The sequence below is a fragment of the Rathayibacter festucae DSM 15932 genome (assembly GCF_004011135.1).
GTDB lineage: Bacteria > Actinomycetota > Actinomycetes > Actinomycetales > Microbacteriaceae > Rathayibacter > Rathayibacter festucae.
In genome coordinates this window covers 444680-501517 of sequence record NZ_CP028137.1, presented here as the reverse complement: position 1 = coordinate 501517, position 56838 = coordinate 444680, and the positions used below count along the sequence as shown (strand labels likewise).

Sequence of the window (56838 nt, the reverse complement as noted above, 5' to 3'; positions counted from 1 at the left end):
TCGTCGGCGCCGCCTTCGCGGCCGCCGGCATCGACGAGTGGGAGGACCGGATCCGGATCGACCCGCGCTTCGCCCGCCCCGTCGACGCCCCCGAGATGCGCGGCGATGCGTCGAAGGCCCGGGCCGAGCTCGGCTGGTCGCCGACGGTCGCCTTCGAGGAGATCGTCGCCCGCATGGTCGAGAACGACCTCGAGCAGGCCCGCGCCGCGAGCTGAACCGCGGCCCGGCCCCGCTCGGGGCCGGGCCGGCTCACTCCGCGTCGGCGAACGGCCGGCCTGCGGCGGACGCGGCGTCGGAGGCGGCGCCCTCGGTCGTCCCGGCGCCCTCGACGAGGTAGTCCCAGACGCGCTCCGCGTACTGGTCCCACGTCCCGCCGTCGATCGCCAGGGCCTCGGCGGTCAGCCGCTCGTGCAGCGCCGTGTCGGTCAGGAGCCGCTCGAGCGCGGCGGCGATGTCCTGGTCGTCGTGCGGATCGACGAAGAGGGCGCCGCCCTCGGACGCGACCTCGCGCATGCTGCCGAAGCCCGAGGTGATCACCGGCGTCCCCACCGAGAGCGACTCGACGATGGGCAGGCCGTAGCCCTCGTTGATCGAGGGGAAGACCGTGCAGTGCGCCAGGCGATAGGCGCTCCAGAGCAGGGCGTCGGTGATCGAGGACAGCGAGCGCACCGGGCGCCCGAAGCCCTCGAGGACCTCCAGCCGGTAGAGGAACTCGGCGCTGTTCCAGGCGTTGCCGCCGATGAAGACGAGGCTGAACTCGAGACCGCGCCGCCAGAGCAGCTCGGCCGCGTGCAGCACGGCGAGGTGGTTCTTCCGCGGCTCGTGGCTGCCGACGCACACCACGAGCGGGAGACCCTCGGTCACGAGCGAGCGGGCGGCGGTGGCCAGCTCCTGCTCGGTGACGTCCTCGGGCTGCGACGGCAGGAGGATCGGCCGGATGTCCGGCCCCGCCACTCCGATGCTGCCGAGCATGTGGCGCCAGCCCGAGTACTCGGTCGCGGCCGCGGACGAGATCGTCGCGATCCGGTCCATGTGCGAGACCGCGACGAGGGTGCGCGAGAAGGCCGCGCTGATGCCGGTGCTCGCCGTCTCGGCGGTGGTGACCGGGACGCAGTCGAAGCCGATGGTGCCGGTGCGGTTGCCGCTGAACTCGGCCAGCGCCGCGATGCGGGAGGTCCGCTCGTCCTCGACCGCGAGCTCGGGGAGGATGTAGGTGCACTCCCACGGGACGATGACGCGGGAGCGGTCCTCCTGGGCGTCGCGGACGTCGCCGGCGACGGCGTTCCGGCTCTGCTCCGGGGTGAGCAGGACGAGCGACTCGTGCGTGCTGTCCCACCCGGCGAGGAGGACCTCGTGGTCGCGGGACCACCGGGCGATGCTCTGCCGGACGACGCGCTGGATCCCGGTCGCGAGACCGGTCCGCGCGGTGTGGTGGACGTCGATCACGACGGCCCCGACGACCACCTCGACGTCGGGGTGGTGGAACCGGGCGAAGACGCGGTCCGAGGCGATCGTGGACGCGGCGTGGCGCAGCAGCTCCGCCGTGCCGCCGAGCCGCGCTCGGCGACGGCCGTCGACGACGTCCTCGCGACGCGGCAGCGTCCCGCGGAGCACGGACAGCACGAGCCAGACCTCCCGGTCGCTCGGGGCCGGGAGGAGGACGCTCAGCTGCCCGGTGAGCGCGTCGACGCTCGAGAGCGGCTCGACCGCGGGGGCGAGGGTGCGGACGAGGGTCGAGAGACGCTCGATGAGGTACTGCTTACTGCGCACGGCGCGCCTCCTCAGGCTCGGTGGGCTCGGGATCGAGGCGCTCGGGTCCGGCGGACTCCGGCTCGAGCGACTCCGAGTCGGTCGGCTCCGAGTCGAGCGGCTCCGAGTCGGTCGGCTCCGAGTCGAGCGGCTCCGAGTCGAGGAAGGCCGAGGGGGCGATGAGGGCCTCCCACAGCTCCGCGGCGTAGTCGTCCCAGGTGCGCACCGGGCGCTCCACGGCCTCGCGGCGCAGCCGCTCGAGGAGCTCGGCGTCCGTGAGCAGCGCCCGCATCGCGTCGATCAGCTCGTCGTCGGACGCGGGGTCGATGAGCACGCAGCCGCCGTGCTCGGCGATCTGCGCCGTGCTGCCGAACTTCGAGGTGAGGACGGGCAGGCCGATCGAGAGCGCCTCGGCCACCGGCAGTCCGTAGCCCTCGTGCAGGGACGGGAACGCGAGGAACCGCGCCTCCCGGTAGCTGGCGACGAGCACGTCGTCGCCGACGCCGCGCAGGACCTCGACCGGCCGGCCGGCCGCCACGAGCTCGCGCACGCGCGGATCGAAGACCTGGTGCGACCACGGGTTCGCCCCGCCGATGAAGCGCAGGCGGAACCGCAGCCCGGCGCGCCAGAGCACCTCGGCGGCGTGCAGCACGGCGAGGTGGTTCTTGCGCGGCTCCTGGCTACCCACGCAGAGCACGAGCGGCATCGACGACGTCGTGCCGCCGACCGTGCGGATCCCGTCGGGCAGCTCGACCGGCAGCGGCACGGCCTGCACCGACGGACCGACCAGGCCCTGGGCGGGGAGCGCGCGGACGAAGCCGCCGTACTCGAGTGCGGCCGCCGAGCTCACCGTCGCCACCCGCGCGGCGTGCTTCACGACCGAGAGGAAGTTGACGTAGCGCACCGTCTCCTCCGGCGGGACCGTGTCGGCGCTGATGACGGGGATGGCGTCGTGCCCGAGGATCACGACCTCGTTCCCGGAGTGCTCCGCGAGCGCGGACAGCGGCCCGCACTGGTTGTACTCGGGGACGGAGGGGATCACGACGACGCAGCGGTACGGCACCACGAACTCGGTGCGCTCGGGGTCGCCGTGGCGCCAGGCGCGACGGTCCGACGCGGCCCAGTCGACGACGCGCTCCCGCTCGATCGCGCTGAGCCGGCGGAAGGACAGCGAGCCGTGCACCCAGGCGACCGGGATGATCTCGTGCGTCGCGTCCCAGCGCGAGACGGTCTGGCGCACGACGCGCTGCACGCCCGTGTTGTGGCCGTGCCGGGCCGGGAAGTCGACGTCCACGAGCACGGCGCCGGTGACGACCTCGACCCTCGCTCCGAGGTCGGCGAAGCCGGTCGCGGTCCGCGAGCCGGCCTCCATGAAGATGCGCAGCGCCGCCTCCTCGGGGGCCAGCGCGATCGCGCGCCGGAACCACTGGAAGAGCTCGCTGGTGGGGTAGGCGGCGGTGAAGGAGACCAGCGCCACCCAGGTCAGCTCGTCGTCGCCGCGGAGCCGGATCTCGCGGGCCACCTCGTCGAGGTACGGGCCCGGGCCGCGGGCGAGCAGGGAGCGGCGGGTGTCCTCGTCGAAGAGGAGCGCTCCGATCTGCTCGAGGCGCTGCAGCATCGCCTCGGATCGCTCCGCGCGTGCGGCGGCGGTGCCCTCGCTCATCGCGCCCGGCCGGACAGCCGGCGCTTGGCGAAGCGCGCCGAGTGGCCGATCGCGCCCGGCAGGCCGAGCTGCCGGACCCGGATCTGGAAGGTGCGGACCAGGCGCAGGGGCTTGGTGACCCGCCAGGAGAGGGTGTGCTCGAAGCCGCTGGCGGTCACCCCGCCGACCTGGATCCGCTCGACCCACAGGTCGAAGGGGTCGTTCAGCAGGGCGTCGACCTGGGTGCGCAGACGGCGCACCTCGTCGGCGTCGTCGCCCGGGAGGTCGTCGCTCGAGGGGTCCTCGTCCGGCCGGAGGGCCTGGAGGCTCGGGTCGGCGGAGATCGGCGCCTCCTCGGCGGAGCCCCCGAGTTCGGGGACCGGATCGCCGGCACTCTGGGCCACAGGCTCCAGCGGGACGTCGGATGGCTGCGTGGGCATGGCGAACACCTCGTTCGTGTCGTTCAGTCGGCGAGCGGGGACAAGACTACCCGCGCGGCGGCTGGGGTCGGCGCGCTCTCCGGCCGTGGCGCTCGGGTCGGCACGTATAATGATGCGGTCCGTCGCACGGCGGAGGCCGAGACCTTGGAGTTCCATGCCCATCAGTCCAGTCGATCGCGCACGCTCCATCGCCGACGAGCCCTTCCAACTCGCCGGCACGACCTCGGCGGTCGGCGGCGGATCCGGCGGCTTCGTCGCCTCGCTCCTGGAGATCCTCCGGCACCGCGAGCTCCTGCGGCTCCTGGTTGGCCGCGAGCTCAAGTCCCGCTACAAGGACAGCAGCCTCGGCTTCGTCTGGAGCCTCGTCCGGCCGCTGATCATGCTGCTGATCTACTACGTGGCCATCGGCCAGATCCTCGGTGCCTCGCGCGGCGTGCCGAACTTCGCCATCTTCGTCTTCTCCGGGCTCACGCTCTGGGGACTCTTCAGCGAGATCGTCACCGCCGGCACGACGTCGATCCTCGGCAACGGCGGTCTGATCAAGAAGGTCTACCTGCCGCGGGAGATCTTCCCCGTCGCCGCGATCGGCTCGGCCCTGTTCAACTTCGCCGTGCAGTTCGTCGTGCTGATGGTGGGCGCGGTGCTCACCGGCTCGCTGGTCTTCGGCCGGGATCTGCTCTACATCCTCCCGGCGCTCGCGATCACCCTGGTCTACGGACTGGCGTTCGCGCTCGCACTGTCGGCGCTGAACGTCTACCTCCGCGACGTGCAGTTCCTCGTCGAGGTCGGCCTGCAGATCTTCTTCTGGCTGTCGCCGATCGTCTACGCGTGGAACTTCGTGGTGACCGCCACGACGGGCGCCGGCCGGGGCTGGCTCGAGCAGCTGTACCTGTTCAACCCCATGTCCAACGCGATCCTCGCCTTCCAGCGCGCGATCTGGGGCGACGGGTCCCGGGTCAGCATCATCGAGGGCAACGAGATCGCCCCCCAGGTCTGGCCGCCCGACATGGCGCTCCGCCTGCTCATCGTCTTCGCCGTCGGGGTGGTGTTCGTCTGGATCGGGCACCGCATCTTCCGGCGCCTCGAGGGCAACTTCGCCCAGGAGATCTGATCGTGACCCTCACCAGCAAGCCGGAGTCGGCCTCGGGCCCCACGGCCACCCCCACCGTCGTCCGCGTCCGCGGCGCGTCCAAGCGCTTCGTGATCCGCAAGGACAAGTCGTTCAAGGAGCGGATCGTCAACTTCGGCCGCGGGCGCAAGCACCGCGACGAGTTCTGGGCGCTGCGCGACGTGGACCTCGAGATCCCGCTCGGCTCCACCGTCGGCCTCATCGGCGCCAACGGCTCCGGCAAGAGCACCCTCCTCAAGCTGATCGGCGGCATCGTCCAGCCGACCACCGGGACGGTCGAGCGCCGCGGGCGCCTCGCCGCCCTGCTCGAGCTCGGCGCCGGGTTCCATCCCGACCTCACCGGCCGGGAGAACGTCTACCTCAACGGCGCCATCCTCGGGCTGTCCCGGGCGGAGCTCGACGGCAAGTTCGACGCGATCGTCGAGTTCTCGGAGATCGCCGAGTTCATCGACACCCAGGTGAAGTTCTACTCGTCGGGCATGTACGTCCGGCTCGCGTTCGCGATCGCGATCCACACGGATCCCGACCTCCTGCTGGTCGACGAGGTCCTCGCCGTCGGCGACGAGCCGTTCCAGCGCAAGTGCATGGACCGCATCCGCGCCTTCCAGCGCGCCGGGAAGACCATCGTCCTGGTCACCCACTCCCTCGAGCAGGTCGGCGAGCTCTGCGACCGCACGATCGTGCTCGAGAAGGGCAACGTCGTGTTCGACGGCGAGACGTCGGAGGGCCTGCAGGTGCTCCGCGAGAGCTTCGAGGACCGGCGCCAGGCCCGTCAGGAGCGCGAGGCGGCCGCCGCCGGCGCCGAGGACGAGCCCGCCCCGACCCTCATCGACATCCTCGACTGCCGGCTGCGCGGCGGATCGATCGAGCACGGCGGCATCGTCGTCCGCAGCGGCGAGTCGCTCGAGTTCGACGTCACCGTGCGCACCAGCCGGCCGGTCGACGACTGGAACATCGGCATGGGCATCGACACCCCGCTCGGCCAGCGCGTCTTCGGCACCAACACCGAGCGCATCGGCACCCCGCTGTCGAGCGTCGACGGCGAGATGACCGTCACCTTCACCCTGCCCGATCTGCACCTCGGCGGCGGCAACTACGCCGTGCACGCCTCGGCGGGCACCTTCTCGCAGGGCGAGACCACGCGGACCCCGGTCGCGGCGACCTTCACGGTCGAGCGCTCCTCCGTGCACGACGGCGTCGTCGACATCGACTCCGAAGTCCGCCTCAGCCGGCCGTGAGCGCAGCGCGCGGCCGGCTGCTGGTCGACGCGACCGCGCTCACCGCGCCGCGACTGACGGGCGTGGGCCGGGTCCTGCTCGGGATCCTCCGCGCCCTCGACACGGACGAGGTCGCGGAGCGAGCGGAGGTGCTGCTCGTCGTGCCGGCGAGCGAGGCGGACGCACTCGAGCGCTTCGGCTTCCGCACCCTCCGCGTGCGCCCGGTGCCGCTCCCCCGCCGCCTGTGGAGCGCGCTGACGCGGCTCCCCTTCCCGGGGATCGACCTCCTCCTCGGCCGCGGCGCCTACTTCTTCCCCAACTTCCGCAACTGGCCCCTCGCCCGCTCGCGGTCGCTGACCTTCGTGCACGACGTCTGCTTCGCGGTCCTGCCCGAGCTGGTCCCCCGCGAGCGCCGCGAGCTGCTCGCGCGGGAGGTGCCGCGGTGGCTCCGGCGCTCCGATCTCGTGCTCACCGGGACTCCGTCCTCCGCGCGCGAGATCACCTCCGCGCTGGGCGTCGACGCGGACCGCGTCCGCGTGCTGCCGACCACGGTCGACGTCGCGCTCTTCCACGCACGTACCGCGGCCGAGGTCGCCCGGGCCCGCGAGGCGCAGTCGCTCGGGCGCTACCTCCTCTTCGTCGGCTCGATCGAGAAGCGCAAGAACCTCGCGACCCTCGTCGACGCCTATGCCGAGGCCCAGAGGCCCGGCGGGCACACCCTGCTCCTCGTGGGCGGCGACGGCTGGGACAACGGCGACGTGCACGAGGCCGTCGCGCGAGCGGTCGCCGCCGGAGCGGACGTGCGCTTCGCGAGCGGCTACGTCCCGGACGAGGATCTGCCCGCCCTGCTGACCGGCGCCGACGCCGTCGCGATGCCGTCCTGGCACGAGGGCTTCGGTCTTCCGGCACTCGAGGCGGTCGCCTGCGGCAGTCCCGTCCTCGCCGCCGACATCCCGGGACTGCGCGATGCGCTCGCGGGCCGGGAGGAGGACGCCGTCTTCGTCGCGCCGGCCGACCGAGCCGGCTGGGTCGCCGCGATCGAGGCGGCGGTGCGCAGCCCGCGACGCGTCCCGCCGCGGGAGATGCCGGGCTGGGACCGCGCCGCGCGGATGCTCCTCGACCTGGCTCTCGCCGAGCCGAGGGCCTGAGCGTCCGCCGCCGCGCCGGTCAGCGCAGGCGGGGGATCCGGCCGGTGTCCGCGGCTGCGGCCTGGTCGTCCTCGAAGAGGGCGGCGGCGGCCTGCTCCGCCTCGCGGTTCGCGACCACGCCCCCGCTCCGGTGGTGTCCGAAGACCCAGAAGCGGTAGAGCACGAACCGGAACGCGGTGGCGAGCAGGAGGCCGATGACGTTCGCCGAGATGTTGTCGGCGACGAGGTTGTCGAAGCCGAGCACGTAGTGCGAGATGTAGAGCGGCAGCAGGTTCACCAGCATGCCGGCGACCGCGACGACGCTGAACTCGGCGAGCTCGAGGAGGTAGTTGGCGCGGCGGTGCTCGCGGAACGTCCAGTAGCGGTTGCCGAACCAGGTGACGACGGTCGCGGCGGCGACCGCGACGACCTTCGCGCCGATCGGGCCGGAGAGGAGGTGCTCGCCGCCGATCCCGCCGACCCGCAGCAGGTTGAAGACCGTGACGTCGACGACGAGGCCGAGGATCCCGACGACGCCGAACTTCAGCACGTACGAGATCAGACCGCTGTAGAGCGCCTTCGCCAGCGCGACGGGTCCTCTGCCGGCCACCGGCTCACACCCCCGCGGTCTGCGGCGGGCGGGTGCGGGAGCCCTCGCGGACCCGGATCTTGAGCAGGATCCAGAGGGCCTCGAAGCCGTCCTTGACGGTGATCTTCTTGCCCTCCTCGCGGGTGCGGGCCTTGTAGCTGATCCCGACCTCGTAGGGGCGGTAGCCGCGGGCGAGCAGCTTCGCGGTGACCTCCGCCTCCATGCCGAAGCCCTTCTCCTTGATCTGGAGCGAGCGGTAGAGGCTCAGCGGCATCAGCTTGAAGCAGGTCTCGACGTCGGAGACGTAGGCGTTGAAGAGCACGTTCGTGATCAGGTTCACGCCCTTGTTGCCGATGACGTACCAGTAGGAGAAGGAGGTGTGGCTGCCGAAGGTGCGGCTGCCGTAGACCAGCTGCGCCTCGCCGTCGAGGACGGGCTGCAGCAGCGTCGGGATCTCGCTGGGCCGGTACTCCTCGTCGGCGTCGCAGATGATGACGTAGTCGCCGGTCGCCTCCTGAACGGCCCGGCTGATCGCCGCGCCCTTGCCCTGGTTCACCGCCTGGTGGAAGACGCGGATGCGCGGGTCCTCCAGCGCGTCGAGGATCTGCTTCGTGCGGTCTCGGCTGCCGTCGTTCACGATGACGAACTCGATCTCGACGCCGTCCTGGAACTCGATCGCGAGCACGCGGTCGACGGCCTTCTGGAGGGTCGCCTGCTCGTTGTAGACGGGCATGAGGATGGAAAGCTTCACGTCGGGATTCTCTCTCGTGCGGCGCCGGGCGGGCTGCGGCGCGCGGTGGGGTCGGGCGCGGGTGCGCGGCGGGGCGGGGGCGCGCAGGGTACGCGACGCGCGGCGGGGCGGGGCGGCTACTGCGCGGGGACGACGGTGGACTGGAACCAGGCGATGGTCCGCGCCAGTCCGACCTCGAGGGGAACGGTCGGCTGCCAGCCGAGGATCTCGCGAGCCTTCGTGATGTCGGGCTTGCGGCGCTCCGGGTCGTCGATCGGGCGCGGCTCGTAGTGGATCTCCGAGTCGCTGCCGATGATCGCGACGATGCGGCGGGCGATCTCGCCCAGCTCCAGCTCGTCGACGCTGCCCAGGTTGATCGGACCCGAGTCCGTGGAATCGGCCATCCGGAGGATCCCGTCGACGAGATCGTCGACGTAGAGCAGCGAGCGGGTCTGGGTGCCGTCGCCGTGCATCGGGATCGAGGTGCCGGCCAGCGCCGCCTTCACGAACGCCGGGACGGCGCGGCCGTCGTCGATGTCCATGTTCGGGCCGTAGGTGTTGAAGATGCGCACGACGCCGGTGTCGACGTCGAAGTAGCGGCGGTACGCGAACGTGATCGCCTCCGCGTAGCGCTTCGCCTCGTCGTAGACGCTGCGCGGCCCGTTCGGGTTGACGTTGCCCCAGTACTCCTCGTGCTGCGGGTGCACGTGCGGGTCGCCGTAGACCTCCGAGGTGGAGGACACGACGAAGCGGGCGCCGTCGCGCTTGGCGACCTCGAGCAGCGCCTCGGTCACGGTCGAGCCCGCGTGCAGCGTCTCGATCGGGTGGGCGAGGTACCGCGGGGGCGACGCCGGGGAGGCGAAGTGCAGGACCACGTCGAAGCGCCCGGGGACGGCGAGGGCGTTCGCGGCGTCGTCCTGGACGAAGGTGAAGCGCTCGTGTCCGCGGAGGGACTCGAGGTTGGCGGTCGAGCCGGTGATCAGGTCGTCGAGCACGACGACCTCGTCGCCCCGGCGGAGGATCTCGACCGCGAGGTTCGAGCCGAGGAAGCCCGCCCCGCCGGCCAGGAGGAAGCGACGCGTTGCGGGCACGGCTGCCTTTCTTCAGAAGAGGAGTGGAAGTCCCCCGTCAGGCGGACAGTCTGAGAGGTTAGCACGGGCTGGATCCGGTTATCGGGGGGCTCCACAGAGGCAGAGGCGGTCGCGCAGCTGGTGTACTAGATTCTGTCCGGCTGCGATTCGGCGGCTCAGGCCTCCGAGGAGCAGACCATGACGACCGAGGACCTGCTCCCTCCCCGCACCGGCTCCCGGTCGAAGTGGTGGACCTCCGCACGGGTGATGTCGACGGTATTCTGGTGCCTCGCTGCCGCTGGTCTCGTCCTTCGCATCGCCTTCATCCTCAGCCCTGCTCATGTGCTCGATTCCGATCATGCTGTCGTATATCTGATGTCGAAGCACTTCTCCGAAGGAGAGTTCTCCGCCTTCTTCTGGGGTCAGTCGTACGGCGGTACCCTCCTCCAGGCGACGGCTGGCATGATGATGCTTGTCTTCGGCGCGCACATCGAGGTGCTCGCAACGGTGTCGTCGCTCTGGTTCCTGGCGGCGGCGGTCCTGCTCCGCGTGATCGCGCAGCGACTCGCCGGTCCGGTCGCGGGTTTGACAGCGGGGCTGTTGTTCTGGTTCCCCGGGGTGGTCCTCCTGCAGGTCTCGACCAGGGACCCGGGCTTCTACGGACCGAGCATCGTGGTCGCGCTCGGCGTGATCGCGATCGCCACCGGGTCGCTCCACCGCCCGCTCCTCTCGTGGTTCGGCGCGGGCGCGCTCAGCGGCCTCGCACTGTGGTCTTCGCCGATGAGCGTCGCCCTCGCCGCTCCGGCCGTCCTCGCGATGGTGATACGGGACGTCCGGAGGCCGCTGCACTGGTTGCTCGGCATCGGGACGGCCGTCATCGCCGGGTCACCGTGGCTCTTCGAGGCGGCGCGCAGCTCGAGTGCGACTGCACCGCTCGGCGCCGGCACGAGCGACTGGGAACCGACGATCGACAGTGTCACGGCCCTCTTCCACGACATGCTCCCCGTCGCCTTCGAGGTGGCCCCCGGCGAACCAACGGACTCCGTCGTCGGTTGGGTGGGCGTCTGCCTGATCGCCGGACTCGTCGTCCTCGGCGCCGCGTTCCGACGGCTCGCTCCAGTGCTGGTCGGCAGCGGCACGGTCCTGGTCTGCGCCGTCCTGGTTCTCGGGGCCGGAGTAGACCTTCGCTACGACTCGGTGCGCTACAGCGTCTTCCTGATGCCCGCCTTCGCGCTGGCAGCCGCCTGGTCCCTGTCCCGGGTGCGCCCTCTGGCCCTGGCCGTCGTGCTCGTTGCTTCGGCGCTGACCTTCTCGGGAGTCTGGGACCGGTCGGACGGCTTCCGGCAAAACACCGCCGACCGCTTCGACAGTGGTTACCGAGCCGTCGTCGACCTGCTCGGGAGCCGCGGGGTGGAGCACGCCTGGGGTGACTACTGGCTCAGCTACGCCATGACAGCGTCGACGAACGAGGACGTCACCGTCGCCGCACTCGTCGTCCGCCGCTACCCGGAGTACGACGCTCTCGCGCAAGGCGAGGGACCTCCTGTGATCATCGTCACCACCGGCGACTACAACGATCAGGAGCTGCGCACGTCGACGCTGCTGCCCTCGCACGAGCGGGTCGTGCTCGGCCGCTACACCGTGTACTTCTACGAGCAGCCCTTCAGCGTGACGTCGCAGGTCTGGGGTTTGTTCTGACTCGGGCGCTGTCGCGGGAGCTGCGGGGCTCCTCCGCCGTCACCGACCTCGGCGCGGTCGTCCGCTGACCATGGTCAGCGGACGACCGGGAAGACCAGCCAGCGCCCCGAGGAGGACTGCGCCGTCGGCGTGAGCGCCCCGCTCACCGCGACGACGTCGTCCTCCCAGGCGCCCTCGCGACCGACGTACGCGGCGGTGTCGACGGAGACGGCGCACGCCCCGCTCGCCCGCACGGCCTCGGCGAACTCGGCGGGCGTCCCGAGGTCGTCGAAGACCTCGTAGCCCTCGGTGCCGCCGACCGAGCCGTAGCTCCAGGCGAGGTCCTCGCCCTCGGTCCGCAGATACGGGAGGGCGGGGTCGTAGTCGCCCATGCTCCCGATCGCCCCGCTGTCGGGGAAGCTCTTGATCGGCAGCTGCACCACTCCGCAGCCGTCCGGCAGTGCGGCGTCGGTCTCGGCGACGAGCGCGGAGACCTCGGCGTCGTCGGTCGGCGCGATCGGCACCATCCGCGCGACGCCCGCGAGCTGATCGAGAGCGGCGACGCCGACGATCACGACGGCCGCCGCGATGCGCAGTCCGCGCCGGGTGATCCGGCCGAGGGCGATCGCGACCGCACCGAGCCCGAGCAGGATGATCACGATCGACAGCCGCGACCACGCGCGGATCGTGGGATCGAGGAACAGCGCGACCGCCATGCCGAAGCCCGCGATGACGAAGAAGGCGAGCGTCCAGAGCGCCGCGATCGCGAGGACTCGCAGCCGCTCGTCCGAGAGGAGCCGGCCGACGGCGGTGAGGCGGAGCGCCCGTCCGCCGACGGCACCGGTCAGCGGCAGCGCCAGCAGCAGGAGGCACAGGCCGGCGATCGCGAGCACGGGCATGCCGGGCGGCTCGGTCGTGACGGCGACGGCGGTCCCCGTCGAGTAGAGGTTCGTCAGGGCGCCGATCTTGGGCAGCTCGGTGCCCTGCCAGGGCAGGAAGAGCGAGAGCAGCTTGCCGGCGAAGATCTCCGACTCCCCCACTCCGCGGCTCTGGAAGTACGCCGTCGTGCGCTCGCCCCAGTCGCTGCCGAGGACGGCGATCTCGATCCCGACGAAGATCCCGAGGACGGCCAGCGGCAGCCCCCGGCCGAGGACCTCGCGCAGCGGCACCCGGCTGGCGAGACCGGCGAGTGCGCACAGCGCCCACACCCCGCCGAGCACGAGCACGCTGAAGACGTAGTAGTAGCCGCTGCTCGACGCGATGAGGGCGGGGAGGACGAGGACCGGCACGGCGCCGCGCAGCAGCCGCGCACGAGGCGTCGCCCCGCGCGCCCGCCAGGCGCGGAACGGGTCGGTCCGATCGCCGGCGGCGACGAGGACCAGGATTCCGAGGAGGGGGATCGCCCAGTACGCGGCGAGGAACGGGTGCCCGTAGCCGACCCGCAGGAAGTGGTAGGGGGCGAGGCTGAAGACGGCGGCCAGGAGCGCCGACGCCCAGACCGGGGAGCGCAGGCACCGGAAGAAGGCGTAGCCGGTCAGGGCGGTGGAGGCGAAGGTCAGCAGGGTGAAGACGTTGAGCAGCACGAAGCCGTCGCGGACGACGAGGCTCAGCACTCCGGCCGTCACCGCGGCGGCGACGTCGAACTGCGCGGTGAAGAAGGCGTTGAAGCCGTCCGGGAATCCCAGGGCCCCGTTCTCGGTGAAGGGGAACGCCTGCGTCGCGCTGCGGAAGAGCAGGTAGTGCAGCGTCTGGTCACCGCCGCCCACCTGCCAGCGCTGCGTCATCGCCGCCGGCGTCACGCCCAGCGCGACGACCGCGGCGAGCACGCTCGCGCCGGCGGCGGCGAGCGCCGCGCCGAGCTCGACGAGGAGGCGCCGGCGCGTCGCGCCGCTGCCGCCCCGAGCCGCGGAAGCGGGACGCGCCCGCTGCTCAGAGGCCACGCTCGGCCTCCGCCGTCTCGATGCCGCGCCGGACGATCGTGTTCAGGGTCGACTCGCCCGCGGTCCCGGCGTAGTCGTAGACGTCGAAGGTCGGGCAGGCGGTGACCGAGGCGGGCTCGCCGAGCGTGCCGAGCGCGAGGGCCGCCCAGTCCGGGTCCCGATCGGCGAGCACGTAGCTGAACGTCTTCGACCGGTACTCCGCCGCGTTGTTCATCCAGAGCTGCGGCGTGAAGTCGAAGTTGACCTGCTGGACGTCGACGGACGGATCGGCGTAGAGCGCCAGCGGCCGGGTGGTCCAGAACGAGCCGACCCCGGCGAGGTCGCGACCGTCGAGCCACTGCTCGAGGCACGCGCGCTCCGGGGTGGAGCCGGCCTGCGCGGCCGCGCTGCGGATCGGACCGGCCGCGAGGACGGCGCCCACCGCGGCGACGAGCACGACGAGGGCGGCCGCTGCGGTGAGCACGGGCCGGGGCAGCCGCAGCCGGCGCAGCAGGCCCGCCCCCGGCAGACCGGGCGGGACCCAGTCCTGGAGGGCGGGCAGCACCATCAGGGCGGGGAAGACCGCCAGCGGCAGCAGGTAGCGGCTGACCAGGCTGCCGGTGACGATCTGGCCGAGCACCAGGGACGCCGAGGCGACCAGGACGAACACGGCGAGGACGACGCTCGAGTCGGCCACGGCCCAGGGCGTCTCCGGCCGGACCTGGGTCGCCACCGCGACGACGAGCGTGAGCACGGCCGCGAGCAGGAGCAGGGCGACGACGAGGATCTCGACCTTCCCGAGCCGGGTGGAGCCGACGTCGCGCACCTGCAGGAGGAAGCCGTCGACCGCGGAGCCCGCCCGCTCGAGGTGGAGGTAGGTGGCCGCGTCGACGGCGACGAAGCGCGCGAAGGCCCCTCGGGCGGCGTAGCCGATGCCCGCGCCGGCGACGAGCACGGCGGAGATCAGCAGCGCTGGGCGCCAGGCCATCCGCCGGAGCACCAGGACGGCCAGCAGGGAGACGACGGCCGGCGCCGTGAACTGCAGGGCGAACAGCGGATTGGCGAGGGTGGTCGCCGCCGAGACGACCGCGGCCCCGATCAGAGCGAGTGCGGTGCGCCGCGCGGTCGGCGGGCGGGCGGGGTCGAAGCCGCCGCTCGCCTCCGCCATCAGGGCGAGCGTCAGGACCGCGGAGAGAGCGACTCCCGAGTAGTAGGTCGTCAGGAGGATGCCGCTCGCGAACGCTCCCGCGTTGATCAGGCCGCGGCCCTCGGTCGCAGCGAGCAGGAGCACCACGGCGGTCGCCGCGACCGCGGCGCCGATCCGCCAGGCGCGGGGTCGCCCGGCCAGGACGCGCCCCGCCAGCCAGCGCACCGCGAGGTGCAGGACCGCCACGTTGACGAAGGCGTTCGCGATGAGCGCGCCGACCGCCGACCCGCCGGCCAGCGCGAGGCTCACCAGGTAGAGCGGGAGCTCCGGGAACAGGAGGAGCTGGCTCGTCATCACCCACTCGAACGGCTCGCCCTCGGCGACCGACCGCACCAGGAGTGGGAGGGCGAGCGAGTCGCCGTCCGACAGCAGGTACTGCCACCACGGCGTCGCCGACAGCCGGCCGAGCACGAGCGCCGTCCCGGCGAGGACGAGCAGCAGGCCGGCGGCCTCGAGGAGGACGGCCCGGCGGCGGGAGGGAGCGGAGACGACCGCCGTCATCGAGACCCGTCCCGCCCGAGGCGGATCCGGAGCACGAGGAGGAGGCTCCGCAGCAGGGTGTTGCCGGGGATCTTCGAGGTCCCCTCCGTGCGGTCGAGGAAGACGATGGGGATCTCGCGCACCCGCCGGGCGGCGGTGAGCGCTCGGTGCTTCAGTGCGATCTGGAACCCGTAGCCGGTGGCGTCGACGGTCTCGAAGTGGATCCGCTCGAGCAGCTCGCGGCTGAACAGGTTGAAGCCGCCGGTCCAGTCGGTCAGGCGGGAGCCGAGGATCGCCCGGGCGTAGATGTTGCCGCCCCGGCTGAGGATCTTCCGGTCGAGCGTCCAGTCCGGGGTGCCGCCGCCGGGGATGTAGCGCGACGCGACGACGAGGTCGGCGCCCGCGCGCACCTCGCGGAGGAAGTCGGCGAGGTACTTCGGGTCGTGCGAGAGGTCGGCGTCCATCTGCAGGATGCAGTCCGGGGCGTCGTCGGCCTCGAGGATCCGCTCGAACGCCCAGAGGTAGGCCGCGCCGAGACCCTCCTTCGTCGTGCGGTCCAGCACCTGCACCGAGAACGACGGGGTCTCGAGCTCGGGGGCCAGGGCACGCGCCTTCTCGGCCGTCCCGTCCGGCGACGAATCGTCCACGACGACCGAGCGGACGACGACGTCGGTCTCGCGGGCCACAGCGGCGGCGACCCGGCGCAGCAGCTCGGCGATGTTGTCCGCTTCGTTGTACGTGGGGGTGACGATGGTGAGCGAGAGCATGCGGTTCCGATTCGGGCGGGGACGTGGACGGTCCGCCGGGGCGGAGGCGGTGGAACAGTATCAGCGTGCACCATGTCGTCCTGTGTGAGAGGAAGCAGGACGTCGCGTCGCCGTTCTCAGGTTCAGTTCCCCCGATGGAGGGTTCCAGTACAGATCGGCCGCGTACTCTCGCCCTCATCGCTCCCGCCCGGGTCGCGAGGACCCCGAGGAGCACCGTGTCGCGTCAGCCGAGTCCGTCTGCGGGGAGAGCGGCGCGCCTGCTGGAATCGCAGAAGGTGCGCTTCCTCGTCGCCGGCTCGCTCAACACGGCGCTCGACTTCCTCATCCTCAACGCGCTCGCGCTGCTGGTCGGCCTGCCGACCCTGGTCGCGAACGTCGCCTCGGTGACCATCGGGATCTCGATCTCCTACTTCCTCAACCACTTCTTCGTCTTCCGGCACCCGGACCGGCCGACCGTGCGCACCTTCGCGCAGTTCTTCCTGGTCACCGGCTTCAGCTCGCTCGTGCTCCAGTCGCTGATCATCTACGGCTTCGAGGTCTTCTTCGACACCCGGTTCGGCACCTCGCTCCTCTTCCTGCCCAGCGCGGGCGAGAAGGCCTTCCTCGCGATCAACGTCGCGAAGGCGGTCGCGGTGATGGTCGGCCTGGTCTGGAACTTCTGCCTCTACAAGTTCGTCGTGTTCCGTGCGCCGTCCGCGGCGATCGCCCCCGAGCTGGGCGAGGTCGTGGACGAGGTGGAGTCCGCCGCGCGCTGAGCGCCGGAGCCCCGCTCGGGGCCCGTGCTAGCCTCGTCGAGTTCTTCCGACGGTGCCCCCGCCCGTCGACGCCGCTCCCCCGGAGGCTCTCATCGCCCGCTCGACGTTGCCCATCGCGGTCGTCGTCGTCACCCACTTCTCGGGTGAGGTCCTCCGCGCCTGCCTCGAGTCGATCCCGGAGGCGACCGAGCACGACGTGCGCGTCGTCGTCGTCGACAACGCGACCACTGACGACTCCGTCCGCCGCGTCGTGGAGCGCCGCCCCGAGGTGCTCTTCCACGAGACCGGTGAGAACCTCGGCTACGGCAGGGCGATCAACTACGCCGTCGACCGCCTCGGCCCCGAGATCGAGTGGATCCTGGTGACGAACCCGGACACGGTCTTCCTGCCCGGCTCGATCGACGCGCTCTACGCGGCGGCGACCGCCGATCCCGGGATCGGCTCGATCGGCCCGCGCATCCTGGACTCGGACGGCACGGTCTACCCCTCGGCCCGCGCACTGCCCTCGCTCGGCACGGGCGTCGGCCACGCGCTGCTCGCGCACGTCTGGCCGGGCAACCCCTGGTCCCGCCGGTACCGCCGCTCCCGCGCGGTCGAGACGATGCAGCACGGCAGCATGACGGCCGGCTGGCTGTCGGGCGCCTGCGTGATGGTGCGGCGCACCGCGTTCGAGCAGATCGGCGGCTTCGACGAGCGCTACTTCATGTACTTCGAGGACGTGCAGCTCGGCGACTCGCTCGGGCAGCGCGGCTGGTCGAACGTCTACCTCGCCGACGCGGTCGTGTCGCACTTGGGCGGGCACTCGACGCGACTGGCCTCGGCGCGGATGCTCGCGGTGCACCACCGCAGCGCGTACCTCTACCTCGCGCAGAAGTACGACGCCTGGTACCAGGCCCCCGTCCGCCTGGCGGTCCGCCTCGGCCTCGGTGTCCGCGTCGCGCTGATGCGCCTCCGGCCCAGCCGCTGACGCCGGGGTGCCCCCTCTGCTGACGGCGGTGGATCTCGATACGCCCGCTCCGCGGGCTACTCGATCAGCATGAAACGCACGCTGGTCGAGTAGCCGCGCAGCGGCGTATCGAGACCCCGCCGCCGTCAATGCATGCTGGTCGAGTAGCCGCGCAGCGGCGTATCGAGACCCCGCCGTCAGCACCTGCTGGTCGAGTAGCCGCGACGCGGCGCATCGAGACCCCGCCGTCAGCACCTGCTGGTCGAGCAGCCGCGGAGCGGCGCATCGAGACCCGCCGCGTCAGCGACCGAGCTCGAGCAGCCGCTGCAGGTAGGCGCCGTAGCCGCTCTTCACCAGCGGCGCGGCGAGCTCGGCCAGCGCCGCGTCGTCGATCCAGCCGTGGCGCCAGGCGATCTCCTCGATGCAGCCGATCTTGAAGCCCTGGCGCTGCTCGATCACGCGGACGAACTCCGTCGCCTCGATCATCGAGTCGAAGGTCCCGGTGTCGAGCCAGGCCGTGCCGCGGTCCAGCACCTGCACGTTCAGGGTGCCGGCCTCGAGGTAGCGCTCGTTGACCGTCGAGATCTCGAGCTCGCCGCGGGCGGAGGGCTCGATCGTCTTCGCGATGCCGACGACGGAGTTGTCGTAGAAGTACAGTCCCGGCACGGCGTAGTTGCTCTTGGGCTTCGCCGGCTTCTCCTCGATGGAGAGCGCGTGGAACGCGTCGTCGAACTCGACGACGCCGTACGCCCGCGGATCCGCCACCTGGTAGGCGAAGATCACTGCGCCCTCGATCTCGGTGTTGGCCGCGAGCGCCGTGCCGAGCGCCGTGCCGTGGAAGATGTTGTCGCCGAGCACCAGCGCGACGGAGTCGTCGCCGATGAACTCCTCGCCGATCAGGAAGGCCTGCGCGAGCCCGTCGGGCGACTCCTGCACCGCGTAGGAGAGGGTCATGCCCAGGCTCGAGCCGTCGCCGAGCAGGGCGCGGAACTGGTCGTTGTACTCGGGGGTCGTGATGATCAGGACCTCGTCGATCCCGGCCATCATCAGCGTCGACAGCGGGTAGTAGACCATCGGCTTGTCGTAGATCGGCATCAGCTGCTTCGAGATGCCCTTGGTGATCGGCCAGAGCCGCGAGCCGGAGCCGCCGGCGAGGATGATGCCCTTCACGAGTGCGCTCCGTCCAGCTGGGCGTAGAGCGCCTTCGCCTCGGCCCAGGTGGGCAGGATGCCCGCTGCTTCGGCCTCGGCCAGGGTCGGCGCGTCGGTGTCCTTCGGCGAGAGCAGCGGCTCGCCCGCCTCCGCCGGGAAGCGCAGGCCGATCCGCTCGTCGAGCGGGTCGATGCCCTTCTCGCGGATCGGGTCGTAGGTCGAGGAGACGAGGTAGGAGACGACCGCCCCCTCCGTCAGCGCGACGAACGCGTGGGCGAGGCCCTCGGCGAGATAGACCGAGCGGCGGTCGACGTCGTCGAGCAGCACCGAGTCCCACTGCCCGAAGGTCGGCGAGCCGACGCGCACGTCGATGATGTAGTCGAGCACCGCCCCGGAGAAGCAGGAGACGTACTTGGCCTGCGACGGCGGGATCTGCGCGAAGTGGATGCCGCGGACGGTGCCGCGCTTGGAGACCGAGGTGTTGCCCTGCTGCAGCGACAGCGGGTGCCCGACCTTCTCGGCGAGGCGGTCGAAGCGGTAGAACTCGTAGAACACCCCCCGGTCGTCGGGGAACTGCCGCGGTGTGACCTCGTAGGCGTCGGGGATCTCGAGCTCTCTGATCTGCACGGTCACGAGTGTACTGAGCGCTCGGCGGCCCGCCGACGCCGCGGTGGACCGTCGCCGCCGGTGCGCCGGGGTCCGCGCGTCGGAGGCCTCCGGCATGATGAGACGGTGACCTTCCTCCTCACGGGCGCCTCCGGCATGCTCGGCACCGACCTCCGCTCCTCCCTCGGCGATCGCGCCGTCACGGCGCTCGGCCGCGCCGACCTCGACGTGACCGACCTCGACGCCGTCCGCGCCGCCGTCGCCGGCCACGACGCGGTGCTCAACTGCGCGGCCTACACCCGGGTCGACGACGCGGAGAGCGACGAGGAGGAGGCCCGCCGCGTCAACGCCCTCGGCGCGCAGAACCTCGCGATCGCCACCGCCGAGATCGGCGCCGCGATCGTCCAGGTCTCGACGGACTACGTCTTCGACGGCTCGGCCACCAGCCCCTACGCCGAGTCGCACCCCCGCGGCCCGATCTCCGCGTACGGCCGCACCAAGGCCGAGGGAGAGGAGCTCGTGCTCGCCGCGAACCCCGAACGGGGCTACGTCGTCCGGACGGCCTGGCTCTACGGCGCGCACGGCGGCAACTTCGCCAAGACGATGGTCCGGCTCGCCGGCGCGCACCCCACCCTCACCGTCGTCGACGACCAGCGCGGCCAGCCCACCTGGACGGGCGATCTCGCCGACCGGCTGATCGCGCTCGTCGACGCCGCGGCTCCGGCCGGGATCTACCACGGCACGAACGCCGGCGAGACGACCTGGTTCGGCTTCGCCCGCGCCGTGTTCGAGAAGGCCGGGCTCGACCCCGAGCGGATCCGCCCGACGGACAGCGGCAGCTTCGTCCGCCCGGCCCCGCGGCCCGCCTACTCGGTCCTCGGTCACGACGCTTGGGCCGCCGCCGGTCTCGCGCCGATGCGCTCCTGGCAGGACGCGCTGGCCGCCGCTCCGCTCGAGGCGGTGACACCGTGACAACCACGCTCCGGGTGGTCGTCGACCAGATGCTCGCCCGCGTCCCCGGCGGCATCGGCCGCTACACCGAGGAGCTCACCCGCGAGCTGATCCGCACCGCCCCGCGCGACTGCGAGGTCGAGGCCGTCTTCTCCGCGCATCCGCCGGAGAAGGAGGAGGATCTGCGGCTGCGACTGCCCGGGCTCGCTCGCCCGCACCGCCTGCACCTGGGCCGCCGCGAGCTCTCCCGCGCCTGGCAGTACGGCATCGGCATCCCCTCGGGCGGCGGCATGATGCACGCCCCGAGCCTGTTCGCTCCGCTGCGCAGTCACGAGGGCCGCGAGGGCGAGCAGATCGCCGTCACGATCCACGACACGGTGCCGTGGACGCACCCCGAGACGCTCACCCCGCACGGCGCCAAGTGGCACCGCGCGATGGCGAAGCGCGCGCAGAAGTTCGCCGACGCGGTCGTCGTCCCGACGCACGCAGTAGCGCAGCAGCTCTCCCAGGTCCTCGACTTCGGCGACCGGATCCGCGTCATCGGCGGTGCGGTCGGCTCGGGGCTCGTCCTGCCCGACGACGCCGACGAGCGCGCGGCGGCCCTCGGGCTGCCGGCCGAGTACGTCCTCAGCGTCGGCACGCTCGAGCCGCGCAAGGGCCTGGTCTCGCTGATCGCGGCGTTCGGCGAGGCGTCGGCCCCGGAGCTCCCGCTCCTGATCGTCGGGCCGACCGGCTGGGGCGAGCTCGACATCGCCTCCGTCGCGGACGAGCAGGGCCTCGGCGAGGACCGGGTGCGCGCGCTCGGCGTCCTCAGCGACACCGATCTCGCGCTCGTACTCAGCCGCGCTACCCTCTTCGTCTACCCGAGCATCGCCGAGGGCTTCGGCCTGCCGGTGCTCGAGGCGATGCACTTCGGCGTGCCGGTCGTGCACTCGGACGACCCGGCGCTGCTCGAGGTCGCGGCCGACGCCGGCGTCGCCGTCGAGCGCGGCGATGCGAAGCACTACCCGGAGCGGCTCGCCCTCGCGATGAGCAGCGTGCTCTCCGACACCGGACTGCGCGAGCGCCTCTCGGTCGCCGGCCGCGACCGCTCCCGCGCCTTCAGCTGGCGCGACTCCGCCGAGCGCGTCTGGGCCCTGCACGCGGACCTCTGAGACCCGCGGTCTGCAGACCCGTCGCCTGAGCGGTGGATCTCGATACGCCCGCTCCGCGCGCTGCTCGATCAGCATGAAGGAGACCCGCGCCCGCCGGGACGGCGGTCCCCGGGACCCCGGCGCTACTGCGCCGTGTCGTCCGGGAAGAGGCCCTGGTGCACGAGGGAGCGGACCACGTCGTAGTCCGGATCGCGGTCGACCTCGACGACGGGCGGGATCAGCTCGACGACGCCGATCGGCTGGGCCTTCGTCTTGAGCCCGAGCTGGACGAAGTAGCCGAGCATCCCCTGCGGGACGTCGGTCTTGATCACCTGGGAGCCGGCGGCGGCGACGTCCTGGAACTTCGAGAGCACGTTGGCCGGCTCGAACTGCTCGAGCAGCGCGGTCTGCACCTGGCGCTGCCGCGCCATCCGGTCGTAGTCGCTCGTCGTGTAGCGCGAGCGGGCGTAGGCGAGCGCCTGCTCGCCGTTGAAGTGCCAGGGCCCGGGGTCGATCCACTGGTTGACGCCCTGCATCACGCCGTCGGAGTCGGGGAGCCCGCCGAGCGGCAGGGGCTCGGTGCCCTGGTAGTCGATGTCGATGCCGCCGAGCGAGTCGATCAGCTGGGCGAAGCCCTCCATGTCGATCAGCGCGTAGTACTGGATCGGGATGCCGAGCATGCCCTCGACCGCGTCGCGGGTCGCCTCGATGCCGGGCTCGCTGCCCTCCGCGACCGCGTCCGGGTAGAGCTCGGGGTGCTTCAGCTCGACCTCGGTGTAGATCGAGTTGAGCTTGCAGACGTCGACCGCGCAGTTCTTCTCCGTGTAGCCGTCCGGGTACAGCTCGTGCATCGGGCTGTCCTCGGGGAACGGGATGTTGATGAACTCGCGGGAGACGCCGATCGTGGTCGCGGCGCCGGTAGACGCGTCGATGCTGACGACCGAGATGCTGTCCGGGCGCAGGCCGTCGCGGTCCTCGCCGGCGTCGCCGCCCAGCAGCATGATGTTGTAGCGGCCGTCGATCGGCGCCTCCATCGCCCCGCCGCCGAAGATCGAGGACAGCGTGCCGCGGGTGATCCCGATCAGGTAGGTGCCGTAGGCGGTCGAGCCGACCGAGACGGCCATCAGCGCGATCGTCGCGAAGGCGAGCACGGCCCGCATCCTCGGCCGCGCGCGCACCAGCCGGATCAGCCGGAGAGTGTCCAGGGTGAGCACGAGCCAGACCACGCCGTAGACGACCAGGGCCGCCTGCAGAGCGAGCATCGACAGGTCGAAGGTCGCGAGCGTGTAGAGGCCGGTCGGGAAGACGAAGTAGAGGAGGACGGCGACGAGCAGCGCCGTCCAGAGCGCCAGGGTGAAGCCGAGGCCGAGCCGGCCGAGGCGGCGGTTGCCGGCGAGCACCTGCGCGGAGCCGGGGACGAGCAGGTTGCCGATCAGCAGCCACCAGGCGCGCCGGGTCATGAAGGAGCTCGAGCGGACGTCCGGGTGCCGCAGCGGCAGCGTCATCGCCGTCACAGGCCGGCCACCAGAGCGTCGTTCTTGGCGGCGACCTGCGCCTCCAGGTCCGCCGCGAAGGCGTCGAGGCGCTCGGACAGCGCGTCGTCGCCGATCGCGAGCATCTTCACCGCGAGCAGCCCCGCGTTGCGGGCACCGCCGATCGACACGGTGGCGACGGGGACGCCGGCCGGCATCTGCACGATCGAGAGCAGGGAGTCGAGGCCGTCGAGGCGCGCGAGCGGCACGGGGACGCCGACGACGGGGAGGGAGGTGACCGCGGCCAGCATCCCGGGCAGGTGGGCGGCTCCGCCGGCACCCGCGATCACGACGCGCAGGCCGCGCGAACGCGCTCCGCGGCCGTAGTCGATCATCGCCTGCGGGGTGCGGTGGGCCGAGACCACACGGACCTCGTGCGCCACGCCGAACTCCGAGAGAGTCGTCGAGGCGGCCTGCATGACCGACCAGTCGGAGTCCGAACCCATCACTACGCCGACGAGCGGGGAGGGACCGTTGACGAGCGCGTCGGCGCTCACGGGGCGGTACCGGCGGGGGTGGCGGAGGGCGTGGGGCGGGTCACGGCCACCATGGTACGTCTCAGTCGGTGAGAACGGCCGCCGCGGCACGCGCCTCGTAGACGACGAGCTCGAGCTCGTCACCGGTGGCGTTCACGTGCCCGACCTTGCGTCCCGGACGCGGCTCCTTGCCGTAGTTGTGCACCTTCACCGCGGGGTGCGCGGCGAGCACGAGCGGGTAGCGGTCGGTCAGCGACTCCCCCACCGGACCGCCGAGGACGTTCACCATCACGGTCCACGGATCGCGGCAGCCGGTCGCGCCGAGCGGCAGGTCGAGCACCGCGCGCAGGTGCTGCTCGAACTGCGAGGTGGTCGAGCCGTCCATCGTCCAGTGCCCGCTGTTGTGCGGGCGCATCGCCAGCTCGTTGACGAGCAGGCGGTCGTCCGTCGTCTCGAAGAGCTCGACCGCCAGGACGCCGGTCACGCCGAGGCTCTCGGCGATCGTCTCGGCGATGTCGGCGGCGGCGTCCGCGAGGCGGCCGGCCGAGGCGGGCGCGGGAGCGAGGACCTCGGCGCAGACGCCGTCGCGCTGGATCGACTCCACCACCGGCCAGAGGACGCTCTCCCCCGAGGGGCGCCGGGCGACGAGCTGGGCGAGCTCGCGCCGGAAGCCGACCAGCTCCTCGACGAGCAGCGCGCCGCCGCGGCCGTCCTCGGCGAGCGCCGCGAACCAGTCGTCGGCCTCATGCGCGCCGTGGACGACGCGGACGCCCTTGCCGTCGTAGCCGCCGCGCGCGGTCTTCACCACACCGCGTCCGCCGTGCTCGTCGAGGAACGCGGCCAGCTCGTCGGCGGAGGAGACCGCCGCCCAGTCGGGCACGGGGACGCCGAGCTCGGTGAGGCGCTGCCGCATCATCAGCTTGTCCTGGGCGTAGAGGAGGGCGTCCGGGCCGGGGTGCACGGCCACGCCCTCGGCGACGAGCCGGCGCAGGATCGCCTGCGGCACGTGCTCGTGGTCGAAGGTGACGACGTCGACGGTGCGGGCGAATCCGAGCACCGTCTCCTCGTCGCGGTAGTCGCCGACGCGGGTCGCGGCGAGGCCAGCCGGGGCGCCCTCGGTCTCGGCGAGGACGGCGATCTCGAGGCCGAGCTCGACCGCCGCGGGGATCATCATCCGGGCGAGCTGGCCGCCTCCGATCACACCGACGCGCATGACGATCCTCCTGGTTCCGCCCGCGGGCGCGGGGCGGCTCCATGGTAGCGAGGGGCGCGGACACGGCGAGGGCCCCGTCGCGCGGTCGGCGGTCAGAGCGGGTCGGGCGCGGGCCAGTCGGGCAGCGGCAGCGGGATCGCCGCGATCGCGTCCCGCAGCAGCTCGGCGACGAGCTCCGGGTCCTCCACGTCGCGCAGCACGAACGCCTCGGCGCCGTCGCGGGTGATCCGCACGTCACCGCAGCGGGCGACGCGCTGGCTCAGGCTCCGCGAGACGCCGACCGCCATCCGCGGGTCGAAGTCGAGGTCGGCGCGGCGCACCGACAGGACGCCGCGACGGGCGTGCAGCCCGCGCTGCGTGATCCGGTAGCGGATGCTGGCCCAGCCGGCGATGCCGGGCACGCAGAGCAGCAGCACGAGCACGGCCGTGCCGAGTGCGATGATCCAGCGCTGCAGCTCCAGCTCGAACTGCGCGGCGAAGTAGAAGCCCGCCCAGGTGAGCAGGAGGAAGCCGGCGACCGGCGCGACGGCGCGGCGGGCGCGCGGCGTGAGCCGGGCGAGCTCCCGGTCCCCCTCCGCGAGCCGGTCCCGGCCGCCGGCGCTCACTGGCGCAGGTGGGTGACGTCGCCCGCGGAGAACGAGCGCCGGGCGCCGTCCTGCTCGAGCACGAGCGAGCCGTCGTCGTCGAGCGCGACCGCGGTGCCCTCCTCGACGGAGCCGTCCGGCAGCTCCACCCGGACGGAGCGGCCGAGGGTGCCGAGGTGCGCGCGCACGACGGCGGCCGTCCCGGCGGAGTCGGCGTCGCCGAGCGCGAGGAGCGGCGCGAGCAGCGCCGAGAACTCGGTGAGGAAGGCGGCGAGCACGGCGTCGGCGCCGGTCGTCGCCGCGCCGGCCAGGGCGAGGGAGGTCGCCGTCGGCACCGGCAGCTCCTCCTCGCTCAGCAGCAGGTTGATCCCGGTGCCGACGATCACGCGGCCGTCGGCGAGGCGCTCGGCGAGGATGCCCGCCGTCTTCCGCCCGTCGATCAGCACGTCGTTGGGCCACTTGACCTCGACCGCGGCGCCGACCAGCGGGGCGAGCGCCCGCGCGAGGGCCGCGCCGGCCAGCAGCGGCAGCCAGCCGACCGCCGCGGCGGGGAGGGCCGCCGCGTCCACCAGCGTCGAGGCCGCCAGCGTCCGTCCGGCGGGCGCCTGCCAGACCCGGCCCAGGCGACCGCGGCCCGCGCGCTGGTCGTCGGTCGCCACGACGGAGAGGTGCGGCCAGGCCGCGGGCTCGGCGCTCGCGCGCTCGCGCAGCTCGTCATTGGTCGAGCCCGCGCTCTCGAGCCAGAGGACCTGCGGCGACACGGAGAGGGAGAGCGGGAGCTGCATGCGGCCACGCTACCGGCGGGCCCCGCGAGAAGCCCCGGAGCCGGTCACGGGCGCCACGGCTTGTGCGGACCCTCCCACCGGACCCGCCGCTCCCTGTGCGGGTGCGACAACGGAGGGGTCCATCCGCGCCGATAAGGTGGGCGAGTGACCGCGAACATCGAACGTCCCGCGCCCGATCTCTTCACGACCGCGGGGAAGATCGCGGACCTGAAGGCCCGCTACCACGAGGCGGTCACCGCCAGCGGTGAGGCCGCGATCGAGAAGCAGCACGCCAAGGGCAAGATGACCGCCCGCGAGCGGATCGACACCCTCCTCGACCCCGGCTCGTTCGTCGAGCTCGACGAGTTCGTCCGCCACCGCACCCACGCGTTCGGCATGGAGAAGAAGCGTCCCTACGGCGACGCCGTCGTGACCGGCACCGGCACCATCCACGGCCGCCAGGTGGCGGTCTACTCGCAGGACTTCACGATCTTCGGCGGCTCGCTCGGCGAGGTGGCCGGCGAGAAGATCATCAAGGTGATGGACCTGGCGCTGAAGACCGGCGTCCCGATCATCGGCATCCTCGACTCCGGCGGAGCGCGGATCCAGGAGGGCGTCGTCGCCCTGGGCAAGTACGGCGAGATCTTCCGCCGCAACACCGCGGCCAGCGGCGTGATCCCGCAGATCTCGATCATCTGCGGCCCGGCGGCCGGCGGCGCGGTGTACTCCCCCGCCCTCACCGACTTCGTGATCATGGTCGACAAGACCAGCCAGATGTTCGTCACCGGTCCCGACGTGATCAAGACCGTCACCGGCGAGGACGTCGGCATGGAGGAGCTCGGCGGCGCGCTCACCCACAACAAGATCTCCGGCGTCTCGCACTACCTCGCGAGCGACGAGAACGACGCGCTCGACTACGCGCGCACCCTGCTCTCCTTCCTCCCCGACAACAACCTCTCGCCCGCGCCGGTGTTCGACAACGAGGTCGACCTCGAGACGACGGACTCCGACCGCTTCCTCGACACCGTCATCCCCGACAGTCCCAACCAGCCGTACGACATGCGCGCCGTGATCGAGCACATCGTCGACGAGGGCGACTTCCTCGAGGTGCAGCCGCTCTTCGCGCCGAACATCGTGATCGGCTTCGGCCGGGTCGAGGGCCGCTCCGTCGGCATCATCGCCAACCAGCCCAGCGCGATGGCGGGCACCCTGAACATCGAGGCCGGCGAGAAGGCCTCGCGCTTCGTCCGCTTCTGCGACGCGTTCTCGCTGCCGATCCTCACGCTCGTCGACGTCCCCGGCTACCTGCCCGGCACCGACCAGGAGTGGACCGGCGTCATCCGCCGCGGCGCGAAGCTGCTCTACGCCTACGCGGAGGCGACCGTGCCGCTGGTCACCGTCATCCTGCGCAAGGCCTACGGCGGCGCGTACATCGTGATGGGCTCCAAGCAGCTCGGCGCCGACATCAACCTCGCCTGGCCGACGGCCGAGATCGCGGTGATGGGCGGCCAGGGCGCCGTCAACATCCTCTACCGCAACGAGATCCGCAAGGCCGAGGAGGCCGGCGAGGACGTCGCCGCCGTCCGCACCCGGCTGGCGAACGAGTACACCTACAACGTCGCGAGCCCGTTCCTGGCCGCCGAGCGCGGCGAGCTGGACGGGGTCATCGAGCCGTCGGCGACCCGGGTGTCGGTGATCAAGGCGCTGCGGGCGCTGCGGACCAAGCGCGCGAACCTGCCGGCCAAGAAGCACGGCAACATCCCGCTCTGAGCCGCGGTCAGCCGGACGTCGTCGCCTTCTCGGGCGCCGGCGCCGGTGCCGTCGGCTTCTCCGGCGCCGTCTCGTCGGCGGGCTTCTGCGTGCCGGGCTTCTGCGTGCCCGGCTTCTCCGCGCCCGGCTTCTCCGCGGGCGGTGCCTTCTCCTCCGGGCGCGCTCCCAGCGCCCGAGCGAAGGCGAGCGCCTCGCGCGGGGAGACGTCCGGCAGGTAGGCGCGCCCGATCGCCGCGCCGATCCGCGGCAGCTGCAGCGCATCGGGGTAGGCCATCCACAGCCCCTCGTAGCGCGGGTGGAACTTGGCCTTGAAGCGGAACAGCGAGGTGAAGCCGTAGGCCGGCTCCAGGGTCCGCGCCAGGAACTCGAGCAGTCCGGAGAGCGCCGTCGGCTCCGGCGGCTGCTCCCCCTCCGGCACGGGCGCCGTCGCGAGCGGAGCGCCGGACAGCGAGACGAACTCCGCGCCCTGCTCCTGCGCGCGGAGGGCGGCGGACGCGATCAGGAACTCCATGATCCCGGGCATCGCCTCGTCCGAGCGGCGCATGAAGTCGAGCGTCCAGCCGACGATCCGGCCGTCGCGGTGCACGGGCAGCCAGCTGGTGATCCCCTGCAGCCACCCGTCCGGGCCGACGGCGAGCAGCAGCGCGACGTCCGGATCGCGCGCCTCGTCGATCCCGCCGAGCGTGAAGCCCATCTCCGGCAGCGCCTTCTCGGACACCCACTTCTCGGACAGGTCGACGATCTGGCTGGCCATCCCCAGCGACAGCTCCGGCCAGCTCGTCCAGACCGGCTCGATGCCGAGCTTGATCGCGCGGGTCAGCGGGTAGCGCACCTTCTGCCAGCGCTTGCCGGTCAGCTCGAAGCCGCCGAGCTCGATGATCGTCTCCTCGCCCACCGAGATCCGCGACCAGCCCAGGTCGTCGAAGACCGGCAGCAGCTCGTCGTGGACGCTGTAGAACACCGGCGTCCAGCTCCGCTCGTCGCAGAACGCGACGAAGCCGGCGACCACCTCCGCGCGCCGCTCGGGTGCGCAGGCCGGGTCGGAGAGCGTGATCGCGACCCCGCCCACGACGCGGTAGGCGACGCCGCCCTCGCCGTCGGGGGCGATCCAGTGCTCGTTGCCCTGCCAGGTGCCCTGGTGGCCGAGGCTGCCGGCGCCGTGGCGGACGAGCAGGCGGCGGTAGACCGCCTCGTCGCCGCGCACGCCCTGCACGTCGGTCGCCCGCAGGAGCGCGATCACCGCGACCACGACGAGGAGCCAGAAGACCGGCCCGACCCACTCGAAACCGATCCGGGCGAGCGGCTCGCGCGGCACCGCCAGCAGGCCGTGCCCGCCGAGGAAGCTCGACGGCACGAAGCGCAGCAGCCCGTCGAGGAGGAGCCGACCGATCCCGAGCACCGGCTCGAAGCTGGTCCGGGTGGAGGCGGAGAGCGCGAGGTAGCCGCCGAGCGAGACGACGAAGCCGATGCCGACGACCAGCGACCAGCGGCGCGCCGACTCCCGCGGGGCCCGGATGCGGAAGTGCCGGCTGCCGACCGCCAGGAGGACGATCACCGCGACCGGGACGATCACGGTGGTGGCCACCCAGAGCAGGTACTCGGCGTAGTACTGGAAGTCGGGGTGACGCGCCGCGCGCTGCAGCAGCACGATGTCGAGGATCGCGATGGCCGCGTTGACGCCGATCGCGAGCAGCAGGCCGAGGCGGCGCCCGGAGCGCATCCCGTACGCCGCGACGAGCAGCAGGATCATCGGGACGAAGGTGAGCAGGATCGGCCCGGGCGAGATCAGGTTCAGCCGCACGTGGTGCGCGCAGTGCCGGACTGTGGCGCCGCAGGGGTCCTCGAGATCGGCGGCGCCGGTGAACGCGCTCTGCAGCAGCCGGCCGAGGAACGAGAACGGCCCGTAGCCCGAGTCGGAGAGCACGGCGACGAGCGGACCGAGGGCGGTGACCGCGACCACCGCGGCGAGCAGGGCGCGCGACTCCCGGTGCGAGCTCGGTGCGGGGCGCTGCGGGCGCAGTCCGCTCGGCCCGTGCGCCATCACGGCGCCGATCACCAGGCCGGCGACGCCGGCGAGGAGGCGGTACACGTCGGCGGAGTCGCCGGCGTAGAGCACGAACATCAGGACCACCGCGAAGACGGTGACGCGCAGGCGCCGGCGCCAGAGGCCGCCCATGAACGCCGTCGCGGCCAGCAGCGCCCCGACGCCGCCGATCAGCGGGTCGAAGGTGTGGTCGCCGACCGTGTCCCCGGCCCACCACTCGCCGACCGAGGCGCCGACGCTCTGCAGAGCCGCTCCGACCGCCGTGCCGAGCGCCCCGGTGAGCAGGAAGGCGAGGACCAGCCGGCGCGCCCCGAGGCGGCGCTCGGCCGCGATCAGCAGCGGCAGGAGCAGGAGGACGACGAGCAGGATCGCGGGCGGACCCGACACGATCAGGAGGCCCGTCACCGCGGCCCAGGGGCGGCCGCCGAGGATCGTGCCGGCGCCGGCCGCCCACCAGGCGCCGGTCTCGTCGCTCGCGGGGGCGAGGAGGGTGCCGGCCGCCGCACTGGCGAGCAGGACCACCGCCGTCGTCGCGAAGGCAGCGGGCGAGGACCGGAGGACCGCGGCGACGCGACGGGCGGAGGCGCGGCCGCGCTTCAGGGACCACGACGGCATGCGGTGACACTCCTGTTCGGACGGAAGGGGCGTCGCTCCGGCGGCGTCCGGCGTCAGCATAGTCACCGGCCCGCACGCGGGACCGTGAACGGCATGCGGTACCGTCGCGGGATGAGCGCAGCCGACTCCGCCCCCACCGTCGTCATCACCACTCCCGGCCTCGATGCGCGCGAGATCGCCGCCGTGACGGCGGTCGTGACCGCGCTCGCCGCGCAGTCGCACCCGGTCGCCGAGGTGCCGGTCGTCCCCAGCGGCGGCTGGAGCGACCGCGCGGCGGCCGTCCGGGCACCGCTGCAGCCGGCGCCCGGGGCCTGGCGCTCGTTCTCCGGCTGAGCGCTGCGACAGGCCGCGAGCGGCTCGAACCGGCGGGAACGACGCGGATCGCGGAATTTGTACCCCGATTAGTCCCCTAAAGTGCCGACTACCCGCCCCTCGCAGTCCTCGGCATAGTTATGCGTGTTAGGTGCTCACTCCACGGAGGGGGCATCGCCAATCACTCGCCGACCAGGGTAAGCAGGCGGGTGTTTTGGGGGCGAGTGAGGGTGACATTCGGGTTGTCACCCTCACTCGGGGTTTGACGGCGGGCTGGGCCCCCTCTTCGGAGGAGTGGACAGCCCGCCGCACTCTTTTAACCGCTCGTCCAGCGCATCGCCGCGGCGCACCGGAGATCCGCTGCGCGCCGCGCGGCACGGACGGCCGCGCTCAGTCCTCGAGGACGCCCTGCTCGTCGCGCCGGATCTCCACCCAGGCGTCCACCTCGTCGCCCGCGTCGTCCGAGCCGAGAGCGCCGGCACTGCCGTCGCCCGCGGTCCGCAGGCCGACGACCGTCACCGCCGACGGCGAGTCCGCCGACGCCGTGCGCACCACGACGCGGTCGACGCCCTCGCCGATGCCGCCGAGCGCGAGGGCGAGCTCGCGCAGCACCCGCCGGCTCTCCTCCTCCGTGGTGCGATCCAGTCCGCCGTCGTCCAGCACCGACACCGTGACGCCCCGTCGCCGCGCGTCGAGCACGAGGCGTCGGACGTCGTCGTCCAGCAGCCGCCTCCCCCGGATCTCGTCGCGGACGGACGCCTCCAGCAGGGCGCACTCGCGGCGCTCCTCGTCGGTGAGGCCCACCGGGCTGGTGGCGATCCGCAGCAGCATCTCGGAGGCGATGGCGCGGGTCTGCTCCAGCCGGACCTCCCGCTCGGAGAGGTGCGCCTCCTCCGCCGCCCGCCACGACGCGGCGGCGCGCTCGGCGGCCTCGAGCACGCGCGCCTCGGAGCCGGCGCGGCCGAGCTCGATGATCAGGAGCTGCGCGATGCCCACCCAGGCGATGCCGCCGACGACGCCGAGTGTCGCGAGGGCGACGGGACCCGCCCAGACCGTCGTGTGCACGATCAGGAACGCCATCCCGGTCCAGGCGGCCAGCGGACGCCGGCACGCGCAGACGATCGTCATCAGCGTGCCGACGGCCGCGATGTACCAGGTGGAGTAGCCGTTGGAGGCATCGGGGTCCAGCGACGGCGAGACGAGCAGCGGCAGCGCCACTGCCACTCCCGCCATCGCCCACGCGGTCACCGCGTTCATCCGGGTGGACGAGCTCGGCAGCAGGGCGATCACGGTGGCGACGACGTAGAGGCCGACGGCGAGCAGGTCGGCGGGCGTCGCGGGCGCGAGGCGGTAGGAGAAGAAGGCGAGGACGACGTGGTAGAGCGAGAAGCCTCCGCCCAGCGCGGAGAGCAGCGGGCGCGGGTAGGCGATCACGATCGGCCCCTCGCGGCGGGCCAGACGACGACGACCCGGGTGCCCTCGCCCGGGACGGTGTCGATCCGCGCCGAGCCCTGCACCTGGTGCACCCGGTCGAGGATCGAGAGCCGGATGCCGAGCCGCTCGCGCGGGACGTCGGCGAGGAGGAAGCCGCGGCCGTCGTCCTCGACGACGACCTCGACGGAGCACGCGGAGAGCTGCCCGCGCACCGAGCGGCGCACGGCGTCGCTCGGACCGGCGTGCTGGACGCTGTTGGTCAGGGCCTGCCAGACCGCGCCGAGGACGGCCTCCGCGACCGGCCGCGGCATCGTCGTCGCCCGCGGGTCGACGTCGCCGTCCACGACGACTCCGAACTCCGCGACGAAGGTCGAGGCCGCGTGCGACAGCTGCCGCTCGAGCAGCTCCAGCGGCACCTCCCCCGCATCGAGGTCGGACTCCTCGTCCGGGAGCAGCACCGAGAGCGTCTTCCGCGCCATCGAGGAGACGAGGGCGCGCTCGGCGCCCGACTCCGCCGTCGCCGCGGCGAGCAGTGTCGCGAGCACGTTGTCGTGCACGAGGGCGTCCACCTCGACCCGCTCGACCTCGCCGGCGTGCTGGCGCATCGCGGCCTCGTACTGCTCCATCGCCGTCCGCTGCGCGCGGTCCACCCGGTCCGCCGACTGCCGGAGCACGGTGATCAGCACCAGCATCACGAAGCCGACGATGCCGACGTAGACGGCGTCGAGGGCGGCACGGGTCGGCGACGCGCCACCGCCCGAGGGGAGGACGCGCAGGACGCCGAACAGCAGCGTGGTGACGGAGGCGTAGACGATCGCCAGCCGCAGCGGCGCGACGATCGTGCAGAAGGCCGTGCCGATGGTCAGCAGGTACCAGATCCACGGCGTCTCCTGGGGGACGGCGTCGGGCCTGATCGTCAGCGGCCAGGTGAGCAGCGCGAGCAGGAGCGACGCGGCGACGACGGCACCGCTGACCTGCGTCCCTCGGCGCGCGACCGCGGTGACGACCGAGGCGCCGAGCGCGCCGAAGACGACGACCAGCACGGGCCAGGCGACCTCCGGCCGCAGGACCGGGAGCTGGCCGAGGATCGGCGGGACGGTCTGCAGCGCGAAGCCGAAGCCGAAGAACGAGACGACCGTGCTGATGATCCGGTCGATGCGCTCACGATTCGCCGGAGCGCGCGCGGGGACGACCTCAGCGCCCGGCATCGCCGTCGTCCGGATCGATGCCCGGCAGGATGCCGTCCTCGACGGCGCGGCGCAGCAGGTCGACCTTCGTGGGGGCCGGCCGCCCGATCTCGACGTACTTGTCGCGGATCCGGTCGAGGTACTCCTTGGCCGTCGAGACCGAGATCTGCAGGCGGTCGGCGACGAGCTTGAGCGGCAGGCCGGAGGCGTAGAGGTGCAGCACGTCGCGCTCGCGGCGCCCGAGCACCGCGCGGGCGAAGTCGTCGTCCGCGTCGATCGCCGACGCCCACTCGAGATTGTTCAGGACCTCGCCGCGCGCGACGGTGCGGATCGCGGCGACCACGGTCGACATCGGGGAGGACTTCGGGATCACTCCGGCGGCGCCCGCCGCGAGCGCCTCGCGCACGGCGACCACGCGGTCGGCGATGCTGTGCACCAGGACGGCCGAGCCGCGCACCTGGCCCCACTTGACGTTCGCCGTGATGCTCGAGCCGTCGTTCAGGGAGAGGTCGAGGACGAGCACCTCGATCTCCGAGCCGTCGAGGACCTCCTCGAGCGCGCGCACCGTCTCGGCCGCGGCCATCACCTGCATCCCCGCGGCCTCGATGGCGGCGGCGACGCCCAGCCGGACGGACTCGTGGTCGTCCACGATGGCGACCCGCACCTTCGGCGCGGCGGCGGACTCAGCGGTCATCGGCGGTCTCCATCGGGCTCATGCTAGCGACGCGGCGCTCAGCCGTCTCGGCGCACGAGGCGGGCGACGGCCTCCACGTGCGAGGTGTGCGGGAAGAGGTCGAAGCCGTCGAGCCGCTCGAGCTCGTAGCCGCCGGCGGAGAGCGCGCCGACGTCGCGGGCGAGGGCCACGGGATCGCAGGCGACGTAGACCAGCTGCGCGGGCGCGAGTTCGATCAGGGCGTCGGTCACCGCGCGGCCGGCTCCGGCCCGGGGCGGATCGAGGACGACCGTCGCGGCCCGCCAGCGCCCGCGCTCCCGGGCGTCGGCCTGGGCCAGTGCGTCGCGGAGGTAGCGGTCGACCCGGGCGGTCGTCGCGCGGGCACCGACCTGATCGGCGAGGTTCTCCAGGGCGTGCTCCGTGGCCCGCGCGTCGCTCTCGACGCTCGTCACGCGGACGCCGGCGCCGAGGTGGTCGGCCAGCGCGGCGGCGAGCAGCCCGACTCCGCCGTAGAGGTCGTGGTTGGCGGCACGGACGTCGGCGACGCCGGCGTCGACGGCGGCCTGCACCGCGTCGAAGAGGGTCGCCGCGGCTCCGCGATGCACCTGCCAGAAGCCGGAGCGGTCGACGCGGAAGGTGCGGTCGGCGACGAACTCGGAGACGACCGTGCGGTCCCTCTTCGCGCGCTTGTCGGACGGGTCGTGCACGAGCACGGCCGCGCCGTCCGATCCTGCGGCGTCGACGAGGTCGACGACGGATCCCGGGGCCAGGCGCTGGTCGAGCGGGGCCGCGGCCGAGGAGGCGGCGGTCGCGAGCGGCAGGCCCTCGACGTCGACGACGTGGTGACTGCGCGCGGCGTAGGGACCGACGCGGCCGGAGTCGTCGACGTGCAGGCGGTTGCGGGTGCGCCAGCCGAGGCCGCCGGTCTCGTCGTCGCCCGCGACCGGGGCGACGACGACGTCGACCTCGCGCCGGGCGAAGCGGGAGAAGGAGTCGACCAGCACGGCGCGCTTGAGCTCGCGCTGGTACTCGAGCGCGGCGTGGCCGAACTCGGCGCCGCCGACGCGCTCCTCGGGACGGCGGTCGATGCCGGCCTGCGCCCACACGTGCTCGACGCGGTGCGGCGACGCCTCGAGCACCTCGAGCGCCTCTCCGCGCCAGAAGCTGTCGTGGCGGACCTCGCTGACCCGCACGCGGACCCGCTCGCCGGGCAGCACGTCGGGGACGAAGACGACGCGGCCCTCGTGCCGGGCGACGAAGACGCCGCCGTGGGCGACGTTGCTAATGTCGAGCTCGATCTCGGTCCCGAGTGCCTCGCCGGTCCCCGCGGCTCGGTCGGACGCGCGGGGCGGGGTCTGTGCCATCCGTCGAGCATCCCACAGCGTGGGCCCGATCGCAGGGAGCCCTCGTGCGCCTCCACCTCGCCTCCACCTCCCCCGCCCGCCTGGCACTGCTGCGCGCCGCCGGGATCGAGCCCGTGGTCGTCCCCTCGGAGGTCGACGAGCCGGCCGCCGTCGCCCGCGCCGAGCGGGAGCGCGGGGCCGCGCTGGACGCCGACGCGACCGTGGCGCTGCTCGCCCGCGCCAAGGCGACGGCCGTCCTCGGGCCGGAGATCGACGGACTCGTCCTCGGCGGCGACTCCGCCTTCGTGCTCGACGGCGTCGTGCACGGCAAGCCGCACGAGCCCGAGCGCGCCCGCGAGCGCTGGCGGGCGCAGCGGGGGCGCACCGGACGCCTGCACTCCGGCCACTGGCTGATCGACCACCGCGGCGGTCGGATCGTCGCCGAGACCGGCGCGGTCACCTCCGCCGCCGTCACCTTCGCCGCGGACATCGAGGACGACGAGATCGACGCCTACGTCGCGACCGGGGAGCCGCTCGAGGTGGCCGGCGCGTTCACGATCGACGGCCGCGGCGCCGGCTTCATCACCGCGATCGAGGGCGACCCGTCGACGGTGATCGGGATGTCCGTGCCGACGCTGCGCTCGCTCGTGCGCGAGCTCGGGGTGTCCTGGCCGTCGCTCTGGAACCGCTGACGCCCGGGAACCGCTGACACCGCCCGCTCCCGGCCGATCTTGTGTGGAACCGACGAAGCGCTCGCCCTTCTTTGTGGTGAGCCGCGCCGGGCATCCGCGGGCCGCCCTCTAGGGTTGGGGACCATGCCAGGTATCACGAAGGTGCTCATCGCCAACCGAGGCGAGATCGCCGTCCGCGTCGTCCGGGCCGCCCGCGACAGCGGCATCGCCTCCGTCGCCGTCTACGCCGATCAGGATCGCGACGCCGTGCACAGCCGCCTCGCCGACGAGGCGTACGCGCTCGGCGGCACGACCAGCGCCGAGACGTACCTCGTCATCGAGAAGCTGCTCTCGGTCGCCCGCCGCTCCGGCGCCGACGCCGTGCACCCCGGCTACGGCTTCCTCGCCGAGAACGCCGACTTCGCCCGCGCCGTGATCGACGCCGGACTGGTCTGGATCGGCCCGTCGCCCGAGGCCATCGAGCGCCTCGGCGACAAGGTCTCGGCCCGCCACGTCGCCGAGAAGGTCGGCGCTCCGCTCGCGCCCGGGACCCTGAACCCTGTCTCGGGCGCCGCCGAGGTGCTCGAGTTCGTCGACCAGTTCGGGCTCCCCGTCGCCATCAAGGCGGCCTTCGGCGGCGGCGGCCGCGGCCTCAAGGTCGCCCGCGAGCGCGACGAGGTCGAGGAGATGTTCGCCTCCGCCACCCGCGAGGCGATCGCCGCCTTCGGCCGCGGCGAGTGCTTCGTCGAGAAGTACCTCGACCAGCCGCGCCACGTCGAGACCCAGTGCCTCGCCGACTCGAGCGGGAACGTCGTCGTCGTCTCCACCCGCGACTGCTCGCTGCAGCGCCGGCACCAGAAGCTGGTCGAGGAGGCGCCCGCGCCGTTCCTCACCGACGAGCAGAACACCGAGCTCTACCGCGCCTCGAAGGCGATCCTGCGCGAGGTCGGCTACGTCGGCGCCGGCACCTGCGAGTTCCTGATCGGCAAGGACGGCACCGTCTCCTTCCTCGAGGTGAACACCCGCCTGCAGGTCGAGCACCCCGTCTCCGAGGAGGTCACCGGCATCGACCTCGTCCGCGAGCAGTTCCGCCTCGCCGAGGGCGGCCTGCTCGACTACGAGGACCCGCAGCCGCGCGGCCACTCCTTCGAGTTCCGCATCAACGGCGAGGACGCCGGCCGCGGCTTCCTGCCCGCCCCCGGCCCCGTGCACGTCTTCAAGGCACCCGGCGGACCGGGCGTCCGCGTCGACTCCGGCGTCGTGGCCGGCGACGTGATCTCCGGCTCGTTCGACTCCCTGCTGGCCAAGCTGATCGTCACCGGCGCCACCCGCGCCGAGGCCCTCGAGCGCTCGCGCCGCGCCCTCGCCGAGTTCGAGGTCACCGGCCTGCCGACCGTGCTGCCGTTCCACCGCGCCATCGTCGAGGACCCGGCGTTCGCCCCCGCCGGCGACGAGCCGTTCTCGATCTACACCCGCTGGATCGAGACCGAGTTCGACAACACCATCGAGGCCTGGAGCGGCGAGCCCGGCGCGATCGACGGACCGGCCGCGCGTCAGAGCGTCGTGGTCGAGGTCGACGGCCGCCGCGTCGAGGTCACCCTGCCGAGCGACCTCGTCGGCTCCGGCCCCTCCCGCGGCCCCGCCGCCGCCGCCCCCAAGCGCCGCGGCTCCGCCTCCGTCAGCACCGTCACCGGCGACTCCGTCACCGCGCCGATGCAGGCCACCATCGTCAAGGTCGCCGTCGCCGAGGGCGACACCGTCGTCACCGGCGACCTCGTCGTCGTCCTCGAGGCGATGAAGATGGAGCAGCCCCTCACCGCCCACAAGGACGGCGTCGTCCGCTCCCTGAACGCGGAGGCCGGCACCACGGTCTCCTCGGGCCACGTGCTGCTCTCTATCGAGAGCTGAGCCTTTTTCTGAGCCGCTCCCTGCGCGGCTCAGCGCAGTCGGCTTCGCGACGCGGTGCGTTCCGCAGAGCGTCCTGCGTCGCGCTGCCTCGAAACGCTGACACGCGTTTCTCGCTCACGCGCTCTGCCTGAGTCTGCTCGTGGTCGAGCAAGCCTCCTTCATGCTGGTCGAGTAGCCGCGCAGCGGCGTATCGAGACCCCTTGTGGTCAAGTGGTTGTTGCAACGAGGAGTTGGTCGAGGCGTTGGGCGGGGGTGGCCCAGTCGAGGGTTTTGCGGGGGCGGGTGTTGAGTTCTTCGGCGATGGTGTCGAGTTGTGTCTGGGTGTAGGTGCGGAAGTCGGTGCTGCTGCGGGGGAAGTATTGGCGCAGGAGTCCGTTGGTGTTCTCGTTCGATCCTCGTTGCCAGGGTGAGTGGGGGTCGGCGAAGAACACGCGGCAGTCGGTGGCGAGGGTGAAGGTGGCGTGGCGGGCCATTTCGATGCCTTGGTCCCAGGTGAGGGTGCGCCGCAGATGCTCGGGGAGTCGGTGCATGAGGGTGGTGAGCACGGCGGTCACGTTTCCGCTGGTGCGGTCCTCGGGGAGGGAGCCGAGCATCACGTAGCGGGTGGAGCGTTCCACGAGGGTGATGATCGCGGAGGTGCCTCGCGCGCCGATCACGAGGTCGCCTTCCCAGTGCCCGGGAACGGCGCGGTCTTGGGCCTCGGCGGGGCGGGTGCTGATGTTGAAGTCCTTCGCCCAGAGCCGGCCCGATCGAGCGGCCCGAGCGCCTCGGGACTGCGGGCGGCGGGAGGCGCGTCCTGAGCGCAGCAGCAGTTCGTGCGCGAGCTCTCGGCGCAGCTCTCCGCGGGTCTGGTAGTAGATCGCCTGATAGATCGTCTCGTGAGACACGTGATACTCCGGTCGGTCAGGGAACTCGCTCTTCAGCCAAGCAGATACCTGCGACGGGGACCACTTGCTGCGCAGCTTCTGCTCGACCAGACCCCATAACAGCGGCGACGCGGCCGGCCGCCTCGCTATGAGCTTGCGTGTCTTCGGGCGCTTCGCCCGCTCATCCGCCTTGCGCTGCGCGACCGCCGCCGAATACGCCCACCGATACTCACCCCCCAACCCCGGACCGATCCCCGCAGCCACCGACCGGCGCCGACCTGGATGCCGCGCGAGCATCCCGGCCGTGTGAGCGCCCCGATACACGTTGTTGCGTTTGAGCTCCCGCCACACCGTCGTCCGATCACGCTTGATCAACTCCGCGATCTCCGGGAACCGCAGCCCTTGAGCGAACAACACAGCGATCTGAGCCCGCTCACCCGTATCCAACCGACGACCCGGCATGCAACCATCCCTCCGTTGCAACAACCGTATGAAACCGCCCCCTCCCTCGACCAGCAGTGCAGCTCCAGGCGCACACCATCAGCCAGGTGCCGCCCTCATCGCCCACCAGCGATGACTCCGCGCCACAGCTGATACTGCGCCCGTCGGCACCGGATCTACTTGGAAGAGACGCCCGCAGACATGCTGGTCGAGTAGCCCCGCAGGGGCGTATCGAGACCCACCACCGCAAGGACGTCGGTCTCTTCCCCGCCCTGCGCTGGCGCCGAAGGCGCCCCCTCCGCTCGATACGCGCGCTCCGCGCGCTACTCGATCAGCAGGGGGCGGGCACCCGTCGGAGCCGCTCACCCGCAGGGCAGAGCGCGTGAGCGAGAATCGCGTGTCAGCGATTCGAGGCAGCGCGACGCGACCCGCTCTGCGGAACGCGCTCCATCGCGAAGCCGACTGCGCCGGGCCGCGCGGGGAGCGGCCCGGAAATGAACACTGCCGTCGGCTTTCAGCCGACGATGTGCATGGCGCGCGCCGCCTCCGAGATGGAGCCGGTGAGGCTGGGGTAGACGGTGAAGGCGCGGGCGACCTGGTCGACGGTGAGGCGGTGCTCGACGGCGAGGGCGAGGGGGAAGATCAGCTCGCTGGCCTTGGGGGCGACGATGACGCCGCCGATGACGGTGCCGGAGCCGGTGCGGGCGAAGACCTTCACGAAGCCGTCGCGGATGCCCATCATCTTGGCCCGGGGGTTGGCGGCGAGGGGGAGCTTGTAGATCTCGCCCTGCGCGAGCCCCTCCTCGATCTCCTTCTGGCTCCAGCCGACGGTCGCGATCTCGGGCTGGGTGAAGATGTTCGCCGCGACGTTGCGCACCTCGGTCGGGTTCACCGCGTCGCCCATGGCGTGGAAGACGCCGGTGCGGCCCTGCATGGCGGCGACGGAGGCGAGCGGCAGGAAGGTGGTGCAGTCGCCGGCCGCATAGATCGAGGGGACGCTGGTGCGCGCGACGCGATTGACGCGGATGTGACCCGACTCGGTGAGCTGGACGCCCGCCTCCTCGAGGCCGATGCCGGCGGTGTTCGGGATCGAGCCGACGGCCATCAGGCAGTGCGAGCCCTCGACGACGCGGCCGTCGGACAGCACGGCGCGGACACCGGTCTCGGTGCGCTCGACGCGGTCGGCGCGCGACTTGGACAGCACGACCATGCCGTTGCGCTTGAAGACGTTCTCGATCACGGCGGCGGCGTCCGCGTCCTCGCCGGGGAGGACCTGGTCGCGGGAGGAGATCAGCGTGACCTTGGCGCCGAGGGCGCGGTAGGCGGAGGCGAACTCCGCGCCGGTGACACCGGAGCCGACCACGATCAGGTGCTCGGGCACCGTCTTGAGGTTGTAGAGCTGGGTCCAGCTCATGATCCGCTCGCCGTCGGGCGCGGCGGAGGGCAGGATGCGCGGGCTCGCGCCGACGGACACGACGATGGTGTCCGCCTCGATCCGGTCGAAGTCCATCCCCTCGTCGCCGGGCGCCGTGGCGACGATCAGCGCGTTCGAGCCGTCGAGGCGACCGTCGCCCTGCACGATGCGCACGCCGTGATGGACGAGGTTCGCGCGCATGTCCTCGGACTGCTGGCGGGCGAGCCCGAGGAGGCGCTTGTTGACCGTGGCGAGGTTGACCGCGACCTCGGGGCGGACCGGCTTGTTGGTCTGCTCGTGGCGGGTGAAGAACTGCACGCCCAGGTCGGCGGCCTCGCCGATCGCATTGGTGGCCTCGGCGGTCGCGATCAGCGACTTCGAGGGCACGACGTCGGTGATGACGGCCGAGCCGCCCACTCCGACCCGCTCGACGAGGGTGACCTCGGCGCCCAGCTGGGCTCCGGCGAGGGCGGCCTCGTAGCCGCCGGGTCCCCCTCCGAGGACGGCGATCCGCTGCGTGCGCTCGAACTCGTAAGGCATGCCTCCCATTGTCCTCCCGCGCTGGAAGTTCGCCCAATCGACGCGGGTCCGGGAGGGTCCGCGGGCCTCGCCCGCCCTCGCGTCGCGCGTGGATAGGGTGGGGGAATGGCTGACCAGACCCCCAATCCGCTCGACTCCGCCGACGCCGATCCCTTCGCGATCGCCGCCGAGGCCGCCGCCCAGATCATCGAGGCGACCGGCGTCGAGAAGCACGACATCGCCCTCACGCTCGGCAGCGGCTGGGGCAAGGCCGCGGACGCGATCGGCGAGACGACCGCGACGGTCCCGGCGACCGACATCGTCGGCTTCACGAAGTCGGCCGTGCACGGCCACGGCGGGAGCCTCCGCTCGGTGCTGCTGCCGACCGGCAAGCGCGCGCTGATCATCGGCGCCCGCACCCACTACTACGAGGGCTACGGCGTGCGCCGGGTCGCGCACAGCGTCCGGGTCGCCGCGGCGACCGGCGCCTCGGTGATGATCCTCACCAACGGCGCGGGCGGCATCAAGGAGCACTGGACCCCCGGCACTCCGGTCCTGATCAGCGACCACATCAACCTCACCGCCGATTCCCCGCTCGAGGGTGCGACCTTCATCGACCTCACCGACCTCTACTCGGCCCGCCTGCGCGCGCTGGCCCGCGAGACCCGCGCTGACCTCGACGACGGGGTCTACGTGCAGTTCCGCGGCCCGCACTACGAGAGCCCGGCCGAGGTGCAGATGGCCCGGATCATCGGCGGCCACATCGTCGGCATGTCGACCGCCCTCGAGGCGATCGCGGCGCGCGAGGCCGGCATGGAGGTGCTGGGCATGTCGCTGATCACGAATCTGGCGGCGGGCATCCAGAAGACGCCGCTGAGCCACGAGGAGGTCCTCGAGGCCGGGCGGAACGCCGAGGACGACCTCGCCCGCCTCCTCGCCGGGATCACGGGCGCGCTGTGACGGCGGACGTCCGCGCGCGCGCCGAGGACTGGCTCGCTCAGGACCCCGACCCGGAGACCCGGCAGGAGCTCGTCGACCTGCTGTCGGCCGACGCCGCCGGTGACCCCGCCGCCGCGGCCGAGCTGGCGGACCGCTTCCGCGAGCGCCTCGCCTTCGGCACGGCCGGGCTCCGCGGCGCGATCGCGGCCGGCTCGAACCGGATGAACCGCGTCCTCGTCTCGCAGGCGGCAGTCGGGCTGGCGGACCACCTGCGCGCTCAGGGCCTCGAGCGCCCGCTGATCGTCATCGGCTACGACGGCCGGAAGAACTCGCGCGTCTTCGCCGAGGACTCCGCCGCCCTGATGGCCGGCGCGGGCGCCGACGCGGTGCTGCTCCCCCGCCTGCTGCCGACCCCGGTCCTGGCCTTCGCGGTGCGGCACCTCGGCGCCGACGCCGGCGTGATGGTGACGGCCAGCCACAACCCGCCGCAGGACAACGGCTACAAGGTCTACCTCGGCGGCGAGGACGACGGCTCGCAGATCGTGCCGCCGGTCGACTCCGCGATCGCCGAGCAGATCCTCGCGGTCGCGACCGAGCGCCGCGTCACCGAGCTGCCCCGGGGCGAGTACCGGGTCGCCGACGAGTCGGTGGTCGACGCCTACATCGCTGCGACGGCGGCGGTCGGCCGCCAGTCGGCGCCGCTCCGCGTCGTCTACACGGCGATGCACGGCGTGGGCTGGGAGACCGCGCACCGGGTGCTCTCCGCCGCCGACTTCGACGAGCCGGCCGTGGTCGTCGAGCAGATCGATCCCGATCCCGCGTTCCCTACCGTGGCGTTCCCGAACCCCGAGGAGGCCGGGGCGCTCGACCTCGCCTTCGCGACCGCGCGCTCGGGCCGCGCTCAGCTGATCGTCGCCAACGATCCCGACGCCGACCGCTTCGCCGCGGCGATCCCGGACGCGTCGCTCGAGGACGGCTTCCGCCGCCTGTCCGGCAACGAGGTGGGCGCGCTGCTCGGCTGGCGCGCCGCCGAGCGCGCCCGTACCGCGGGGCGGACGGGCGGCGCGCTGGCCTGCTCGATCGTCTCCTCCCCCGCGCTCGGCGCGGTCGCCCGGGACTACGGGCTGGAGTTCGCGGAGACGCTGACCGGCTTCAAGTGGATCTCGCGCGTCCCGGACCTCGTCTTCGGCTACGAGGAAGCGCTCGGCTACCTCGTGAACCCGGAGACGGTCCGCGACAAGGACGGGATCTCGGCGGCGCTCGCCTTCCTCGACCTCGCCTCGTCGCTCGCCGCCGAGGGCCGCACGATCGCCGACGAGCTCGACGCCTTCGCCGAGCGGTTCGGCCTCTTCGGCTCGGAGCAGATCTCGCTCCGGGTGACCGACCTGTCGGAGATCGGCCGGATCATGGCGGGGCTGCGCAGCGCTCCGCCCGCCGCGATCGGCGGCCTCGCCGTGCAGCGCACGGAGGACCTCCTCGCGGCGGGCGGAGCGCTGCCGCCGACGGATGCGCTGCGGTTCACCCTCGACGGCGCCCGTCTGATCGCGCGGCCGAGCGGCACCGAGCCCAAGGTGAAGCTCTACCTCGACGCCTGGTCGCACGAGGCGGACGCCGACGCCCGCCGCGGCGCCGTCGCCGCCCGCCTCGACGCCCTGCGGACGGGAGCCGCCGAGCTCCTGCGCTGAGCGGTGGTCAGCCGCGGTCGGGAGCGTCCGCCAGCCCCGGGTCGGTGTCGCCGGTGTAGATCGGCTGCTCCCGGTCCAGGAGGAAGTCGGACACGGCGGCGCGTGTCCGCTCGAACGCCGCGGCCCACGGATCGTGGTCGGCACCCGCGATGGAGACCGTCTGAGCACCGGGGATCGCCCGGGCGAGCGCGTGCTGGCCGCGCCAGTCGACGTGGTCGTACTGCGGTCGGACGAGCAGCGTGGGCACCTGCACCGCGCCGAGCCCGGCGAGCGTCGTCTCCCAGTGGGCTTCGAAGTCGGCGTTCAGCAGCGTGTTCGAGAAGATGTTGAGACCGCTGGGGGCGCTCGTCAGCGTCGCCATCGCCCGTCGGCCGTCGTCCTGGGAGAGCAGGTTCACGGCCGCATCGGGGCCGACCGTCTGCAGGAGGCCCAGACCGGCGGTCAACCGCAGCTGAGTGCCGAGCGGGAGGGGGGCGGCCCGGTCGGCGCTCGGGTCCTCGCTCATGCGGGCATCGGCCGCCGCCCGCGCTTCGTCGGACGCGCGTCGCCCCTCCTCGGAGGGGTCGTAGGTTCCGGGGGCGATGAGGACCGCCTTCGCGACGTGCTCGGGGTGCGCAGCGGTGTAGGCGGCCGCGAGGAAGCCGCCCGCGGAGTGGCCGACGAGGATCACGCGGTCCGCGCCGGTCTGCTCGCGGACGGCGTCGATGTCGGCGAGGGTCCGCTCCTCCGTGTAATCGTCCAGCGGGAGATCGGCGGAGTAGCCGGCGCCGGCCTGGTCGAACAGGTAGACGTCGTGGCCGGTCTCGGCGAGGGTGGGCAACGACTCCAGGTCCGCGGGGGCGACGAACCCGCCCGGGCCGCCGTGGAGGTAGAGGATCGGGACGTCGGATCCGCCGGGGGTGGTCGCCGCGGTCTTCCAGTAGGCGACGTGCGAACCGGTGGAGAGGTCCCAGTACTGCGGGGCGACCGGGCTGGAGCCTGCGGACGACCCGCCGATCGGCGCGAGGACGGTCCCGCCGGCGAGTCCGCCGACGGCGGCGGTCGCGACCGCGGCGACGATCAGCGGGGTGCGCAGGCGCACCGACCGGCGGACCGGCCGAGGCCGTCGCGGGAGCAGGCGCTGCACGGCCGAGACCAGCAGGAAGACGAGAAGCAGGGACAGGACCACCCACACGACGATCGCGAAGGGCAGGGACGCGGCGAGAGCGAACGCCGCCGCGACCGTCGACAGGGCGAGCCCGAGGACGACGGCGACGGCCGTGGCGAGGACGGACAGGAGTCGGCGGAGCAGCGGACGCGGACGCCGGGAGGCGTGCCGGAGGCCGGGCGAGGAGGGGTCGGACGGGATCGAGGACATGGGTGGATCGGCTCCAGAGGAAGGGGACGGGCAGAGGGGCAGGAGAGGAGAGGGAGACCGGCGCGGACCGAGTGGACCGTCGTCGGGCGGGCAGGAGGGACCTCCGGCGCTGGTCGCGCCGGGAGGTCAGCGCTCAGGGGTCGCGGTCAGCGCGGGGTTGGCGTCACCCGAGTGGAGGGGCTGCTCACGATCGAGGACGAAGTCGGCGATGACGGCGTTCGTGCGCTCGAGAGCCGAGTCCCAGGGATCGTGCTCGGCGTCCGGGAGGTAGACGGTGCGAGCGTCGGGGCCGGCCGATCCGAGCGCGTGCTGGCCGGGCCAGTCGACGTAGTCGTACTGGGCCCGCACGAGGAGCGTGGGCACGTCGAGCGTTCTCAGCTTCGCGATCGTGGCCTGCCACTGCGCCTCGAAATCGGCGGTCAGCAGGCGGTTCTCGTACAGGTTGACGCCGGTCGGGCGGCCGAGTGCCAGTGCGCTCGCGCGCTTCCCGTCCTCCTGGGAGTACAGGTTCGACGCGGCGTCAGGGCCCACCGCCTCCAGCAGGGTGAGGGCGGCGATCAGCCGAGGGGACGAGAGGGAGGCGAGCCGGTCGTTGAGCGGATCCCGCTCGTCGTGCCGGTCGTCGGCACCGGCCATCGCGGCCTCGTCGGCGGCTGCGGCGCGGAGCCCCTCCTCGGAGACGTCGTAGGTGCCCGGCGACACCAGGACGGCCTTCTCGACGTGCGTCGGGTGGCTCGCCGCGTAGGCGGCGGCGAGGAACCCCCCTGCCGAGTGACCGAGGACGATGATCCGCTCCGCGCCGATCTCCTCGCGGAGAGCATCGATGTCCGCGAGCGACCGCTTCAGCGAGTACGCGCTGGTCGGCAGGTCCGGGGAGGAGCCGCCGCCGGGCTGGTCGAACAGGTAGACGTCGTGACCGGTCGCGGCGAGCGGCGCGAGCGCCTCGACGTTCCCCGGCGAGATGTAGCCGCCGGGGCCGCCGTGCAGGTACACGATCGGCACCTCGGAGACATGGGGCTCAGGGGCGTCGACCTTCCAGTAGGCCACCCGCGAGCCGGTCGGCAGATCCGCGTACCGCGGCGCCTCCGGGCTCGAGGGGGCCGAGGCCCCGGGAACCGGCGCGAGGACCGTCGCGCCGCCGAGCGCAGCGAGGAGCAGGGTGGCGACGACGGCCACGGCGGCCGGGGTCCGCCGCCGCAGCAGGGTTCGGCGCGGCGCTCGGCGACGCAGGAGGAGGCGCTCCGCCGCCGCGACCAGCAGGAGCACCAGCAGGAGCGAGACGGCGGTCCACACGATCACGGCGAACGGCAGCGACGCGGTGAGGGCGAACGCGGCCGCGAGTGTCGCGACGGAGACGCCGATGAGCACCGCGATCGCGACGGCGAGCACGAACAGGACGACGCGGAGGACGGCCCACAACGAGGAGGGCTGCGGCGACGACGGTGCGGTGGCGGGAACGGCGGCGGGCGAGGGCGGGGTGGAGCGCACGGCGGAGGACTCTCTGAAGGCGGTGGAGGAGCGACGGGACGGACTGCGCCGCCTCACCGATCGCGGATCGGCGGGCGGCGCAGCATCGGGAACGGGTGCTAGCCGGCGCGGTTGACGACCGCGGCGAACGCCCCCGACGGGATGGCGGTCCCGGAGCCCAGCGGAGACACCACGCCCACCGTGGAGGGCGTGTCCCGGTCGACGGACCAGTGGTGCAGTCCGGCGAGGCCCTGCGTCTTCACGAAGGCGGCGATCCTCTCGAAGTCCGCGACGGAGGTGACCTCCTCGGTCACGTCGTTGACGCCGATCATCGCGGTCAGCTCGAGCTTCGAGTAGGGGACGCCGTGCTTCTCGTGCACGTTCCGAGCGGCCTGGATGGCGGACGCCCCCATGTCGGTCCTGCCGGTCGTCGAGTCGATGACCGCGTTCGCGGCGGTCGGCAGACCGTAGTCCATGGCCATCAGGTTGACGGTGTAGTGCTGCACGCCCGAGGCCTTGATCGCCTCGACGGTCGTGACTCCGACGTCGGTCAGGCTGTACCTCGATCCGTCCGACGCCGCCGCGGTGGGCAGGGTGAACTGGAACCGGAGGTCCGGGTACTTCACCTCGGCCACGGCAGCGGCATCGGCGAGCTCCCGGATCTGCGCGGCGGTCTGCCCGCGCTCGATGTCGAAGTCGATGCCGATCAGGTTCTTCGAGGCGTAGCGGCTGATGAAGGAGTCGAGCTGCGCGGCGTTCGTGGTGAACACCGCCGAGGCTCCTCCGGTGGCGAGCACGTAGTCCACGTCCGCCGCGACCAGCTGGTCGATCGAGCTGCGGAACTCGTCCGCCGTGACGCCCGCCCAGTTCGGGGCGTCCCCGGTGCCGGAGGCGAAGGCGAGCGTGACCGCGCTGCTGCCGGTCCGGCTCGCCCAGGAGTCCGGACCCACGAGGGGGACGATCCGGCCGTCGACTGCGGTGCGCAGCTGGTGGGTGTTCCAGTCCATGTTGATGGTGATGTCCTTGTAGCCGGAGCGCAGGACGGCGGGGGACGTTCCGGTGACGGGTGCCGCGGCGCCGGGGGCCTTCGCGGGATCCGTGGCGGCCGACGGCGCCGGCGTCGGCGTCGGCACCGCCGTCTTCGCGGGGACCGGAGTCGTCGTCGGGGCCGGAGTCGAGGTCTGGGCCGGACTCGAGGTCGGGGCCGGAGTCGAGATCGGGGCGGGGGCGACCGCGCTCGCGGGCTGCCACACCTTCCCGGACCCGATCGCTCCGGACTCGGTGCGGGGGTCCGCGCCGCTGGTCCACCAGCCGGCGGTGTAGAGCTTGCCGTCGCGCACGACCTGCTGGCCGCCGGTGTACGTCGCCGACGCACTCCACGCCGCGACGCCGGGGAACGGGTTCGACGCGGCGGCGGCCGGAGCGGGCACGGCGGCGGGCGCGGGCGCGGCGGTCGGCACCGCGGCGGCAACGGGCACCGGGGCGCGCACGGGGGTCGGCGTCGACACGGGAGCGGGCGCGGCGGTCGGCGTCGGCGCGGGCGCCTGCGTGGCGGACGGCGCACTCGCGCCGGTGGCGGGCTGCCAGACCCTGCCGGTCCCGACCGGTCCGGAGACCAGCAGCGGGTCCTCGGCCCGGGTCCACCAGCCGGCGGTGTAGAGCTTCCCCTGGCGGGTGACCTGCTGCCCGCCCGTGTAGATCGTGGTCGCGCTCCACTCCGGGGTGGCAGAGGACGCGGCGGCGGCCGCCGATGCGACGGGGGACGGGGTCTGAGCGAGGGCGGGTCCCGCCCCCAGAACAGCACCTCCCGCCAGGAGCCCGAGGGTGGTGAGCCCGGCGATCGTGCAGCGGATGCGAGTGCGCACTTCAGTCCTCTCGATTCGGTGAAGAGACTCGGAGACCGAGCCAGGTCGGAGAATCGCACGGCTGTCCCGACCCCGCCGTCCTGGCGCGGGACCTGGCGCACCACGTCGTCAGCGGGAGGGACGACTCCCCAGCTGCTCGCTGCGCCGCCAGAGCCACTCGACCGGGCCGACAGCGAAGCGGCGGAGCCAGAGATGCGCGGCGAGCACGACGATCGCCGCGATCAGGACGAACGCGCCGATCGTCACCGGCACCCGCCACGGGGCTGCGGAGACCGCGAGCCCGAGACCCCAGCCGTAGAACAGAGCGCCCCCGAGCAGGTTCTGCAGAAGGTAGGCGCTCAGAGCGACCCGGCCGACCTCGCGAGCGCGACGCGCGACCCAGCCGTCGCTCCCCCGGCGCAGGCCGAGCTCGGCGAGGAGGGCGAGCAGTCCGAGCGCCACCAGCGGAGCGACGAGGTAGCGCTCGGCCAGCAGACCGGCCGCGCTCCCGGTGAGTCCGAGCGCCAGATCGACCGGAGCGGCGACCGCACCGACGACCATCAGCCGCCGCCGCAGCAGTCGCCCCTCCTCCGCGAAGAGGCCTGCTCGCAGCAGCTGGGCGCCGAGCAGGAACATCGCCAGGCTGAGGACGCCGATCAGCACGGGTTCCGCCCGGAAGACTCCCGCGTTCTGCAGCCGGAAGAGGGCGAGGCCGAGGAAGGAGGCGTTCGCGTACGGGCTGCGACCGGTGGGACCCTGACCGGCGGCACCGGGCTGCGTCGCCACGAGCGCCACGAGCGCCGAGATCAGCAGGACGTGCAGCGCGCCGAGGAGGATCACCGTGCGCCGCTGCGTCCGCGGCCGGGTGAGCAGCAGCCAGGCCACCACCGCTCCCGTGACCGCGTAGCCCATCAGCACGTCGAACTCCGCGATCAGCACGTAGTTGACCGCGCCGTCGAGCAGGAGCAGCGTCGCCCGCCAGAGGTAGCGGCCGGGCCAGCGTCGCCCCCGGCCGACCGCGGACGCGTGCTGGATCGCCAGCCCGATGCCGAAGGTGAGCGAGAGCAGGGCGAGGAACTTCCCCTGCGCCAGAGCCATCAGCACCAGCTGCACGGTCTGCGCGCCCGGGGACGTCCCGGCCGTCACCGGCTCGCTGAGCATCCCGAGCAGTCCCCAGGGGTGGGAGAACAGCCAGATGTTGGTGCCGAGGGTCCCGATGATCGCGACGCCGCGGACGACGTCCAGCGAGTCGATGCGCGCTCTCGCCGTCTCGACGGCGGGCAATACAGTCGTATTGGTCATGGTCGAGAGCGTAGCCTGCTCGAGCGGACGGATCGAGAGGAGCGCACGTGGCCGATCGGCGCGAGAGCAGGAGCGACATCCTCTCGGCGGTCGTCACCGTCCTCTCGACGCGCGGGGCGGATCAGCTCAGCATCCGGACCGTCGCCGCCGAAGCAGGCGTCTCAGCGGGCGCCGTCCAGCACCACTTCCCGACGAAGCAGGCGCTGCTGACGGGCGCGATGGCAGCGGTGGAGGAGCGGTTCCGCCGGCGGATGCTCGACCTGCGGGAGGAGGAGCCGTCGGCGGACGCTCGCCTGCGCGCCTTCTGCGAGGCGATCGCCTGCGTCGAGGACACCGATGTCCCCGACGCCGTCGTCTGGACCGCGTTCGCCTCGCGCGCCGGCACCGACCCGGAGATCCGCGCCCTGCACACCGCCGGCTGGTCGCGCACGGAGGACGTCGTCCTGGAGCTGCTGCGCGCCGCGCACCCCACCGCGTCGCTCAGCCCCGACGACGCCGCGCTCCTCCTCGCCGTCCTCGACGGCATCGCCGTCGCCCGTGCCGCCGAGCAGCCGACCCGCCTCTCCCCCGCCCGCGCCCGAGCCCTCCTCACCCGCACCCTCACCCTGCTGATGCCCTGACCCCCCCTCGCGAGATGCCACTTGAGCCCGCTTCCCCCGGCGTGTCGCGTACCCAACTGGCATCTCGCGACCCGTCACGCCCTCGCACCCACCAGGAGCGAGCACCCTCCAGGCAGAGCGCGCGATCGAGAATCGCGTGCCAAGCGATTCGAGACAGCGCGACGCAACCCGCTCTACGGGACCTACCACGTCGACAAGCCGACAGCGCTGAGCCGCACAGGGGGCGGCTCAGAATTCGACACCGCTCGCGTGCCAGCGATTCGAGACAGCGCGACGCGACCCGCTCTGCGGAACGGACCACGTCGAGAAGCCGACCGCGCTGGGCCGCGCGGGGAGCGGCTCAGAAAGCGGCACTGGGTTGATCCGCCTATCGGCGGATCAACCCAGCGCCCGCTCGATCTTCGCCGTGATCTCGGTCTGGTCGAGGTAGTTGTCGATGACGACGACCTCGGCGAAGGTCTTGCCGATCCTGTCGATCAGCTCGCTGGAGGTGAGGATGACCTGCGCGTCGGCGGCGAGGGCGTCGACGGAGGCGAGGTCGGAGGCGACGACCTCGGCCTCGAGGTCGAGGGCTTCGAGGGCGCGCTCGGCGCCGAGCTTGAGGATGGCGGAGGTGCCGATTCCGGCGCCGCAGAGGGTGACGATCTTCATGCGCTTCTTCCGTGGTGCGGGGTGTCGTCGGTGAGGACGGCGTTGATGCTGCGGACAGTGCGGGCGGCGGCGAGGGCCGCGACCGCGTCCGGCTTGCTGAGGACGTCGGCGAGGCCGGAGACGAAGCCGACGTGGCCGTGCGCCTGGGTGGCGGCGATGCCGATGACGACCGAGACCGGGTCGTTGGTGCTGTGGCCGAAGGCGACGGGCTCGGCGAGGGTGACCACCGAGATCCCGTCCTCGAGCACGTCGTTGCCCGGGCGGGCGTGCGCGAGGGCGAGGCCGGGGGCGATCACGATGTAGGGGCCGAGCACGTCGACCTGCTCGACCATCCGGCGGGAGTAGGCGGGGTCGACGGCGCCGCTGCGCTCGAGGGCGCGGCCCGCCTCCATGACCGCCTCGCGCCAGCTGGCGGCGGGGTGGCGCAGGGCCACCGCGGCGTCGGAGAGCGGGTCGAGGGGCATGCTCAGGCCGCCTCGAAGCCGGCGCTGATGGTGTCGATCAGCTCGCGGCGTTCGTCCAGCGGCAGGAAGCTCGCCTCGGCCGCGTTGACCTGGAACGCCTCGAGGTCGTCGAGGTCGTAGCCGAACGCGTCCGAGAGCAGCGCGAGCTCGCGGCTGAGCGTCGTGCCGCTCATCAGCCGGTTGTCGGTGTTGACGGTGACGCGGAAGCCGAGCTGGTAGAGCAGGTCGAACGGGTGGTCGGCGAGCTCGGTGCCCCACGCGGCGATCGCCCCGGTCTGCAGGTTCGAGGAGGGGCTGAGCTCGAGCGCGATCCGCCGGTCCTTCACCCACTCGGCGAGCTCACCCAGAGTCACGTAGCTGGCGTCGTCGTCCTGGCGCTCGACGCGGATGTCCTCCGCGAGCCGGACGCCGTGGCCGAGGCGCAGTGCCCGGCCGTCCAGAAGCGCCGAGCGGATGCTGTCGAGGCCGTCCGCCTCGCCCGCGTGGACGGTCGTCGGGAAGTGCGCGGCGGCGAGGAGCTCGAACGCGGGGCGGTGCCGCGACGCGGGGAAGCCCGCTTCCGCACCGGCGATGTCGAAGCCGATCGCGCCGCGCTCGCGGTGGCGCAGGGCCAGCTCGGCGATCTCGAGCGAGCGGTCGGTGTGCCGCATCGCGGTGATCAGCTGGCCGACGCCGAGGCGGGAGCCGTGCGCGGCCGCCTCCTGGACGCCCTGCTCGAGTCCCTCCTGCACGGCCTCGACGGCCGCGTCGAGGGTGAGACCGGCGCGGAGGTGCTGCTCGGGCGCCCAGCGGATCTCGCCGTGCACGACTCCGTCGGCGGCGAGGTCGAGCACGAACTCGCGGGCGACGCGCTCGAGCGACGAAGCGGTCTGCATGACGGCGATCGTGGTCTCGAAGGTGGCGAGGTAGTCCTCGAGCGAGCCGGAGTCCGCCGTCGTCGTGAACCACCGCTCGAGGGCCTCGGGGTCCTCGGCGGGGAGGGCGACGCCGGTCTCCGCGGCGATCTCGACGATCGTCTCGGGGCGGAGTCCGCCGTCGAGGTGGTCGTGCAGCGACACCTTGGGCAGGTCGTCGATGAGGATGCCCTCGCCCGGGAGGAGGTACTCCTCGTGGCTGCTGCCGATTTCGGTGCTGTCGGTCACGGTGCTCCTCCGGTGGGACGACGGTTCGCCGACCACCTTACGGTGCCACCCGCGCCGGCCTCCGCCGAGTCCACCACCCCGTCCGGGTCAGGCAGGGTGCGCGCGCAGACCGGGCCACCTCCGGCACGCGGAAACAGCTCCGGCACGTCGAGATCTTCGGATTCCACGAGCCGGGGCCGGTTCCACGAGCCGGACATCCACTCGGCTCACCTCCGGCACGCGGAGTCACTTCCGGCACGCCTGAACCAGCGGATACCACGAGCCCGGGCAGGTTTCACGAGCCGAAGCTCCTCTCTGCTCACCTCCGGCACGCGGAAACAGCTCGGGCACGGCGGAACCTTCGGGTTCCACGAGCCCGACTCGATGGGACGAGCCGGACCTGCACCCGGACCACCCTCGGCACGCTGAAGCAGCTCCGGCACGCCCTGACCAGCGGAGTCCACGAGCCGGACTCGACTCCACGAGCCGGACGCCCGCCCCACCCCCGGCACGCGGAAACAGCTCCGGCACGCCGGAATCCGTGGATCCGACGTGCCGGAGGCCGTTCCGCGAGCCGGAGCTCGACCCGAGCGGCGGCGAGGGTCAGGCGAGGCGCTCCGCCACCAGTGGGCCGCCGTCGAGGACGGCGTCGCCCTCGTCGCCGACGCGGTACGCGCCGTCCAGCGCCTCGAGCGCGCGGGAGAAGCGGGACGGCTCGTCGGCGGAGAGCGTGAAGAGCGGCTGACCGGCGCGGACCCGGTCGCCGGGCTTCGCGTGCAGGTCGATGCCGGCGGCGTGCTGCACCGCGTCCTGCTGGCGCGCGCGCCCCGCGCCGAGGCGCCAGGCCGCGATGCCGAAGGGCAGCGCCTGCTGCTCGACCAGGACGCCGTCGCGCTCGGCCAGGACGACGTGCGTCTCGCGGGCGACGGGCAGCGCACCGTCCGGGTCGCCGTCCTGGGCGCGGATGACCGCCCGCCAGGTGTCCATCGCCGCGCCGCCGTCGAGCGCGCCCTCGACGTCCGCGTCGGGCTGCCCGGCCAGCGCCAGCATCTCGCGGGCGAGCGCGAGGGTCAGCTCGCGGACGTCCGCGGGGCCGCCGCCGGCGAGCACCTCGACGGACTCGCGGACCTCGTTCGCATTGCCGATCGCGAGGCCGAGCGGCACGTTCATGTTGGTCAGCAGCGCCGTGGTGCGGACGCCGGCGTCGTTGCCGAGGTCGACCATCGCGCGGGCCAGCTCGCGCGAGCGCGCGATGTCGGTCATGAACGCGCCGGAGCCGAACTTGACGTCGAGGACCAGGGCGTCGGTCCCCTCCGCGATCTTCTTCGACATGATCGAGGAGGCGATCAGCGGGATCGCCTCGACGGTGCCGGTGATGTCGCGCAGAGCGTAGAGCTTCTTGTCGGCTGGAGCGAGCCCGGAGCCCGCAGCGCAGATGACGCCGCCGACGGTTCGCAGCTGCTCGAACATCTCCTCGTTGCTGAGGTCCGCGCGCCAGCCCGGGATCGCCTCGAGCTTGTCGAGCGTGCCGCCGGTGTGGCCGAGGCCGCGACCCGAGAGCTGCGGCACCGCGACGCCGAAGGAGGCGACCAGCGGCATCAGCGGCAGCGTGATCTTGTCGCCGACGCCACCGGTGGAGTGCTTGTCGACCGTCCGCTTGCCGAGACCGTCGAAGCTCATCCGCTCGCCGCTCGCGATCATCGCGAGGGTCAGGTCGCGGATCTCGTCGCGGTCCATCCCGTTGAGCAGCACGGCCATCGCGAAGGCGGCCATCTGCTCGCCCTGGACGTAGCCGCGGGTGTAGGCGTCGATCAGCCAGTCGATCTGCGCGGTCGAGAGCGTGCCGCGGTCGCGCTTGGTGCGGATGACGTCGACGGCGTCGAACGCCTCGACGGGGGTGGACGGGGTCATGCGGGGTCCTCGGTTCAGGAGTGGGAGCGGGAGGCGGCGGCGCGGCACGGCCGCGGAGGGCGGGCTGCACCGCGGACGGCGACGGGGCGGGACTACTCGGCCGCGTACGCCTCGAGGGTGCGCGGACCGAACGCGTCGGGGATGACCTCGTCGATCGTCTTCACGCCCGACACGGTCTGCAGGAGCATCCCGTCCGCGGAGTGCTCGAAGAGCAGCTGACGGCAGCGGCCGCAGGGCATCAGCACGCCGCCCTTGCCGTCGACGCAGGTGAAGGCGACGAGCCGGCCGCCGCCCGTCATGTGCAGCGACGACACCAGCGCGCACTCGGCGCAGAGGGTCAGGCCGTAGGAGGCGTTCTCGACGTTGCAGCCGGAGATCACCCGGCCGTCGTCGACCAGCGCCGCGACCCCCACGGGGAACTTCGAGTACGGCACGTAGGCCTTGCCCATCGCGTCGAGCGCGGCGGTGCGCAGCGCGTCCCAGTCGATGTCGGTCATCGGATCCGTCCTCACGATTTGAGATAGGGCTTGCCGGCGGCGGCCGGCCCGCGGGACTGCCCCACCAGGCCGGCGACCGCGAAGATCGTCACCACGTAGGGCAGCATCAGCATGAACTCGCTCGGCACCGGCGAGCCGATGACGCCGAGCACGTTCTGCAGGTTGGTCGCGAAGCCGAACAGCAGCGAGGCGAGGGTGGCCTTGATCGGGTCCCAGCGGCCGAAGATGACCGCCGCCAGGGCGATGAAGCCCGCGCCCGCCGTCATCTCCTTGCCGAAGGCGCCGACCGCGTCGAGCGTGTAGTACGCCCCGCCCATGCCCGCGATCGCGCCGGCCAGCGAGACGTTCCAGAACCGCGTCCTGGCCACGTTGATGCCGACGGTGTCCGCGGCCTGGGGGTGCTCGCCGACCGCGCGGAGCCGCAGGCCCCACTTCGTCTTGAAGAGCCCCCACCACACCGCGAAGATCGCGAAGTACATCAGGTAGACGATGATCGTCTGGTTGAACAGCACCGGTCCGAGGATCGGCACCTGGCTGAGCCCCGGGATCGGCAGCCGGTCGAACTTGACCGGCGAGTTGAAGACGGCGGCGTCGCTGGTCAGCACCTGCGAGTAGAGGAAGCTCGTCAGCCCCGTCACGAGGACGTTGAGGACCACGCCGACGATCACCTGGTCGACCAGGTACTTGATCGCGAAGGCGGCGAGCACGAACGAGACCAGCACGCTCGCGATCATCGCCGCGAGCAGGCCGAGCACCGGCTGGCGGGTCAGCGAGCCGACCATCGCCGCGGTGAAGGCGCCGGCGAGCAGCTGGCCCTCGATCGCGACGTTGACGACGCCGACACGCTCCGAGATGACGCCGCCGAGCGAGCCGAAGATCAGCGGGGTCGCGAGCCCGACGGTGCCGAGGAGCAGCCCTGGCAGCGGCAGGGTCGCGCCCGCGGACGCCCAGACCAGGAAGCCGACCAGGAAGACGAGCGCGAAGAGCGCCGAGAGCCAGAGCGGCAGGCGGCGGGCCGAGCGGGTGAACGCGACGGCGACCGCCGTCAGACCGACCAGGACGACCGCCACGACCACGCCGGTGGCGCGGGTCGGGAACGGCAGATCCGGCAGGGCGAAGAAGTCGTTGCCGGAGGCGAGGCGGAACGAGCTGGTGCCGTCGCGGCCGAGGGCCACGAACAGGATCACGGCCAGCAGCGAGAAGATCCCGAACGCGATCGGGGCCTTCCAGCTGCGGACGGCGACCCGGGACGCGGTCCCGGGGGCACGGGAGACTGCGGTGGTCATGCGGACACCTCCGTGGTGCGGCGCGTGCGGCGCTTCGGGGCGACCCCGGGCGTCGGGAGGCGGAAGATCGCGCGCACCAGGGGCGGCGCGGCGATGAAGAGGACGATCAGCGACTGCACGACGAGGACCACGTCGATCGGCACGCCCTCGGCGGCCTGCATCGAGTAGCCGCCGGCCTTGAACGCGCCGAAGAGGATGCCGGCGAAGAACACGCCCCAGGGCCGCGACCGGCCCAGCAGCGCGACGGTGATCGCGTCGAAGCCGATGCCCGCGTCGATCCCGGAGGTGAAGCCGGTGGTGACGGTGCCCATCACCTGCGCGCTGCCGGCCAGGCCGAGCAGACCGCCGGAGAGCAGCATCGCGTACACGTAGCTGTTCTTGACGTCGATGCCGGCGACCCGGGCCGCGTGCGGGTTCTCGCCCACCGCGCGGAACTTGAAGCCGATGCTCGAGCGGTTGAGCAGCCACCAGACGAAGACGGTCGCGAGGATCGCGACGACGAAGCCGAGGTTCAGCGAGTAGCCGGAGCCGAGGAGGTCGGGGAAGACCGCGGTGTCCTTCATCCCGGGCGACTTGGGGTTGTTCGAACCCGGCGCCTGGAGGGCCCCCGGCGTGCGCAGGAGGTAGGAGACGAAGTAGAACG

At 72.6% G+C, this 56838-nt stretch carries 50 protein-coding genes (2 of these 50 only partly in view); 16 read left to right on the top strand and 34 right to left on the bottom strand.

The features are described from left to right. Window positions 1-215, top strand: the end of a protein-coding gene (locus tag C1I64_RS02435; RefSeq protein WP_127886093.1) for a GDP-mannose 4,6-dehydratase. 742 nt of this gene lie to the left of the window's left edge; the window shows 215 of its 957 coding nt (coding positions 743-957); its start codon lies off the left edge, out of view; its stop codon occupies window positions 213-215. Between the two features lie 34 nt (window positions 216-249). Here the strand turns inward: C1I64_RS02435 and C1I64_RS02430 are convergent, their stop codons facing one another. The 3 genes from C1I64_RS02430 to C1I64_RS02420 are packed head-to-tail and all read right to left on the bottom strand — an operon-like array spanning window position 250 to window position 3831. Continuing rightward, complete coding sequence (locus C1I64_RS02430; RefSeq protein ID WP_127886092.1) at window positions 250-1770, bottom strand: glycosyltransferase family 4 protein; 1521 nt, start codon at window positions 1768-1770, stop codon at window positions 250-252. Further along, on the bottom strand, window positions 1760-3412 hold the full coding sequence (locus tag C1I64_RS02425) for a glycosyltransferase family 4 protein (RefSeq protein ID WP_127886091.1): 1653 nt from the start codon (window positions 3410-3412) through the stop codon (window positions 1760-1762). Before C1I64_RS02425 ends, C1I64_RS02430 begins: the two co-directional genes overlap by 11 nt. After that, on the bottom strand, window positions 3409-3831 hold the full coding sequence (locus tag C1I64_RS02420) for a hypothetical protein (RefSeq protein ID WP_127886090.1): 423 nt from the start codon (window positions 3829-3831) through the stop codon (window positions 3409-3411). The genes C1I64_RS02425 and C1I64_RS02420 overlap by 4 nt, the downstream gene beginning before the upstream one ends. Window positions 3832-3985: 154 nt before the next feature. Between C1I64_RS02420 and C1I64_RS02415 the strand changes: the two genes are divergently transcribed. Genes C1I64_RS02415 through C1I64_RS02405 form a run of 3 tightly spaced genes read left to right on the top strand, consistent with a single transcriptional unit; the run spans window position 3986 to window position 7325 of the window. After that, window positions 3986-4942, top strand: a complete 957-nt coding sequence (locus C1I64_RS02415; protein ID WP_123444370.1) for an ABC transporter permease — start codon at window positions 3986-3988, stop codon at window positions 4940-4942. 2 nt (window positions 4943-4944) lie between these two features. Beyond that, the gene (locus C1I64_RS02410; protein WP_123444369.1) at window positions 4945-6198 is read left to right on the top strand and encodes an ABC transporter ATP-binding protein; all 1254 of its coding nucleotides are present in this window, start codon (window positions 4945-4947) and stop codon (window positions 6196-6198) included. Continuing rightward, window positions 6195-7325, top strand: a complete 1131-nt coding sequence (locus tag C1I64_RS02405; protein WP_127886089.1) for a glycosyltransferase family 4 protein — start codon at window positions 6195-6197, stop codon at window positions 7323-7325. The genes C1I64_RS02410 and C1I64_RS02405 overlap by 4 nt, the downstream gene beginning before the upstream one ends. A gap of 19 nt (window positions 7326-7344) precedes the next feature. Here C1I64_RS02405 and C1I64_RS02400 read toward each other — a convergent pair whose 3' ends face one another. From C1I64_RS02400 to C1I64_RS02385, 3 genes are all read right to left on the bottom strand, one after another. Next, window positions 7345-7914, bottom strand: coding sequence for a GtrA family protein (locus C1I64_RS02400; RefSeq protein ID WP_243586413.1), 570 nt, complete (start codon window positions 7912-7914; stop codon window positions 7345-7347). Between the two features lie 4 nt (window positions 7915-7918). After that, a complete protein-coding gene (locus tag C1I64_RS02395; RefSeq protein ID WP_127886088.1) occupies window positions 7919-8644 on the bottom strand; it encodes a glycosyltransferase family 2 protein in 726 nt (241 codons plus the stop codon). Between the two features lie 116 nt (window positions 8645-8760). Next, window positions 8761-9714 (bottom strand): NAD-dependent epimerase/dehydratase family protein, encoded by a 954-nt coding sequence (locus tag C1I64_RS02385; RefSeq protein WP_127886086.1) that lies wholly within the window; start codon window positions 9712-9714, stop codon window positions 8761-8763. A 354-nt stretch (window positions 9715-10068) separates the two neighbouring features. Between C1I64_RS02385 and C1I64_RS02380 the strand changes: the two genes are divergently transcribed. After that, complete coding sequence (locus C1I64_RS02380; protein ID WP_127886085.1) at window positions 10069-11391, top strand: hypothetical protein; 1323 nt, start codon at window positions 10069-10071, stop codon at window positions 11389-11391. 74 nt (window positions 11392-11465) lie between these two features. On the opposite strand, the gene C1I64_RS02375 is transcribed toward C1I64_RS02380, so the two are convergent. The 3 genes from C1I64_RS02375 to C1I64_RS02365 are packed head-to-tail and all read right to left on the bottom strand — an operon-like array spanning window position 11466 to window position 15743. Beyond that, window positions 11466-13310 (bottom strand): hypothetical protein, encoded by a 1845-nt coding sequence (locus C1I64_RS02375; protein WP_127886084.1) that lies wholly within the window; start codon window positions 13308-13310, stop codon window positions 11466-11468. Beyond that, window positions 13300-14997: a hypothetical protein gene (locus C1I64_RS19950; protein ID WP_164874421.1), complete on the bottom strand. Its 1698-nt coding sequence runs from the start codon at window positions 14995-14997 to the stop codon at window positions 13300-13302. The genes C1I64_RS02375 and C1I64_RS19950 overlap by 11 nt, the downstream gene beginning before the upstream one ends. Next, a complete protein-coding gene (locus C1I64_RS02365; protein WP_123702619.1) occupies window positions 14994-15743 on the bottom strand; it encodes a polyprenol monophosphomannose synthase in 750 nt (249 codons plus the stop codon). Before C1I64_RS02365 ends, C1I64_RS19950 begins: the two co-directional genes overlap by 4 nt. Window positions 15744-16018: 275 nt before the next feature. On the opposite strand from C1I64_RS02365, the gene C1I64_RS02360 reads away from it, so the two are divergent. After that, complete coding sequence (locus C1I64_RS02360) at window positions 16019-16498, top strand: GtrA family protein (RefSeq protein WP_244209382.1); 480 nt, start codon at window positions 16019-16021, stop codon at window positions 16496-16498. A 52-nt stretch (window positions 16499-16550) separates the two neighbouring features. Next, the gene (locus C1I64_RS02355) at window positions 16551-17465 is read left to right on the top strand and encodes a glycosyltransferase family 2 protein (RefSeq protein ID WP_244209381.1); all 915 of its coding nucleotides are present in this window, start codon (window positions 16551-16553) and stop codon (window positions 17463-17465) included. A 279-nt stretch (window positions 17466-17744) separates the two neighbouring features. On the opposite strand, the gene rfbA is transcribed toward C1I64_RS02355, so the two are convergent. Together rfbA and C1I64_RS02345 are read right to left on the bottom strand one after the other, a co-directional pair. Then, window positions 17745-18614 (bottom strand): glucose-1-phosphate thymidylyltransferase RfbA, encoded by an 870-nt coding sequence (gene rfbA / locus C1I64_RS02350; protein WP_123702615.1) that lies wholly within the window; start codon window positions 18612-18614, stop codon window positions 17745-17747. Beyond that, complete coding sequence (locus C1I64_RS02345) at window positions 18611-19222, bottom strand: dTDP-4-dehydrorhamnose 3,5-epimerase family protein (RefSeq protein WP_127886082.1); 612 nt, start codon at window positions 19220-19222, stop codon at window positions 18611-18613. Before C1I64_RS02345 ends, rfbA begins: the two co-directional genes overlap by 4 nt. Window positions 19223-19327: 105 nt before the next feature. On the opposite strand from C1I64_RS02345, the gene rfbD reads away from it, so the two are divergent. Next, window positions 19328-20173, top strand: coding sequence for a dTDP-4-dehydrorhamnose reductase (gene rfbD / locus C1I64_RS02340; RefSeq protein WP_123702613.1), 846 nt, complete (start codon window positions 19328-19330; stop codon window positions 20171-20173). Further along, on the top strand, window positions 20170-21306 hold the full coding sequence (locus tag C1I64_RS02335) for a glycosyltransferase family 4 protein (RefSeq protein WP_244209380.1): 1137 nt from the start codon (window positions 20170-20172) through the stop codon (window positions 21304-21306). Before rfbD ends, C1I64_RS02335 begins: the two co-directional genes overlap by 4 nt. Before the next feature lie 122 nt (window positions 21307-21428). Here the strand turns inward: C1I64_RS02335 and C1I64_RS02330 are convergent, their stop codons facing one another. The 5 genes from C1I64_RS02330 to C1I64_RS02310 all read right to left on the bottom strand — a co-directional run bounded on the left by C1I64_RS02330 (window position 21429) and on the right by C1I64_RS02310 (window position 25875). Continuing rightward, on the bottom strand, window positions 21429-22790 hold the full coding sequence (locus C1I64_RS02330; RefSeq protein ID WP_127888423.1) for an LCP family protein: 1362 nt from the start codon (window positions 22788-22790) through the stop codon (window positions 21429-21431). Between the two features lie 5 nt (window positions 22791-22795). Beyond that, on the bottom strand, window positions 22796-23263 hold the full coding sequence (purE, locus tag C1I64_RS02325; protein ID WP_123734368.1) for a 5-(carboxyamino)imidazole ribonucleotide mutase: 468 nt from the start codon (window positions 23261-23263) through the stop codon (window positions 22796-22798). A gap of 112 nt (window positions 23264-23375) precedes the next feature. Beyond that, window positions 23376-24506, bottom strand: a complete 1131-nt coding sequence (locus C1I64_RS02320; RefSeq protein ID WP_425272891.1) for a 5-(carboxyamino)imidazole ribonucleotide synthase — start codon at window positions 24504-24506, stop codon at window positions 23376-23378. 92 nt (window positions 24507-24598) lie between these two features. Then, window positions 24599-25111, bottom strand: a complete 513-nt coding sequence (locus C1I64_RS02315) for a PH domain-containing protein (protein WP_127886080.1) — start codon at window positions 25109-25111, stop codon at window positions 24599-24601. Then, a complete protein-coding gene (locus tag C1I64_RS02310) occupies window positions 25108-25875 on the bottom strand; it encodes a biotin--[acetyl-CoA-carboxylase] ligase (protein WP_127886079.1) in 768 nt (255 codons plus the stop codon). The genes C1I64_RS02315 and C1I64_RS02310 overlap by 4 nt, the downstream gene beginning before the upstream one ends. A gap of 144 nt (window positions 25876-26019) precedes the next feature. Here C1I64_RS02310 and C1I64_RS02305 point away from each other — a divergent pair, with 144 nt between their 5' ends. Beyond that, window positions 26020-27624: an acyl-CoA carboxylase subunit beta gene (locus C1I64_RS02305; RefSeq protein WP_243582397.1), complete on the top strand. Its 1605-nt coding sequence runs from the start codon at window positions 26020-26022 to the stop codon at window positions 27622-27624. 7 nt (window positions 27625-27631) lie between these two features. Here C1I64_RS02305 and C1I64_RS02300 read toward each other — a convergent pair whose 3' ends face one another. Next, window positions 27632-30283: a bifunctional lysylphosphatidylglycerol flippase/synthetase MprF gene (locus tag C1I64_RS02300; RefSeq protein WP_127886078.1), complete on the bottom strand. Its 2652-nt coding sequence runs from the start codon at window positions 30281-30283 to the stop codon at window positions 27632-27634. Window positions 30284-30394: 111 nt separating this feature from the next. Here C1I64_RS02300 and C1I64_RS02295 point away from each other — a divergent pair, with 111 nt between their 5' ends. Beyond that, window positions 30395-30616 (top strand): acyl-CoA carboxylase subunit epsilon, encoded by a 222-nt coding sequence (locus C1I64_RS02295; protein WP_123445310.1) that lies wholly within the window; start codon window positions 30395-30397, stop codon window positions 30614-30616. A 369-nt stretch (window positions 30617-30985) separates the two neighbouring features. On the opposite strand, the gene C1I64_RS02290 is transcribed toward C1I64_RS02295, so the two are convergent. The 4 genes from C1I64_RS02290 to C1I64_RS02275 are packed head-to-tail and all read right to left on the bottom strand — an operon-like array spanning window position 30986 to window position 35253. Beyond that, entirely contained in the window at window positions 30986-32029 is a 1044-nt protein-coding gene (locus tag C1I64_RS02290) for a heme-copper oxidase family protein (protein ID WP_127886077.1), read from the bottom strand. Continuing rightward, window positions 32026-33237, bottom strand: coding sequence for a sensor histidine kinase (locus tag C1I64_RS02285; protein WP_127886076.1), 1212 nt, complete (start codon window positions 33235-33237; stop codon window positions 32026-32028). The genes C1I64_RS02290 and C1I64_RS02285 overlap by 4 nt, the downstream gene beginning before the upstream one ends. Further along, a complete protein-coding gene (locus C1I64_RS02280; RefSeq protein ID WP_127886075.1) occupies window positions 33224-33910 on the bottom strand; it encodes a response regulator transcription factor in 687 nt (228 codons plus the stop codon). The genes C1I64_RS02285 and C1I64_RS02280 overlap by 14 nt, the downstream gene beginning before the upstream one ends. A 38-nt stretch (window positions 33911-33948) precedes the next feature. Beyond that, a complete protein-coding gene (locus C1I64_RS02275; protein WP_123445307.1) occupies window positions 33949-35253 on the bottom strand; it encodes a class I SAM-dependent RNA methyltransferase in 1305 nt (434 codons plus the stop codon). Window positions 35254-35297: 44 nt separating this feature from the next. Between C1I64_RS02275 and C1I64_RS02270 the strand changes: the two genes are divergently transcribed. Further along, the gene (locus C1I64_RS02270) at window positions 35298-35924 is read left to right on the top strand and encodes a Maf family protein (RefSeq protein ID WP_123445306.1); all 627 of its coding nucleotides are present in this window, start codon (window positions 35298-35300) and stop codon (window positions 35922-35924) included. Between the two features lie 123 nt (window positions 35925-36047). After that, window positions 36048-37811, top strand: a complete 1764-nt coding sequence (locus C1I64_RS02265) for an acetyl/propionyl/methylcrotonyl-CoA carboxylase subunit alpha (RefSeq protein WP_127886074.1) — start codon at window positions 36048-36050, stop codon at window positions 37809-37811. Window positions 37812-38017: 206 nt separating this feature from the next. Here the strand turns inward: C1I64_RS02265 and C1I64_RS02260 are convergent, their stop codons facing one another. Continuing rightward, window positions 38018-39139, bottom strand: a complete 1122-nt coding sequence (locus C1I64_RS02260) for an IS30 family transposase (protein ID WP_127886073.1) — start codon at window positions 39137-39139, stop codon at window positions 38018-38020. A gap of 493 nt (window positions 39140-39632) precedes the next feature. After that, on the bottom strand, window positions 39633-41072 hold the full coding sequence (locus tag C1I64_RS02255; protein WP_127886072.1) for an NAD(P)H-quinone dehydrogenase: 1440 nt from the start codon (window positions 41070-41072) through the stop codon (window positions 39633-39635). A 105-nt stretch (window positions 41073-41177) separates the two neighbouring features. Between C1I64_RS02255 and C1I64_RS02250 the strand changes: the two genes are divergently transcribed. Together C1I64_RS02250 and C1I64_RS02245 are read left to right on the top strand one after the other, a co-directional pair. After that, complete coding sequence (locus tag C1I64_RS02250) at window positions 41178-42011, top strand: purine-nucleoside phosphorylase (protein WP_123445303.1); 834 nt, start codon at window positions 41178-41180, stop codon at window positions 42009-42011. Beyond that, window positions 42008-43675 (top strand): phospho-sugar mutase, encoded by a 1668-nt coding sequence (locus C1I64_RS02245; RefSeq protein ID WP_127886071.1) that lies wholly within the window; start codon window positions 42008-42010, stop codon window positions 43673-43675. Before C1I64_RS02250 ends, C1I64_RS02245 begins: the two co-directional genes overlap by 4 nt. Window positions 43676-43682: 7 nt before the next feature. On the opposite strand, the gene C1I64_RS02240 is transcribed toward C1I64_RS02245, so the two are convergent. The 4 genes from C1I64_RS02240 to C1I64_RS02225 all read right to left on the bottom strand — a co-directional run bounded on the left by C1I64_RS02240 (window position 43683) and on the right by C1I64_RS02225 (window position 49645). Beyond that, window positions 43683-45032 (bottom strand): alpha/beta hydrolase, encoded by a 1350-nt coding sequence (locus C1I64_RS02240; RefSeq protein ID WP_127886070.1) that lies wholly within the window; start codon window positions 45030-45032, stop codon window positions 43683-43685. Between the two features lie 126 nt (window positions 45033-45158). Further along, window positions 45159-46520: an alpha/beta hydrolase gene (locus tag C1I64_RS02235; RefSeq protein WP_164874420.1), complete on the bottom strand. Its 1362-nt coding sequence runs from the start codon at window positions 46518-46520 to the stop codon at window positions 45159-45161. Window positions 46521-46618: 98 nt separating this feature from the next. Continuing rightward, window positions 46619-48364, bottom strand: a complete 1746-nt coding sequence (locus C1I64_RS02230) for a carbohydrate-binding protein (RefSeq protein ID WP_127886068.1) — start codon at window positions 48362-48364, stop codon at window positions 46619-46621. A gap of 108 nt (window positions 48365-48472) precedes the next feature. After that, a complete protein-coding gene (locus tag C1I64_RS02225) occupies window positions 48473-49645 on the bottom strand; it encodes a DUF418 domain-containing protein (RefSeq protein WP_127886067.1) in 1173 nt (390 codons plus the stop codon). A 47-nt stretch (window positions 49646-49692) separates the two neighbouring features. Between C1I64_RS02225 and C1I64_RS02220 the strand changes: the two genes are divergently transcribed. Beyond that, complete coding sequence (locus tag C1I64_RS02220; RefSeq protein ID WP_127886066.1) at window positions 49693-50265, top strand: TetR/AcrR family transcriptional regulator; 573 nt, start codon at window positions 49693-49695, stop codon at window positions 50263-50265. Between the two features lie 378 nt (window positions 50266-50643). Here the strand turns inward: C1I64_RS02220 and C1I64_RS02215 are convergent, their stop codons facing one another. The 7 genes from C1I64_RS02215 to C1I64_RS02185 all read right to left on the bottom strand — a co-directional run. Next, window positions 50644-50916, bottom strand: coding sequence for a PTS sugar transporter subunit IIB (locus tag C1I64_RS02215; RefSeq protein ID WP_127886065.1), 273 nt, complete (start codon window positions 50914-50916; stop codon window positions 50644-50646). Next, window positions 50913-51380 carry a PTS sugar transporter subunit IIA gene (locus C1I64_RS02210; protein ID WP_127886064.1) on the bottom strand — a complete coding sequence of 156 codons (468 nt, stop codon included), beginning with the start codon at window positions 51378-51380 and terminating at the stop codon, window positions 50913-50915. Before C1I64_RS02210 ends, C1I64_RS02215 begins: the two co-directional genes overlap by 4 nt. A 2-nt stretch (window positions 51381-51382) precedes the next feature. Beyond that, complete coding sequence (locus C1I64_RS02205; RefSeq protein WP_123445389.1) at window positions 51383-52504, bottom strand: adenosine deaminase; 1122 nt, start codon at window positions 52502-52504, stop codon at window positions 51383-51385. Between the two features lie 600 nt (window positions 52505-53104). Next, entirely contained in the window at window positions 53105-54412 is a 1308-nt protein-coding gene (locus C1I64_RS02200) for a thymidine phosphorylase (protein ID WP_127886063.1), read from the bottom strand. A 92-nt stretch (window positions 54413-54504) separates the two neighbouring features. Further along, a complete protein-coding gene (locus C1I64_RS02195) occupies window positions 54505-54909 on the bottom strand; it encodes a cytidine deaminase (RefSeq protein WP_123445294.1) in 405 nt (134 codons plus the stop codon). An 11-nt stretch (window positions 54910-54920) separates the two neighbouring features. Continuing rightward, the gene (locus tag C1I64_RS02190) at window positions 54921-56195 is read right to left on the bottom strand and encodes an ABC transporter permease (RefSeq protein ID WP_123735200.1); all 1275 of its coding nucleotides are present in this window, start codon (window positions 56193-56195) and stop codon (window positions 54921-54923) included. Then, on the bottom strand, window positions 56192-56838 hold the 3' portion of the coding sequence (locus C1I64_RS02185) for an ABC transporter permease (RefSeq protein ID WP_127886062.1). Its footprint extends 664 nt past the window's final position; the window shows 647 of its 1311 coding nt (coding positions 665-1311); its start codon lies off the right edge, out of view — the gene reads right to left on this strand; the stop codon is at window positions 56192-56194. Before C1I64_RS02185 ends, C1I64_RS02190 begins: the two co-directional genes overlap by 4 nt.

Excerpts from the sequence above, each read along its gene's own strand:
- C1I64_RS02260 (WP_127886073.1), bottom strand. The coding sequence starts at position 39,139 with ATGCCGGGTCGTCGGTTGGATACGGGTGAGCGGGCTCAGATCGCTGTG.
- C1I64_RS19950 (WP_164874421.1), bottom strand. The coding sequence starts at position 14,997 with ATGACGGCGGTCGTCTCCGCTCCCTCCCGCCGCCGGGCCGTCCTCCTC.
- C1I64_RS02420 (WP_127886090.1), bottom strand. The coding sequence starts at position 3,831 with ATGCCCACGCAGCCATCCGACGTCCCGCTGGAGCCTGTGGCCCAGAGT.
- C1I64_RS02380 (WP_127886085.1), top strand. The coding sequence starts at position 10,069 with ATGTCGAAGCACTTCTCCGAAGGAGAGTTCTCCGCCTTCTTCTGGGGT.
- C1I64_RS02415 (WP_123444370.1), top strand. The coding sequence starts at position 3,986 with ATGCCCATCAGTCCAGTCGATCGCGCACGCTCCATCGCCGACGAGCCC.
- C1I64_RS02365 (WP_123702619.1), bottom strand. The coding sequence starts at position 15,743 with ATGCTCTCGCTCACCATCGTCACCCCCACGTACAACGAAGCGGACAAC.
- C1I64_RS02285 (WP_127886076.1), bottom strand. The coding sequence starts at position 33,237 with ATGCCGGGCGCTGAGGTCGTCCCCGCGCGCGCTCCGGCGAATCGTGAG.
- C1I64_RS02195 (WP_123445294.1), bottom strand. The coding sequence starts at position 54,909 with ATGACCGACATCGACTGGGACGCGCTGCGCACCGCCGCGCTCGACGCG.
- C1I64_RS02200 (WP_127886063.1), bottom strand. The coding sequence starts at position 54,412 with ATGACCCCGTCCACCCCCGTCGAGGCGTTCGACGCCGTCGACGTCATC.
- C1I64_RS02255 (WP_127886072.1), bottom strand. The coding sequence starts at position 41,072 with ATGCCTTACGAGTTCGAGCGCACGCAGCGGATCGCCGTCCTCGGAGGG.
- C1I64_RS02425 (WP_127886091.1), bottom strand. The coding sequence starts at position 3,412 with ATGAGCGAGGGCACCGCCGCCGCACGCGCGGAGCGATCCGAGGCGATG.
- C1I64_RS02280 (WP_127886075.1), bottom strand. The coding sequence starts at position 33,910 with ATGACCGCTGAGTCCGCCGCCGCGCCGAAGGTGCGGGTCGCCATCGTG.
- C1I64_RS02275 (WP_123445307.1), bottom strand. The coding sequence starts at position 35,253 with ATGGCACAGACCCCGCCCCGCGCGTCCGACCGAGCCGCGGGGACCGGC.
- C1I64_RS02215 (WP_127886065.1), bottom strand. The coding sequence starts at position 50,916 with ATGAAGATCGTCACCCTCTGCGGCGCCGGAATCGGCACCTCCGCCATC.
- C1I64_RS02310 (WP_127886079.1), bottom strand. The coding sequence starts at position 25,875 with ATGCAGCTCCCGCTCTCCCTCTCCGTGTCGCCGCAGGTCCTCTGGCTC.
- C1I64_RS02295 (WP_123445310.1), top strand. The coding sequence starts at position 30,395 with ATGAGCGCAGCCGACTCCGCCCCCACCGTCGTCATCACCACTCCCGGC.
- C1I64_RS02190 (WP_123735200.1), bottom strand. The coding sequence starts at position 56,195 with ATGACCACCGCAGTCTCCCGTGCCCCCGGGACCGCGTCCCGGGTCGCC.
- C1I64_RS02265 (WP_127886074.1), top strand. The coding sequence starts at position 36,048 with ATGCCAGGTATCACGAAGGTGCTCATCGCCAACCGAGGCGAGATCGCC.
- C1I64_RS02225 (WP_127886067.1), bottom strand. The coding sequence starts at position 49,645 with ATGACCAATACGACTGTATTGCCCGCCGTCGAGACGGCGAGAGCGCGC.
- C1I64_RS02250 (WP_123445303.1), top strand. The coding sequence starts at position 41,178 with ATGGCTGACCAGACCCCCAATCCGCTCGACTCCGCCGACGCCGATCCC.
- C1I64_RS02330 (WP_127888423.1), bottom strand. The coding sequence starts at position 22,790 with ATGACGCTGCCGCTGCGGCACCCGGACGTCCGCTCGAGCTCCTTCATG.
- C1I64_RS02240 (WP_127886070.1), bottom strand. The coding sequence starts at position 45,032 with ATGTCCTCGATCCCGTCCGACCCCTCCTCGCCCGGCCTCCGGCACGCC.
- C1I64_RS02320 (WP_425272891.1), bottom strand. The coding sequence starts at position 24,506 with ATGCGCGTCGGTGTGATCGGAGGCGGCCAGCTCGCCCGGATGATGATC.
- C1I64_RS02210 (WP_127886064.1), bottom strand. The coding sequence starts at position 51,380 with ATGCCCCTCGACCCGCTCTCCGACGCCGCGGTGGCCCTGCGCCACCCC.
- C1I64_RS02300 (WP_127886078.1), bottom strand. The coding sequence starts at position 30,283 with ATGCCGTCGTGGTCCCTGAAGCGCGGCCGCGCCTCCGCCCGTCGCGTC.
- purE (WP_123734368.1), bottom strand. The coding sequence starts at position 23,263 with ATGGGTTCGGACTCCGACTGGTCGGTCATGCAGGCCGCCTCGACGACT.